This window comes from Fulvivirga marina, assembly GCF_016775155.1.
Lineage (GTDB): Bacteria > Bacteroidota > Bacteroidia > Cytophagales > Cyclobacteriaceae > Fulvivirga > Fulvivirga marina.
This window is the reverse complement of the sequence record NZ_JAEUGD010000023.1, coordinates 1-57,671: the sequence shown is the minus strand read 5'-3', so window position 1 is coordinate 57,671 and position 57,671 is coordinate 1. Positions and strand designations below refer to the sequence as shown.

General features: G+C 38.9%; 50 protein-coding genes and 2 tRNA genes (1 of these 52 running past the window's edge). 32 read left to right on the top strand and 20 right to left on the bottom strand.

Annotation, left to right across the window (positions count from 1 at the left end):
* From mnmG to JMN32_RS07155, 6 genes are all read right to left on the bottom strand, one after another.
* Positions 1 to 918 carry the 5' end (the start) of a tRNA uridine-5-carboxymethylaminomethyl(34) synthesis enzyme MnmG gene (gene mnmG, locus JMN32_RS07180; protein WP_202855630.1) on the bottom strand. It extends 948 nt beyond the left edge of the window, so the window shows 918 of its 1,866 coding nt (coding positions 1–918); it begins with the start codon at positions 916 to 918; its stop codon lies beyond the left edge, outside the window.
* A gap of 116 nt (positions 919 to 1,034) precedes the next feature.
* Positions 1,035 to 1,457, bottom strand: a complete 423-nt coding sequence (gene ybeY, locus JMN32_RS07175; RefSeq protein ID WP_202855629.1) for an rRNA maturation RNase YbeY — start codon at positions 1,455 to 1,457, stop codon at positions 1,035 to 1,037.
* Positions 1,457 to 1,858 (bottom strand): ATP-binding protein, encoded by a 402-nt coding sequence (locus JMN32_RS07170; RefSeq protein ID WP_202855628.1) that lies wholly within the window; start codon positions 1,856 to 1,858, stop codon positions 1,457 to 1,459. The genes ybeY and JMN32_RS07170 overlap by 1 nt, the downstream gene beginning before the upstream one ends.
* Positions 1,859 to 1,864: 6 nt before the next feature.
* Complete coding sequence (locus tag JMN32_RS07165; RefSeq protein WP_238354374.1) at positions 1,865 to 5,152, bottom strand: DUF4175 family protein; 3,288 nt, start codon at positions 5,150 to 5,152, stop codon at positions 1,865 to 1,867.
* Between the two features lie 111 nt (positions 5,153 to 5,263).
* The gene (locus JMN32_RS07160) at positions 5,264 to 5,635 is read right to left on the bottom strand and encodes a hypothetical protein (RefSeq protein ID WP_202855627.1); all 372 of its coding nucleotides are present in this window, start codon (positions 5,633 to 5,635) and stop codon (positions 5,264 to 5,266) included.
* Positions 5,628 to 5,978 (bottom strand): carboxymuconolactone decarboxylase family protein, encoded by a 351-nt coding sequence (locus JMN32_RS07155; RefSeq protein WP_202855626.1) that lies wholly within the window; start codon positions 5,976 to 5,978, stop codon positions 5,628 to 5,630. Before JMN32_RS07155 ends, JMN32_RS07160 begins: the two co-directional genes overlap by 8 nt.
* Positions 5,979 to 6,102: 124 nt before the next feature.
* Between JMN32_RS07155 and JMN32_RS07150 the strand changes: the two genes are divergently transcribed.
* A complete protein-coding gene (locus JMN32_RS07150) occupies positions 6,103 to 6,705 on the top strand; it encodes a ComF family protein (protein ID WP_238354373.1) in 603 nt (200 codons plus the stop codon).
* A gap of 968 nt (positions 6,706 to 7,673) precedes the next feature.
* Here JMN32_RS07150 and gldJ read toward each other — a convergent pair.
* Positions 7,674 to 8,921 (bottom strand): gliding motility lipoprotein GldJ, encoded by a 1,248-nt coding sequence (gene gldJ / locus JMN32_RS07145; protein WP_202855624.1) that lies wholly within the window; start codon positions 8,919 to 8,921, stop codon positions 7,674 to 7,676.
* 384 nt (positions 8,922 to 9,305) lie between these two features.
* Between gldJ and JMN32_RS07140 the strand changes: the two genes are divergently transcribed.
* The 3 genes from JMN32_RS07140 to JMN32_RS07130 all read left to right on the top strand — a co-directional run bounded on the left by JMN32_RS07140 (position 9,306) and on the right by JMN32_RS07130 (position 11,552).
* Positions 9,306 to 10,358 (top strand): sensor histidine kinase, encoded by a 1,053-nt coding sequence (locus tag JMN32_RS07140; protein ID WP_202855623.1) that lies wholly within the window; start codon positions 9,306 to 9,308, stop codon positions 10,356 to 10,358.
* A gap of 4 nt (positions 10,359 to 10,362) precedes the next feature.
* Positions 10,363 to 11,079 (top strand): LytR/AlgR family response regulator transcription factor, encoded by a 717-nt coding sequence (locus tag JMN32_RS07135; RefSeq protein WP_202855622.1) that lies wholly within the window; start codon positions 10,363 to 10,365, stop codon positions 11,077 to 11,079.
* Positions 11,080 to 11,300: 221 nt separating this feature from the next.
* Positions 11,301 to 11,552, top strand: a complete 252-nt coding sequence (locus JMN32_RS07130; protein WP_202855621.1) for a hypothetical protein — start codon at positions 11,301 to 11,303, stop codon at positions 11,550 to 11,552.
* On the opposite strand, the gene mfd is transcribed toward JMN32_RS07130, so the two are convergent.
* The gene (gene mfd / locus JMN32_RS07125) at positions 11,541 to 14,909 is read right to left on the bottom strand and encodes a transcription-repair coupling factor (protein WP_202855620.1); all 3,369 of its coding nucleotides are present in this window, start codon (positions 14,907 to 14,909) and stop codon (positions 11,541 to 11,543) included. The genes JMN32_RS07130 and mfd overlap by 12 nt on opposite strands.
* Positions 14,910 to 15,511: 602 nt before the next feature.
* Here mfd and JMN32_RS07120 point away from each other — a divergent pair.
* Positions 15,512 to 17,890, top strand: coding sequence for an ABC transporter permease (locus JMN32_RS07120; RefSeq protein ID WP_202855619.1), 2,379 nt, complete (start codon positions 15,512 to 15,514; stop codon positions 17,888 to 17,890).
* Positions 17,891 to 17,930: 40 nt separating this feature from the next.
* Here JMN32_RS07120 and JMN32_RS07115 read toward each other — a convergent pair whose 3' ends face one another.
* The 5 genes from JMN32_RS07115 to fumC all read right to left on the bottom strand — a co-directional run bounded on the left by JMN32_RS07115 (position 17,931) and on the right by fumC (position 24,200).
* Positions 17,931 to 19,421, bottom strand: a complete 1,491-nt coding sequence (locus tag JMN32_RS07115; RefSeq protein ID WP_202855618.1) for a GH3 auxin-responsive promoter family protein — start codon at positions 19,419 to 19,421, stop codon at positions 17,931 to 17,933.
* A 99-nt stretch (positions 19,422 to 19,520) separates the two neighbouring features.
* The gene (gene lptB, locus JMN32_RS07110) at positions 19,521 to 20,252 is read right to left on the bottom strand and encodes an LPS export ABC transporter ATP-binding protein (RefSeq protein WP_202855617.1); all 732 of its coding nucleotides are present in this window, start codon (positions 20,250 to 20,252) and stop codon (positions 19,521 to 19,523) included.
* 15 nt (positions 20,253 to 20,267) lie between these two features.
* Positions 20,268 to 21,974, bottom strand: coding sequence for a single-stranded-DNA-specific exonuclease RecJ (recJ, locus tag JMN32_RS07105; protein ID WP_202855887.1), 1,707 nt, complete (start codon positions 21,972 to 21,974; stop codon positions 20,268 to 20,270).
* A gap of 123 nt (positions 21,975 to 22,097) precedes the next feature.
* Positions 22,098 to 22,739 (bottom strand): SPOR domain-containing protein, encoded by a 642-nt coding sequence (locus JMN32_RS07100; RefSeq protein ID WP_202855616.1) that lies wholly within the window; start codon positions 22,737 to 22,739, stop codon positions 22,098 to 22,100.
* Positions 22,740 to 22,799: 60 nt separating this feature from the next.
* Positions 22,800 to 24,200, bottom strand: coding sequence for a class II fumarate hydratase (fumC, locus tag JMN32_RS07095; protein ID WP_202855615.1), 1,401 nt, complete (start codon positions 24,198 to 24,200; stop codon positions 22,800 to 22,802).
* 218 nt (positions 24,201 to 24,418) lie between these two features.
* Here fumC and JMN32_RS07090 point away from each other — a divergent pair, with 218 nt between their 5' ends.
* The 4 genes from JMN32_RS07090 (at position 24,419) to JMN32_RS07075 (ending at position 28,668) form a co-directional block, all read left to right on the top strand.
* A complete protein-coding gene (locus JMN32_RS07090; RefSeq protein WP_202855614.1) occupies positions 24,419 to 25,132 on the top strand; it encodes a LiaF transmembrane domain-containing protein in 714 nt (237 codons plus the stop codon).
* 51 nt (positions 25,133 to 25,183) lie between these two features.
* Complete coding sequence (locus JMN32_RS07085) at positions 25,184 to 26,236, top strand: sensor histidine kinase (protein WP_202855613.1); 1,053 nt, start codon at positions 25,184 to 25,186, stop codon at positions 26,234 to 26,236.
* The gene (locus JMN32_RS07080; RefSeq protein WP_202855612.1) at positions 26,233 to 26,973 is read left to right on the top strand and encodes a LytR/AlgR family response regulator transcription factor; all 741 of its coding nucleotides are present in this window, start codon (positions 26,233 to 26,235) and stop codon (positions 26,971 to 26,973) included. The genes JMN32_RS07085 and JMN32_RS07080 overlap by 4 nt, the downstream gene beginning before the upstream one ends.
* Before the next feature lie 153 nt (positions 26,974 to 27,126).
* On the top strand, positions 27,127 to 28,668 hold the full coding sequence (locus JMN32_RS07075) for a S8 family peptidase (RefSeq protein ID WP_202855611.1): 1,542 nt from the start codon (positions 27,127 to 27,129) through the stop codon (positions 28,666 to 28,668).
* A gap of 42 nt (positions 28,669 to 28,710) precedes the next feature.
* Here JMN32_RS07075 and JMN32_RS07070 read toward each other — a convergent pair whose 3' ends face one another.
* Positions 28,711 to 29,244 (bottom strand): RNA methyltransferase, encoded by a 534-nt coding sequence (locus JMN32_RS07070; protein WP_202855610.1) that lies wholly within the window; start codon positions 29,242 to 29,244, stop codon positions 28,711 to 28,713.
* A gap of 136 nt (positions 29,245 to 29,380) precedes the next feature.
* On the opposite strand from JMN32_RS07070, the gene mutS reads away from it, so the two are divergent.
* The 10 genes from mutS to JMN32_RS07020 all read left to right on the top strand — a co-directional run bounded on the left by mutS (position 29,381) and on the right by JMN32_RS07020 (position 40,630).
* On the top strand, positions 29,381 to 31,993 hold the full coding sequence (gene mutS / locus JMN32_RS07065) for a DNA mismatch repair protein MutS (protein WP_202855609.1): 2,613 nt from the start codon (positions 29,381 to 29,383) through the stop codon (positions 31,991 to 31,993).
* A 282-nt stretch (positions 31,994 to 32,275) separates the two neighbouring features.
* Positions 32,276 to 32,998 carry a porin family protein gene (locus JMN32_RS07060; protein ID WP_202855608.1) on the top strand — a complete coding sequence of 241 codons (723 nt, stop codon included), beginning with the start codon at positions 32,276 to 32,278 and terminating at the stop codon, positions 32,996 to 32,998.
* A 39-nt stretch (positions 32,999 to 33,037) separates the two neighbouring features.
* Complete coding sequence (locus tag JMN32_RS07055; RefSeq protein WP_202855607.1) at positions 33,038 to 34,171, top strand: DUF3869 domain-containing protein; 1,134 nt, start codon at positions 33,038 to 33,040, stop codon at positions 34,169 to 34,171.
* 71 nt (positions 34,172 to 34,242) lie between these two features.
* The gene (locus tag JMN32_RS07050) at positions 34,243 to 35,370 is read left to right on the top strand and encodes a hypothetical protein (protein WP_202855606.1); all 1,128 of its coding nucleotides are present in this window, start codon (positions 34,243 to 34,245) and stop codon (positions 35,368 to 35,370) included.
* Between the two features lie 173 nt (positions 35,371 to 35,543).
* The gene (locus tag JMN32_RS07045; protein WP_202855605.1) at positions 35,544 to 36,494 is read left to right on the top strand and encodes an acyl-CoA desaturase; all 951 of its coding nucleotides are present in this window, start codon (positions 35,544 to 35,546) and stop codon (positions 36,492 to 36,494) included.
* Positions 36,495 to 36,586: 92 nt separating this feature from the next.
* Positions 36,587 to 36,751, top strand: coding sequence for a hypothetical protein (locus tag JMN32_RS07040; RefSeq protein WP_202855604.1), 165 nt, complete (start codon positions 36,587 to 36,589; stop codon positions 36,749 to 36,751).
* 57 nt (positions 36,752 to 36,808) lie between these two features.
* The gene (locus JMN32_RS27625; RefSeq protein WP_202855603.1) at positions 36,809 to 38,374 is read left to right on the top strand and encodes a sensor histidine kinase; all 1,566 of its coding nucleotides are present in this window, start codon (positions 36,809 to 36,811) and stop codon (positions 38,372 to 38,374) included.
* A 4-nt stretch (positions 38,375 to 38,378) separates the two neighbouring features.
* On the top strand, positions 38,379 to 39,065 hold the full coding sequence (locus JMN32_RS07030) for a response regulator transcription factor (protein ID WP_202855602.1): 687 nt from the start codon (positions 38,379 to 38,381) through the stop codon (positions 39,063 to 39,065).
* A gap of 120 nt (positions 39,066 to 39,185) precedes the next feature.
* Positions 39,186 to 39,584, top strand: coding sequence for a hypothetical protein (locus JMN32_RS07025; protein WP_202855601.1), 399 nt, complete (start codon positions 39,186 to 39,188; stop codon positions 39,582 to 39,584).
* A 77-nt stretch (positions 39,585 to 39,661) separates the two neighbouring features.
* The gene (locus JMN32_RS07020; protein ID WP_202855600.1) at positions 39,662 to 40,630 is read left to right on the top strand and encodes a beta galactosidase jelly roll domain-containing protein; all 969 of its coding nucleotides are present in this window, start codon (positions 39,662 to 39,664) and stop codon (positions 40,628 to 40,630) included.
* Positions 40,631 to 40,669: 39 nt separating this feature from the next.
* On the opposite strand, the gene JMN32_RS07015 is transcribed toward JMN32_RS07020, so the two are convergent.
* Positions 40,670 to 42,577, bottom strand: coding sequence for a M61 family metallopeptidase (locus JMN32_RS07015; RefSeq protein WP_202855599.1), 1,908 nt, complete (start codon positions 42,575 to 42,577; stop codon positions 40,670 to 40,672).
* Positions 42,578 to 42,721: 144 nt separating this feature from the next.
* On the opposite strand from JMN32_RS07015, the gene JMN32_RS07010 reads away from it, so the two are divergent.
* Positions 42,722 to 43,105 (top strand): acyl-CoA thioesterase, encoded by a 384-nt coding sequence (locus JMN32_RS07010; protein ID WP_202855598.1) that lies wholly within the window; start codon positions 42,722 to 42,724, stop codon positions 43,103 to 43,105.
* A gap of 14 nt (positions 43,106 to 43,119) precedes the next feature.
* Complete coding sequence (locus tag JMN32_RS07005; protein WP_202855597.1) at positions 43,120 to 43,473, top strand: hypothetical protein; 354 nt, start codon at positions 43,120 to 43,122, stop codon at positions 43,471 to 43,473.
* On the opposite strand, the gene JMN32_RS07000 is transcribed toward JMN32_RS07005, so the two are convergent.
* From JMN32_RS07000 to JMN32_RS06990, 3 genes are read right to left on the bottom strand one after another with little or no spacing between them, the layout of a single operon-like run.
* On the bottom strand, positions 43,463 to 44,524 hold the full coding sequence (locus tag JMN32_RS07000) for a saccharopine dehydrogenase family protein (RefSeq protein ID WP_202855596.1): 1,062 nt from the start codon (positions 44,522 to 44,524) through the stop codon (positions 43,463 to 43,465). The two genes, JMN32_RS07005 and JMN32_RS07000, sit on opposite strands and share 11 nt — an antisense overlap.
* A gap of 5 nt (positions 44,525 to 44,529) precedes the next feature.
* Complete coding sequence (locus JMN32_RS06995; RefSeq protein WP_202855595.1) at positions 44,530 to 45,183, bottom strand: TPM domain-containing protein; 654 nt, start codon at positions 45,181 to 45,183, stop codon at positions 44,530 to 44,532.
* 10 nt (positions 45,184 to 45,193) lie between these two features.
* Positions 45,194 to 46,039, bottom strand: coding sequence for a TPM domain-containing protein (locus tag JMN32_RS06990; RefSeq protein ID WP_202855594.1), 846 nt, complete (start codon positions 46,037 to 46,039; stop codon positions 45,194 to 45,196).
* A gap of 82 nt (positions 46,040 to 46,121) precedes the next feature.
* Between JMN32_RS06990 and JMN32_RS06985 the strand changes: the two genes are divergently transcribed.
* The 3 genes from JMN32_RS06985 (at position 46,122) to msrA (ending at position 50,234) form a co-directional block, all read left to right on the top strand.
* Positions 46,122 to 47,222, top strand: coding sequence for a 6-phosphofructokinase (locus tag JMN32_RS06985; protein ID WP_202855593.1), 1,101 nt, complete (start codon positions 46,122 to 46,124; stop codon positions 47,220 to 47,222).
* 4 nt (positions 47,223 to 47,226) lie between these two features.
* The gene (locus JMN32_RS06980) at positions 47,227 to 49,569 is read left to right on the top strand and encodes a sensor histidine kinase (protein ID WP_202855592.1); all 2,343 of its coding nucleotides are present in this window, start codon (positions 47,227 to 47,229) and stop codon (positions 49,567 to 49,569) included.
* Between the two features lie 95 nt (positions 49,570 to 49,664).
* The gene (gene msrA, locus JMN32_RS06975; RefSeq protein WP_202855591.1) at positions 49,665 to 50,234 is read left to right on the top strand and encodes a peptide-methionine (S)-S-oxide reductase MsrA; all 570 of its coding nucleotides are present in this window, start codon (positions 49,665 to 49,667) and stop codon (positions 50,232 to 50,234) included.
* Positions 50,235 to 50,319: 85 nt separating this feature from the next.
* Here the strand turns inward: msrA and JMN32_RS06970 are convergent, their stop codons facing one another.
* A complete protein-coding gene (locus JMN32_RS06970) occupies positions 50,320 to 53,151 on the bottom strand; it encodes a T9SS type A sorting domain-containing protein (RefSeq protein WP_202855590.1) in 2,832 nt (943 codons plus the stop codon).
* Positions 53,152 to 53,281: 130 nt separating this feature from the next.
* Positions 53,282 to 54,649, bottom strand: coding sequence for an exonuclease domain-containing protein (locus tag JMN32_RS06965; RefSeq protein ID WP_202855589.1), 1,368 nt, complete (start codon positions 54,647 to 54,649; stop codon positions 53,282 to 53,284).
* Positions 54,650 to 54,866: 217 nt separating this feature from the next.
* On the opposite strand from JMN32_RS06965, the gene JMN32_RS06960 reads away from it, so the two are divergent.
* From JMN32_RS06960 to JMN32_RS06930, 8 genes are all read left to right on the top strand, one after another.
* On the top strand, positions 54,867 to 55,373 hold the full coding sequence (locus JMN32_RS06960; protein ID WP_202855588.1) for a YkvA family protein: 507 nt from the start codon (positions 54,867 to 54,869) through the stop codon (positions 55,371 to 55,373).
* Between the two features lie 27 nt (positions 55,374 to 55,400).
* Entirely contained in the window at positions 55,401 to 55,613 is a 213-nt protein-coding gene (locus JMN32_RS06955; protein WP_202855587.1) for a YtxH domain-containing protein, read from the top strand.
* 4 nt (positions 55,614 to 55,617) lie between these two features.
* Positions 55,618 to 55,956, top strand: a complete 339-nt coding sequence (locus tag JMN32_RS06950; RefSeq protein WP_202855586.1) for a phage holin family protein — start codon at positions 55,618 to 55,620, stop codon at positions 55,954 to 55,956.
* Between the two features lie 246 nt (positions 55,957 to 56,202).
* Positions 56,203 to 56,275: transfer RNA gene (locus JMN32_RS06945), tRNA-Gly, on the top strand.
* A 103-nt stretch (positions 56,276 to 56,378) separates the two neighbouring features.
* Positions 56,379 to 56,463, top strand: a tRNA-Leu gene (locus tag JMN32_RS06940).
* Between the two features lie 35 nt (positions 56,464 to 56,498).
* Complete coding sequence (locus tag JMN32_RS06935) at positions 56,499 to 56,720, top strand: hypothetical protein (protein ID WP_202855585.1); 222 nt, start codon at positions 56,499 to 56,501, stop codon at positions 56,718 to 56,720.
* A 166-nt stretch (positions 56,721 to 56,886) separates the two neighbouring features.
* Positions 56,887 to 57,021: a hypothetical protein gene (locus JMN32_RS27505; RefSeq protein WP_262896702.1), complete on the top strand. Its 135-nt coding sequence runs from the start codon at positions 56,887 to 56,889 to the stop codon at positions 57,019 to 57,021.
* Positions 57,022 to 57,180: 159 nt separating this feature from the next.
* Positions 57,181 to 57,534: a hypothetical protein gene (locus tag JMN32_RS06930; protein ID WP_238354371.1), complete on the top strand. Its 354-nt coding sequence runs from the start codon at positions 57,181 to 57,183 to the stop codon at positions 57,532 to 57,534.
* The last annotated feature ends 137 nt before the right edge of the window (positions 57,535 to 57,671 follow it).

The window sequence follows — 57,671 nt, the reverse complement described above, 5'->3', positions numbered from 1 at the left end:
ATATATTTCTACTGTATTCCATCCTTCTGGTTCTACAAATATTTGATGTCTATCTCTTTCAGCGAAGCGATTAATTTTATCTTCAATTGATGGACAATAACGTGGGCCTACACCTTGAATACGGCCATTGAACATGGGAGATTTATCGAAACCTGTTTGAAGTATTTCATGCACATCATTATTGGTGTATGTTATAAAGCAGCTCTTTTGATTCTCTAAGGGTTTTGTCAATGAACTATATGAAAATTTTTCAGGGTTTTCATCGCCTCGTTGTTCTTCCATTTTACTATAGTCAAGCGATCTACCATCCACTCTTGGAGGCGTACCTGTTTTCATGCGACCTGCTTCAAAACCTAAAGAAATAAGTTGTTCAGTAATACCTTTGGCAGCATGCTCACCAGTTCTTCCGCCTCCAAATTGTTTTTCTCCTATATGTATGATACCATTGAGAAAGGTTCCATTAGTTAGTACTACAGCTTTGGCCTTAATATTAATACCCATACCTGTAGTAATACCCGTTACTTTATTGCTTTGTACCGTAACCCCTGTTACCATTTCTTGCCAAAAATCTACATTAGGAGTATTTTCTAGTGTTAGCCGCCATTCTTCAGCAAATCTCATTCGATCATTTTGTGTTCTAGGGCTCCACATGGCAGGACCTTTGGACTTGTTTAGCATTCTAAACTGAATCATTGATTTGTCAGATATTATTCCTGACATTCCTCCAAGTGCATCTATCTCTCGTACGATTTGACCTTTTGCTACGCCACCCATAGCAGGATTGCATGACATTTGAGCAATCGTATTCATATTCATGGTAGCTAATAAAACTTTGGATCCCATTTTAGCTGCTGCATGTGCAGCTTCACATCCGGCATGGCCTGCCCCTACTACTATAACATCATATTCCGGGAACATATTCTAATATTTTATTGAGTGTTCCACGTGGAACACTTAGTTAAATTTATAATCTTAAATATTGGTATTGATACTGGTTGTGCAACTGTTCCACGTGGAACAGTTGAGTTGTTGTATTAAGGTCGCAAAGATAAACAAGCTTCTTCTTTTTTACGCATCTCATCTTTTTCTATGGAGGTCTTGTCTTTGTATCCTATTAAGTGCAAAACGCCATGTATTAATACACGGGCTAGTTCGTCATCGAAATGAGAATTTGTTTGTGCTGCATTGTCTTGTACCCTGTCTATGCTTATGAATATATCACCCTCTATTTGATTCTCTTCATCTGAATTGTCAAACGTGATGATATCGGTATACGTATCATGATTTAAGTACTCGATATTCATTTGATATAAGTATTCGTCTGAACAGAATATGTAGTTTAACTCTTGTAGTGTAAATCCTTCTTTACTTATGATTGTTTTTATCCAGTCTGTAGTAAGGATTTCATTGTTTAATTTGAAGTCTATATCTTCTTGAAAGAAATTAACAGCTTGCATTAGTTTATATAGAAGTTTAATTCTACTACTTTACCATCTTCCATGAAAGTTACTTCATCGGAGAGATGTTTCATGAGGAATATTCCTCTGCCACCAGGTTTTTCTAAGTTCTCTGGTGCCGTAGGATCGGGTAGGTTTTTGTAGTCAAAGCCTCTTCCTTCATCACTTATTGTAAATCTGATCTGGCTGTCTTGTAATGATAATGATAATGCAACATTCTTTGATTTATCATGTTGGTTTCCATGCTTGATGGCATTGTTGACAGCTTCTGTTACGGCTATCATTATATTGCCATAGATATCATCATCAAGCTGAAACTTTTCCTTCGCATTATCAATAAAGCTCTCGATCATTCGGATGTTCTCTGCAAGGGAAGGGATCTGAATTTTAATGGTGTTCATTCTGATTTAGTTATTAGATTCTTTTCCTAGTCTTTTAAAGTATTCGTTAACTTCCTTTTTATAATATGGATACAATTTAGGAGGTATAGTTTTTAGTAGCTCTATCTCCTGTTCTTTCATTTTAAAATATTCTTCAAAGGCCTTAGGAAGAGCCTTTTCATAGTCTTTAGCGGTTTCACCTTTTCTCTCTTTATCTAGTTCTCTTTCACGCATGGCATTTTCAGCTTCTAAAAGCCTTGTAAGTATTTGACGTTGGCGTTTAATAGTCTCCTGAGTAATTCTCTTATTAACCAAGTCAATTTCTGTTTCTTCCATTTTTTGTGGAATTCCATCTCCTGGTTTTTTTCCACCATCTCCTTCTCCTGCCTTTTCTTGCATTTGTTGTAATGCCTGTCGAATGCGTTCTTGCTCTGCAGCCAGTTTGGCTAGTTCTTCTGATAACTCTCTTCCGGACTTACCACTTTTCTTCAGGTTCTCTATCTTATTATTGAGTTGTTGTTGCAGTTCACTTAGTGATGGACTTTTGTCTTTTCCTTTACCTTTTTGAGGTTTTCCCATGGCATCACTCATGGCATTTTGCATTTGCTGTAGCACATCATCAAGTAAAAGAGCCAGATTATTTATAGATGTCATAGCAAATTGTTGTTCAGAAACTGCTACTGGTTTCTTTCTTTCTTTGATGGCTTCCGTGCTTTTATCCATGTGGTTGTTCATTTTACCTACTTCACGAGTTACAAATGAGGCTATTTGAAATACTCTATTGGCTAATGAAAGCAAGCTATCTTCAACAATTTTTGCATCATCTTTTAGTTTGAGCTGTTGTTGACCCAGTTCTACAAATCTGGGATCACTTTGATTTACTTCAGAGAACTCTTTCATCAACTCTTCCTGATCAAATGATAGCTTAAGTAAGTTATGAACTATATCTCTTAAGTCATCCAGGTTCTCCTGCATCATGGTCATTTCCATGCTGCTTTGCATCTGCTCCATCTGCTTTGCCATTTTTTGCATCTGTTCTTTGGCATTTTGCTGCGATTCCTTTGATTGCTTTCTTTTGTTTTTATCCAGAGATTCTTTAGACTTTTGTTGTTCCCTATCTATGTTTTGTTGTTCCTCTTGTATATCAGGGAGAGATTCCGGGTTTTTTAAGTCTTGGTTGAACTCTTCCAGAGCGTTCATCTGCTCTTTGAATTCTTTAAATTGTTCTTGTAATTCTTGCTGTTTTTCTGATAATTCTTCGTTTTTCTTATTTTTATCTGATGTTTCTTTTATAAGCTGTTCTTGATCATCGATCTGCTCTTTGAGTTCATTTATTGCCTCATTAAGCTTGTAATCAAACTTCATTTTTTTAAATAGCTCCAACGTTCGCTCTAGCTCCTTCTCCAGGTTGTTTTCTTTGTTGTTAAGTTTATCCAATACATCCTGTATATCATTAATTTCACTTTGCTCTTCTAGTAGCTTTTGAAGCTCGTCATAGAGCTTTTTAGTTTCTTCGTCAAGCAGTTCATCCATAAGCTCCTGGAGTTGCTCTACCTTCTCTTTAATGCGCTTATCTTGCTTGGAAAACCGTTCTCTTTTAAGCTCATTACTTCTGTTTTGTTCTTTAAGCTCATCAATCGCCTTATTAAGTTCCTCTCTTTTCTTAATAATGTCTTTGAGTAGGTTTTCATCTTGCCAACTCATCTCCTTTTGGCCCTTGAGTTTCTTTTCAGCCCTTTCTATTTTTTCTTTAAGTTCCTTTGCTTCAGTTATGGTTTTATCGATGTTCTCCTGAGTTTCGCTCGTGGTTTTCTCTATGTCCCGTTTTAACTCTTTTTTTGAAGGCAATCTGAATATATAAGTACCTGTCTTAGACGCTTTGTTGCCGTTGACCCCATCATTGTCCCAGACTTTTAGAAAGTATTTAATAGAAGTGTCTTCAGTCAGTCCCAGGGAATCAAGAAACCACTGATAGTAGTATCGTTGATTCTGAGCACGGGCAATAGGTATGTCTATGGATTTATAAACAGACTCTTTGCTCCCCTGTAGTATTTGATAAAATAGTTTCAGTTTCGTTAAGCCGTAATCATCGGATATATTGCCTCCAAGAGCAATAAATGAGTATAAGGTGGTGTCTGGGTATACATTTAAGTCTATTTGAGGATGCTGATCAGGTATGACCTCAATTTTGTACAGGATTTTTTCCTTATTTTCGCTGTACTTATTTTTGAGATTGATACTATATACTTGAGATTTTTTGAATGTTTTTTCTAGCTCAAATATTGATTTATCAGTAAGCTTAAGCTGATGACTTTCATCAGTTGATTGAAAGTTTACCAATACTTCGTCTGATTGTATAGTTTTTAATTGCCACTTAATTGATGTGCCCTCTGGAATCTGAAGATTGCCAACATTATTAAGTACTTCATTACTTCTACCGAGATAATTGGGATAATGAAGGTAAACATTAAAGCTTCTCAGATTAGGCCTGCTAACCACTTTTATACCATGCTCTCTGGAGGTAAAGCCGGCTGCCTCAAACTGAAATGTTTGATTATTTTGAATCTTTCTGAAAGTGTATGAGAATACATTGGATTCAGCCTTAGACATTTTGATTTTTCTACCATTATTCAAAATATAAGCATTTTCTGGAATGGCCTCACCCCTTAGGTCAAGGGATATCGTGAAATCTTCGTTTTTAAAAGCTAGTAGCTTTTCGTTGAGTATGTTAAAGTTAAATGGAGCTTTAGGGGTAAATTCATTATTAAAATGAATAATTCTGGAAGAACTTGTTGTAATAAAAGCTGGACTTAATACAAGTACCCATGCAATGATGAACAATGGAGCGAACAGATACTTTAAATAACGTTTGTTTTTCTTAATATCAACAGCATCTTTGAAATGATACTTTTTTATTGTTTCTGTTTTCTGGGTAATACTTGCCTCAACAAGCCCTCCTTTCTGTTTTTGTAATTGTATGATATTCAGAAGTTTATCTCCAATTTCAGGAAATATCGATCCAATTTTTAAAGCTGCTTCTTCATTGGTCATCCCATGCTTTTTACTCATCATTCTATACAGTGGCAAAATGACGTATGTTCCCATAGCATAAAAACCGAAAATGATAAATGAGAACAGTAATATGGCTCTTACAACGGAATTAAATCGGAAGGAATATTCAAGGGTATTGAGTATGAGAAATATAGATAGAGTAAGTCCCAGAGAAATTATTAAACCCTTGAGCGTAAGGTTAAGATAATATTTTCTCCTATACGATCTGAGATTAGCGTTAATGTGACGTTCATTGTCTGTCATACACGATTACTACTTGCAGAATATAGATTATACGAATTTAATTTAATCAGAGTTTGAATAGCATTTGTATCTAGGTTAAATATAATCCTTTATAAACATTTCAAACCAAAATCAATCCTTATAGTTCATTTTAAGCCCAACTTCCTTTTCAAAATACTCTATCACATGCATTTTTAATAGCTTCTCCTGTTCGAGAAGATCGAAATGGGGTAATTTTTTTGCAAGTTTCCAATGTGGCCAACCTTGTTCATCAAGTCCCTCTAACTCATAAAAGCCTGAAAGACTAAGTACTTTGCATATAGCTATGTGCATAAGATCCTGCTTTTCTTCTTTGTCAAAAACTTTAACGCCTTTGCCTAACTCTTGTACCCCTATAAGAAATAAAACGGCATTCAAGTCCTTGGGGCGTTTGCCAATAATCTGCTCTAATTCCGCAAGTAATGCGTTCCACGCACGTTCTAGCTCCAGATCTCGTTTAATCATTCTTATTATCTTCCAGGTCCTCCCAAAATTCTACTGCTCTTCGCAAATGAGGGATGACAATTGTTCCGCCGACTAAGTTTGCCACTGCAAATGCTTCAAACATCTGATTTTTATCAAATCCGATTTCATGACATTTTTCCAGATGATACTTAACACAATCGTCACATCTAAGTACCATGGAAGCTACTAGCCCTAAAAGCTCCTTTGTTTTAGTATCTAACGCGCCCTCAGCATACGTATTGGTGTCCAGATTGAAGATTCTTTTTATAACTTTATTATCAGCAGCAAGTATCTTTTCATTCATCTTGCTTCTATATGCGTTAAATTCTTCTACTTTATTCATTAATTTGGACGTTTAAAATAGTTACAAATATATCTATTATCGGCCAATGCTAAGTGATTTCATTTCATTGTTCTTTCCAAAATACTGTATGGCTTGTAACAATAGTCTGGTAAAAGGAGAAAAAATGATCTGTTTACGATGCGATTATGAACTTCCTAAGACATCCAATCATCTGGATACAAACGATTATATTGCTGCTAAGTTTTATGGTAAGGTGCAACTGGAGCATGCTTTGGCTTATTACAAATTTTCAAAGAGTGGACGTGTACAACGTATCTTACACAGGTTAAAATATCATAATAAACCTGAATTAGGTCGGTTTATTGGGCAAAAGTATGCGGCCGAACTGTTAAATTCAGGAATTCAAACATGTTACGATTTGATAGTACCTGTTCCTTTACACAAGGCAAAACTTAAAAGTAGAGGATATAACCAAAGTACTGAATTTGCATTGGGCCTTGGTGAGGTACTCAATATTCCGGTTAGTGGGCATGCCATGAGGAGAACGGTAAGTACAGCAACTCAAACAAGAAAGTCTAGAATGGAAAGATGGCATAACGTAGATAATATTTTTGAGGTGCCTATGCCTAACGAAATTTTTGAGAAGAGAGTGTTACTTGTTGATGATGTCATAACGACAGGTGCAACAATAGAGTCGTGCGCTCAGGTACTGTTAGATTCCGGATGTCAGAAGGTAGGTGTAGCTGCTATAGCAGCGGCAAAATAAGTTGAAAAAAGCAAATTTAATCCAAAGAATTTTGTTAGTTGAACCTGAACAGTTGGGTCTCTAAAGCCCATATTTTGGCATCATACGACCCATATACCAGTTAGAAGTTGTATACGACATGTATGAAGCTTTTAAATAGAGAATTTTGTTTTTTTAATATAAATTTTCAAATAAATCTGCTGCTCTTACTCATAAAATACGCTTTTTTAAGCTATTTTATACCTTGATGTGTATATAAAAAGCGATAGAAGGCCCTTATAAAATTGTTAAAGTCGAAAGTAATGATCAGGAAAATCTTAATTTAGAATCGCATTTAAATCCGCATGTGCAAATGTTATTTGATATTAAAACAAAAACCTTGAAATAAATTTATTTTCATTGCAAAATATTGAATCCTGTAATTCTCTAAATCATAAGGCTTATAAATTTTCAACCTTACCTTGTGGTTCATCTCTTAATCTACTTCTGATATTAAGGAAAGCTTCTGAATTACTTCAGTGTATTTGAATGGTCTGGATTGATAAAATATGTATATGGAAAATAGTTAGAACCGATCATTTACCTATACAGTCAATTTATCAGTTCTCTATTACGTGTTACATTTTGGACTGTTCTTTACCATACGCTAATCCAGTTTGGTTAATGGAATGATGTATTTTGTAAGAAATCTATCCAGATACGTTATTAGCCAGAAAATTATAATAACTGAATAAGCACAATAAATATCCATGACCTAACCACCTCTTTTGCTAAAAACATAATAAGGCTTAATGGCTCAATAGTATGGATGACAGGTTAGTCATTGTAAATTACAATAGTGTCGGAATTAGCTAATCTCTACTTCTGTACTTTCTTATGTACCACATTTATCCTACCTGCTTAAGCATTTGATTTAGTTGAAAAGTATGGACATAAAAAAACCTCGGCTTATTAAAAACCGAGGTTACTAATCTTTATCTCTTTATTATTTAGTAATTAGATCCTGCTCTAATCATTGCGCATCTGAAACCAATGGTAGCTGTTGATGAGTCTTGATCAAGGTATCTTCTGGTACCTGGAGACATCCAATAAGCAACGTCTTTCCACGAACCTCCTTTATAAACTCTTGCTTGGTCAGTAATCAAAGAAGTGAAACCCTCAGGGTTATTTTCTATATCACTGTTATAATATTGCTCACCAGTGGCGCTATTTTTTGTTTCATCCAGATAACCATCTCTTCTTATTGGGTTAAGATCATCAAAGTCCTGGAATGACATTGGGCGATAAACGTCAAGTACCCACTCACTTACGTTACCAGCCATGTTGTAAAGACCGAAATCGTTAGGTGGGAATTCATAGATGTAAGAGGTAATTAAAGCTCCATCATTTAATTTACCAGCGATACCAGCATAGTCACCACGACCTCTCTTAAAGTTAGCAAGGAAGTAACCCATTTCTTTTCCATAAGGATTTCTAAGTGCATGACCATCCCAAGGATAAACTCTTTGGTGTGTCTGATTTTCATCAAGCCATTGAGTACCAATTAATGCAGTAGCAGCATACTCCCACTCAGCTTCTGAAGGAAGTCTGTAGTTGGGGAGTACAACTCCGGATTCCAAAGGAATTCTTCCATCCGTTTCAGCGTATTCTTCGCCAGCATTTTCTGCAAGCTTCATATTTACCGCTCGGGTTCTCCATTCTGCATAGTTGTTGGCTTGCACCCAGCTAACACCTACTACCGGGAAATATCTAAAACCAGGATATCTCAAATAGTGATCAACGTACGGGTCATTATACGCCAGTCGGCTTACCCAAACAGATGTATCTGGCAACGCAGCAATGTAAGCTTCTCTTGACGAATCCGAAACATTCAGGTAGTGAAGATATTCTAACCAGTGAATGTTAGCAATTTCAGTTTCATCCATATAGAATGAAGCCACGGAAACTGTTCTTTCCAGGTTATCTCTTCTGTTCAAAATGTCTTCCTCGTACGAGCCAACTACTGCACGTCCACCTTCAATGAAAACCAAGTTAGGGCCTTCTGGTTGTCCACTATAAGGATTAACCATAAAACCGTTGTTGTCTTCATCATTATAAGCCAAACCTGTGGCAGTACTTAATGCACCAGGGTGTACACTGGTGGGACGACCGCCCCCTCCGAGGAAGCAAGAAGTAAGTAACACTGAACCACTGACAACTAACAAAGCACTCTTAAAAAAGCTTGCAGTTCTTTTCATACCTGTTCTATTTATTCAAAAAAATCAAATGCAACTACTAATATAGTGATATAAACCCATCCTATACAAGTTTATGAGCAGGCAAAATAACATTTCTCGACGACAAATATTAAACAAATTGTAAATTTTTGAACGTGAAGTTTATGTTAATCAACCTATACCACTATTCGGTTGTTCTTAAATAACAGCAAAAGTACCACATTATTATCTATAAAAACAATGAACTCAGGATTGCCGGCAGTTTTTTACCACTTACCGCTTTCATAAACCGTAGAATAAGTAATTAAAAAGCCATAAATAAAATTCTCGCATCTTTGAAAATGATTGGATAAACCTCCTTAATTGTTTCAAATTCCTACACTAAGAATATACAATGAATATTGAATGATCACCATTGATAACATAGATAGAAAAAAGCTGTACTGGATATTTCAATTATTTGGCTGGACATCTTTTTTTATAATTTATAGCCTTATGGCTGGCTACTTTACAAATTTTCAGTGGCAGGTATTTGCAGGTTATATAAATACCGTGATAGTCGGCTTTTTGCTTACCCATTTCTATCGTATTTATATTAAAAAGCATGAATGGGTGAAACTTGGGATCTTCAAGTTGGCTCTTAAGGTTATAGCAGCTTCTTTCCTTATTGCATTGATCTGGGCAATGATTATTTTGCCAATAAATAAAACGTTTTTTAATGTAGAAAAAAGTCAGGAACTCACCTGGTTTATCGCGCTGGTTATAGTTTTCAACCTTTCAGTTATGACTTTGGGATGGTCCCTTATTTATTTCCTCTTTCAAATATTTATCAATTTCAAAAAAAGTGAGGTTGAAAAATGGAAACTTGAGGCGGCAGTTAAGGACGCGGAACTCATCGCTCTTAAATCACAGGTTAATCCACATTTTATATTTAATAGTCTGAATAATATTAGGTCTCTGGTGATAGAAAACCCTGAAAAGGCAAGGGATATGATCACGCACTTATCGGGTTTGTTGAGGTATTCTATTCAGTTTAATAATATGGAGCGGGTGAGTCTTGAACATGAACTCGAGATCGTTCAAAATTATCTTAATCTGGAATCCATTCAGTTTGAAGATCGCCTGAGCTATAAGTTGGAAATAAAACCAGAAACGCTCGACCTTAAAATTCCACCGATGGCTGTGCAGTTGCTTGTGGAAAATGCTATAAAGCATGGTATTTCAGATTTGCCGCAAGGGGGCATAATCAATATCAAATCTTCTTTAGAAAATGATACACTGATTGTTGAAGTGATCAACTCAGGTCAAATAAAAAAATGTGAAGATAGTACTGGTATAGGTCTTAAAAACGCCTCAGACAGATTGAAATTGCTCTTTGGTAAATTATCAGATCTAAAAATTGAAAACCTGGATAGTAATTTTGTATCCGCTAGATTTACAATTCCTTTAACTCAATAATATTATGAAAGCACTTGTAGTAGATGATTCCCGGTTAGCAAGAAATGAGTTGAAAAGATTGCTCAAAGAATTTGATAGCGTGCTGGTAATAGGCGAGGCCGCAAACGCAATGGAGGCCAAAGAAAAAATAGAAGCAGATAAGCCGGACCTTATCTTTCTTGATATTCAAATGCCAGGGAAAAATGGTTTTGAGCTTTTGGAAGAGCTTGAGTCCTCTCCGGAGGTAATATTTACAACAGCTTATGATGAATATGCCATCAAAGCTTTTGAGTACAATGCGCTAGATTATCTGCAGAAACCTATTCAAAAAGATAGGCTGGCCGGGGCTGTTAGTAAGGTTGCAGAAAAGAGGGAGAAACTGAAAGAAAAAAGCGATGAGCCGCGTATGACCGAAAACGATCAGGTTTTTGTTAAGGATGGGGATAATTGTTGGTTTGTGCAATTAGCTAATGTACGCATGCTTGAAGTTGACGGTAACTATACCAAGCTATATTTTGATGAGCATAAACCCATGATCCCGCGGACACTTAATTACCTTGAATCTCGCCTTGATCCAAAAACCTTTTTTAGGGCAAATAGACAGCAAATTATTAATCTAAAATGGGTGGAAAGGATAGAACCTTGGTTTAGTGGAAGCATTAAAATTTATATGAAGGGTGGACATGAAGTGGACGTTTCCAGAAGACAGACGCAAAGATTCAAAGAGCTGATGAGCTTTTAGTTTTCCTATTTCAGGATAGAGTACAGAAACTGGCGATAATATCCAAAAACTGACGCCAAATGTACATTATAGACGATAAGTCACGTCCCATTTTGGGAATGATCATCCAGAATTGAGCATCTTTTAATTGTTGCAACCCTTAAATTTGGCGTTTTAGGCAATTTATGCCAATGGCACAATCTTTATCTCTCTTGAGCTAAGAATTAAAAATTACATTGGCTATGATACCTCTAAATGACTTCCAAATTTTACCTTTTGACAAGAAATGTGACTACATCACCATCTTTGCAGACTATATGATTTACAGAGTTGAAGATGAAAAAAAGTTTTACCTCTATCATGTAGACTCATATTTTATCGAAGTTTGTTACGCTCCGTATGAAAACAAAGTTTTGGGTATTAAAGCTTTTATCGAGACTGGTGATCTTGAACCTTATTTGAATTTTATAAGTATTTCTGAACTAAGCGTTTGATTGTTCCCTATGAACAATGCCAGAAAGTAGAGATATCGCCTGATTCACAGTCAATACTTCATTGACTGTGAGAATCAGTTTTTCTTTCACTTCTTTTAAACGGCATCTTTTCGGGTTGGTTTGTGCAAATGCCAATACCCGGCCAAATACTTCCGATTTAAAGTATTCTTCCTTGTCAGATGATACAAAATAGCTCTTCATCTTTTCACCCTTGAGTGTGAGCTTTTCAAAGCCTAATTTTTCCGCCAGCCATCTAAGTCTTACAGTCTGTATTAGCTCTTCTACCGATTCGGGAATAGGTCCGAATCTATCAATGATTGAACTCCTAAAGCTCTCTAATTCCTGTTCGGTTTTGATATTATCAAGTTTGGAATAAAGACTTAATCGTTCAGAAATGTTATTTACATAATCCTCAGGAATAATCACTTCCAGATCGGTTTCGATGTTACAGTCCTGAACAAGCACTTTAGTAGTCTCTGATAGTTCTTTAACAAATAGATCGCGAAACTCTGTTTCTTTTAGCTCTTGTACCGCCTCGTCAAGTATTTTGTGGTACATGTCGAAACCAAGATCTGAAATAAAACCGCTTTGTTCAGCTCCCAAAAGGTTGCCCGCACCCCTGATATCAAGATCCCGCATGGCAACTTTAAACCCATCGCCCAGATCAGAAAATTCTTCCAGGGTGCTTAGTCTTTTTCTGGAATCAGATGAAAGACCAATGGTTGGTGGCGTTAATAAATAACAAAATGCCTTTTTATTACTTCTCCCTACTCTTCCGCGCATCTGATGCAAATCTGACAAGCCAAACATATGAGCCGAATTAATGATTATCGTATTGGCGTTAGGAATGTCCAGACCAGATTCAATAATATTGGTGGAAACAAGAACATCATACTCACCTTCAATAAATTTGAGCATAGCCTTTTCCAGTGTGGCGCCATCCATTTGTCCGTGCGCAATGCCTACGCGAGAATCAGGTACGAGGCGCATGATAATGTTGGCCACACTTTCAATGTCACTAACTCTATTGTGAACAAAAAATACCTGTCCGCCTCGTCTCAACTCAAAACTGATAGCATCACGTGTGATTTCTTCATTAAAAGTATGAAGCTCCGTAGTAACCGGCTGGCGGTTAGGTGGTGGGGTGGAGATAATGCTTAGATCACGAGCTCCCATTAATGAAAAATGTAAAGTTCGCGGTATTGGTGTTGCTGTTAACGTAAGAGCGTCGACATTAACTCTCATCTCCTTCAGCTTTTCTTTTACTTTGACCCCAAACTTTTGTTCCTCATCAATAATCATTAGACCCAGGTCTTTGAAATCAACATCCTTGTTAACAATCCGATGTGTACCAATAAGAATGTCAGTTTCTCCCTCCTTTACTCTTTTCAGCGTTTCCTTGATCTGCTTACTGCTCTTAAAGCGGTTGATATACTCCACTTTTACAGGAAAATCAGATAATCTTGATTGAAAAGTTCTATAGTGTTGCATTGCCAAAATGGTGGTTGGAACCAGCACTGCCACTTGCTTGTTATCCGTTACGGCCTTGAATGCAGCCCGAATTGCAACTTCTGTTTTGCCAAAACCTACATCTCCACATACCAAACGGTCCATGGGATGCTTTAGCTCCATGTCGTCTTTTACGTCTGCCGTGGCCTTTGCCTGGTCAGGTGTATCTTCATAGATAAATGAAGATTCCAGTTCAGCCTGTAAGAAGCTGTCTTTTGAAAACGCATATCCTGGAGCCTGTTTCCGCTTTGCATAAAGGTTGATCAGGTCTTTGGCAATGTCGACAACCTGCTTTTTAACCCGCTTCTTCTTATTTTCCCATTCTGGGGAACCAAGTTTACTTATAGATGGCGGTGTACCTTCTTTACCCGTATACTTGGAAATTTTATGCAGGGAGTGAATACTCACATAAAGCAAGTCATCATCTCTGTATATCAGTCGTATGGCCTCTTGTATCTTGCCATTGACCTCACGCTTTTCTAAGCCGGCAAACTTGCCTATACCGTAATCAATATGCGTTACGAAATCACCAGGCTGTAGTGTACGAAGCTCTTTTAGCGTTAGAGCCTTGGATTTGGAATGTTTATCTTTGGTTTTATACCTGTGAAATCGCTCGAACAATTGATGGTCTGTGTAACAAGCGATATTAAGAATCCTGTCAATAAAACCCTGTCTCAAACTGGCATTCAGATCTTGAAAGTCGATAGTTGGATCAATTTCTTCAAAGATTGAGTGCAGCCTTTGGAGTTGTTGTTGAGAATCTGAAGCAATTAGTGTTGTAAAACCCAACTCCTGATTTTCTGTCAGGTTTTTAGCAAGTAGCTCAAAATTTTTGTTAAAAGAGGGTTGGGGTTCAGAATCAAAACTAAAACTTTCAGGGTTTTTAAAATAGAAGCGATTGCCAAATTCAATTTTCACTAAAGGAACGGCCTGCTTCTTAAATGTTTTAGAGGTTTCAAACAGATCCTCAGGGTTTAAAATTACCTGTGTTTCTCCACTGGCTTTCAGTATATCATCAAAGCATTCTTTGGCTCTTTTGAAGTAACTGTCAATAATATCCAGTGTTTGTTGATAATCCTTAAACCAGACTTTTGTGTTATTGGGTAGGAAATCCAGAAAGCTCTGACGTTCCTCATGTATCAACTTTGTCTGTACATTCGGAATCAGGTTGATCTCTTTCACAGCATCCACCGAAAGTTGCGAGTTTGGATCAAATGTCCGGATACTATCTATTTCATTTCCAAAAAGCTCTATACGGTAGGGCAGGTCATGTGCATACGAGAAAACGTCTATAATACCCCCTCTTACGGCAAACTGTCCGGCTTCATAAACAAAGTCTGTTTTTTCGAAGTCATATGACATGAGCAGTTCGCTAAGAAACTCTACATCTACAGCTTCCCCCACTTTAGCAGAAAAAGTATTTTTAGTCAACGATTTTTTGTTGATAACTTTTTCTGTTAGGGCTTCAGGGTAAGTTACAATTAGTTCTCCAGATGAGGCTTTATGATTTACCCGGTTGAGGATCTCAGCGCGCATCAATACGTTGGCGTTTTCTGTTTCCTCAAACTCGTAGGGTCTCTTATATGAGGTTGGGAAGAAAAGTACCTCCTTACCAGAGAGTAAATTTTGCAGGTCGTTGTGAAAGTAAGCCGCTTCTTCTTTGTCGTGTAGTACAATCAGGTGGTTTTGATGATTGATTTGATATAGTGATGCAATCAATACGGCATCCAAACTACCGGTCAGCCCTTTGACCTGGACATGAAGATCCTCATTAGCCTTGGTTATCTCGGCTATCGTTTGGATAATGCTATCCGCTTTGTACAGTTTTAACAGGTCGCCTGCCTTCACGCTTTTGCCCTAAAAATTAAGTTGCAAAGGTAGGAAAATATTGAAAAGAGTAATGTGAAGGATAAGTTAAGTTAGTTTTAAAATGGGTATTTGTTTTATTAAACTGGTTTTAGTTGTATAAGCATGTCCTTTACGTTGAGTGATTTTTGAGACGTATATTTTTATGCAGCAATGGTACAGCTGATGATAACAGACCCGTAGCCTATCTGAATTACATTTGGTTTGATGAAAACAAGGCCAAATCACTGCAATTTTGAATTGGTTTTATGGGCTTGGGGTTTTAGTTTTGTTCAATTCAAAAAGTACTTTCAATAATGACATTCGGGCTATGAGAAAGGAGACCTGTCGCAGTAAATATTATTGAGCCATTTAGTTCCTTTGCTGTAATCGAACATTGATTTTTCGTACATTGCTTTTATACCTGAAAGGCTTTTCATAGCCCTTGATATGTTTCAAAACAAAACACTTAACTGTTTCAGAGTGAAACAACAGCTTGATATCTATTAGATCGGTTTGCTTGTTTTGGTTAAAATATAGGTTTTTGTTGAATGGCACTATTTTAGGCTATGACTTAGCTTCACTAATAGATAGATTAGCTCAACATGATTAAAAATTATATCAAAGTCACCCTCAGGTATTTTCTTAAACAGAAGACTTTTACAGTCATCAATATATTCGGGTTAACGTTTGGATTGGTTTGTTTTATTTTCATGGCCGTTTGGGTTTGGGATGAATATAGCTTTGATAGATTCCATGAGAATAAGGATAATGTATACCAGATTTTTGCTGAAAAGGACAGGTCTGGAGAAAGTGTAATTGTACCTTACGCCTCGTCATCTTTGGTGCCGTTGATAAAAGGGGAAGTTCCTGAAGTAAAGACTATAGCCAGAGCCTTTCCTGCTCATGCTGTATTTGCAAAAGAAACAATGTCCGTTTCTGAGCAGGGAGTCTATGCCGATTCTGCTTTGTTACAGATCTTTAGTTTTCCATTGAAGGAAGGCAGCCTTGATAATGCATTTAAGGAAACTCGCTCTATTGTTATTTCTACCGAGATGGCTGAGAAATACTTTCCGGGTCAATCGGCATTGGGTGAATATATTGACATCGTACAAGAAGAAAAACAGCCCTACAAGATAACGGGTGTACTTAAAAAAATACCCTATCAGTCTTCCCTGCGTTTTGACTTTATTTTGCCCTATCAACATTTTGAGGATACGCAGCGACCCTGGTGGAAAAGCTCAAATAAATACTCCTTTTCAAATTTTAATGTTCATGTCTTTATTGAAACGGTGCCAGGGATCCGGCGTGCAGATATTGACAAAAAATTAACTGCCGTTTTAACCCGACATAGTATTGCCGAAACGGATGACGCACTGTTTGCCTATCCGTTTGTGGATGTTTATCTCCGCAATGACTTCTCGGCAGGAAGAAATGCTTCTGGTAGAATTGTTTACCTCAGACTGATTTCTGCTGTAGCATTTATAGTACTCATAATTGCTTGTATTAATTTTATAAACCTGTATACAGTTATGGCTAGCAAGCGGCACAAGGAAGTTGGGCTTAGAAAAGCTGTTGGGGCGCAAAGAAGGCAGGTAACTTTTCAGTTCTTAACAGGATCCGTTCTAGTAGCAGTTATTTCAATGTTGTTAGCTATTACACTGATTGAGATGCTCATGCCATTTTTTAATGCGCTTACCAGTAAACATATTGCTCTTCCATATTCATCACCACTATTTATAATAGTCCTAATTGCTGGTAGTATAAGTATTGGTTTCCTTGCAGGAATCTATCCAGCATTGTTGTTCTCATCTTTTAGCCTTTTATCTGAGAAGCAAAAGCTCAATATTGGTGGTGGTTTAACAGGGTTAAGAAAATTTCTGGTGGTATTTCAATTCACTTTATCTATTGCGTTCATTGTCTTTACCTCCGTAGTATTTAATCAGATTGAATTTATACATAACAGTGATCTGGGGATAAAAACAACTCAGATTTTGCGGCATGTATTGCATGGTATACGGGGAAAACAGCAATTGTATAAGGAAGAACTATTAAGTATTCCGGGAATTCAATCAGTAAGTTTTACAGAGCAGGATCCATTGAATACCATGAATAAAAATAAAGGAGTACTCTGGCCAGGAAAGCCGGAGGACAATAATACTTTCTTCAATGTGATTCAGGTCAGTCAAGACTTTATTGAGACTTTTGAGGTCGGCCTTGTAGAAGGACGCGCTTTTGACAAAGTCTATTCCAGTAAGTTAAATTCGCTTAAACAAGTAATACTAAACGAAGAAGCGGCTAAATCATTGGGTTTGGATCAACCTATGGGAACAGAGTTGACCGTATGGGGTAATAAAGCTTTAGTGGTTGGTATCGCAAAAAATTATCATCATCAACCGTTGACACAGCGCATTGAACCCGTGGTAATCTTGTGTAATCCTGAAGAAACCTGGAACGCCTATATCAGCTATGATCAGGCATATACTAAAGAAATACTTGATAAGGTTCAACGAGTGTATAAGAAGTACGAAGATCAATATCCCTTTGACTATACTTACATACAAAGCGATTATAGAAGTAATTATGCCAGCTTGCAGACGGTTGGCTGGCTAAGTAGCATATTTACAATGGCAGCGATTTTCATCAGTGCATTGGGTCTTTTTGGCTTATCGGCTTTCCTTATGCAACAACGGACTAAAGAAACAGGTGTAAGAAAAGTATTAGGTGCTAATGTAGCCAGCTTGCTCTATTTGTTTTCTAAAGATTTTCTGAAGTTGGTTATTATATCTATTGTGATAGCTTTACCACTCGCCTGGATTTATACTGACAACTGGTTGTCAGATTATGCGTACCATTTTGAATTGGAACCGGCGCCATTTGTGTTTGCAGGTATAATTGCCATTGTTATTGCTCTGGCTTCGGTAGTTTTCAATACCCTTAAGGCATCAATGATAAATCCTGCTAAAACCCTTAAAGAGGAATAGTAAAAAGAATAGAAGAGATGTCTTTCTAAACCTTTTAGATTTAGATGCTTTTCATCATTTTGAGGATGTCATCTAGGTGTTCCCGGTTGTTGGATAGTCGGGGCACCTTGTTTTGACCACCCAGCTTACCTCTTTTTTTCATCCAGGCATAGAAAGTTCCTTCCTTGGCGCTATGTACTACCGGAGGTAAAAGGGCCATGTCTTTGTAGCGCTTGGCGTCATAGTCTGAGTTTATTTCACGGAGCTTTTCATCAAGGAACTGTGTAAACCGTTCCAAATTATCGGGCTGCTTTTTGAATTCAATTATCCACTCATGGCCACCTTTGTTTCCTTCGTCGAAGTAGATGGGCGCTGCAGTGAAATTATCTATAATGGCACCTGTCTTTGAGCAGGCATCGGTAATCGCAGATTCGGCATTTTCTATAATCAACTCCTCTCCGAAAGCATTAATAAAATGCTTGGTGCGTCCGGAAATTTTAATTCTGTATGGGGACGTGCTCGTAAACTTTATTGTATCACCGATATTATAGCGCCAAAGTCCGGAGTTGGTACTGATGAGCATGGCGTAATTTTTCCCTATCACTACTTCATCAAGCGAAATCGTTTGCGGATTTGGGTTATTTATGTCATCAAATGGAATGAATTCATAGAAAATACCATAATCCAGCATGAGAAGCAGTTCGTTAGAATCTTTCTGATCCTGAATGCCAAAGAAACCCTCCGAAGCATTGTATGTTTCACAATAATTCATGTCACTTTTCGGGATCAGCTTTTTAAAAAGCTCTCGGTAAGGAGTGAAGGCTACTGCCCCATGAAAAAATACTTCCAGGTTGGGCCAGATTTCAAGGATGTTATCCTTGCCCTTTAGTTCTAACACCTGCTGTATGAGTAGAATCGTCCAGGTAGGGACACCTACCAGGTTGGTTACATTCTCTTCAGAGGTAATGGCCGCCATTTTCTCGATTTTCTCCTCCCATTTATCCATGAGAGCAACATTCAGTTTAGGTGTCCTGATCAGTTGGGCCCATAAAGGAAGGTTTTGCATAATAACCGCACTAACGTCACCATAATAAGAGTTGGCATTAGGATCGTACTCGTTAATCTGATGGCTTCCGCCTATCGTCAATCCCTTGCCCGTAAACATTTTGGTTTCAGGATAATTATTGACATAAATAGAAATCAGGTCCTTCCCTCCTTTGAAATGACAGTCTTCCAATGCTTCAGGAGAAACCGGAATGAACTTACTTCTGGCATTGGTAGTTCCCGAAGATTTTGCAAACCAGGTGATTTCCGATGGCCATAAGATATTTTGCTCACCTCGCATTAATCGCTCAATGTAAGGGAACAGGTTTTCATAAGCATGAACAGGGACTCTATCTTTATACTGTTGATAATTTGAGATACTTTTAAAATCGTATTTTTTTCCAAATTCCGTGTTTTTGGCTTCGGAAAGTAATTTTTTAAAAAGTTCTTGCTGTACGTCATGTGGGTATTTGATGAAAAGTTCGATATCATGTATCCGCTTCTTCATCACCCAGGTTAGTATCGAATTCAGTATATCCACCAGCTATTATTTGATTTGAAATAACTTAAAAATAGAAATAAAACAGTTTGTTGGTGATATGGCCGATCAAATTTTTCTTTTTAACTCAAAATGCTGTCCCAGGTATACACGCCTTACCTGCTCATCAGCTGCCAGTTCTTCAGCAGATCCGGCTTTGAGCAGTTTACCTTCAAACATAAGGTATGCGCGATCTGTTATAGAAAGGGTTTCATTTACGTTATGGTCAGTGATGAGTATACCTATATTTTTCTTTTTGAGTTGGGCAACAATAGTTTGTATCTCTTCAACGGCAATGGGGTCTACACCGGCAAAAGGTTCATCAAGGAGTACAAAATTTGGGTCAACAGCTAAAGCTCTGGCAATTTCTGTACGGCGGCGTTCACCTCCTGAAAGGACCATACCCAGGTTTTTACGAACATGAGTGAGGCTAAATTCTTCCAAAAGAGATTCACACTTTTCCTTTTGAGCAGCTTTGGGCATATTTCTCATTTCCAAAACAGCCATAATATTTTCTTCAACCGTCAGTTTTCTAAATACCGAAGCTTCCTGAGCCAGATACCCTATGCCCAGTTTTGCTCTTCTGTACATGGGCAAGTCAGTGATATTATTATCATCTAAAAAGATCTGGCCTTCATTGGGCTTGATGAGCCCTACGATCATGTAAAAGGTGGTAGTTTTACCTGCTCCGTTAGGTCCAAGTAAACCAACAATTTCACCTTGTTCTACCTGTACAGATACGTTGTTAACAACGGTCCTCTTTTTATATTTTTTAACTAGATGGTCTGCTCGTAATATCATATCTGGCAAAAATAACTAATCGAACTTTATATCTTTTATATTTAACTGAATAGACTGATAGCCCATGTAGTTATTTTCCTCAATGGAAAATGCCATTCTGAACTTTTCGCCATTCTTTATCCTCTTTTCATATTCCCCCAGATTAAAGCCAATAGCTTCCAGTCGGTTAGTACTTCCCTCCTGCTGCGCGATGAATTTAAGGTGTTTGTTTTTGATTAGCCTCAAAGAACCTGCCACACTTATATTTTCTGCTAAAAATACAGGACATAGGTTTTCCGGCCCGAAGGGTTCCATCTGATTAATAACATTAAAGAACTTTGGAGTGATCCTGTTAAATGTTATCTCTGAGTCAATATTAACTAGTGGAGTTAGCAGTTCCTCTGAAATGGAGCTCGAAACTACTTCTTCAAATTTTTTCTGAAAAGCCTCTACTTTATCGATATCCATTGTAAGTCCGGCAGCATACATGTGTCCGCCAAACTGCTCCAGCAGATCGCTACAGTTTTCTATAGCATTATAAACATCAAAACCAGGAACAGATCTGGCAGAACCGGTGGCCTTGTTGTTAGACATGGTCATGATAATCGTAGGACGGTGGTAGCGCTCTATACATCGTGAAGCCACTATACCAATAACCCCTTTATGCCAGTCATTTTTAAAGAGAACCGTTGTTTTTGAAGTTTTCAGACGTTCATTTCCCTCAATCATGGCCAATGCCTCTTCAGTAATGCTGGCATCAAAGTCACGGCGTTTATCGTTCTTTACGTCCAGTTGTTCTCCGAAGTGATAAGCCTCTTCTTCAGATTCTGACAGGAGTAGGTTAACTGCTGTTTTTGCATGAGATATTCTACCAGCTGCGTTTATTCTTGGAGCCATGCCAAACACGATGCCTGTAATGGTCATTTTGTATTTGATACCAGCCAGCTTGATCAGAGCTCGTAAGCCAGGTCGGGCACTGTTTTTTAAACGTTGAAGTCCGAAATAGGCCAGCACTCTGTTTTCTCCTGTAATGGGTACAATGTCTGAGGCAATACTTACCACAACAAGATCCAGGAAATCCAGAGGATCTTTATACCAGTGCGGATTTTGTAAAACCAATGCTTGAACCAGCTTGAAACCGATAGCACATCCCGGTAGCTCTTTGTAAGGATATTGACAGTCAGACCTTTTGGGATCTAATACAGCAATGGCTGGTGGCAGCTTGTCTCCCGGTCGGTGGTGATCACATATAATAAAATCGATACCATAAGAACGGGCTTTTTCGACTAGCCCTACCGATTTGATCCCACAATCAAGCGAGATAATCAGGTTGAAATTGTTTTCAGCAGCAAATTCAATTCCAGCTTCGGAAATACCGTAGCCTTCTTTGTACCTGTCCGGTATATAGAAATCACATGCAGAGTAAAAGGAATTAAGAAAAGTAAAGAAGAGGGCAACCGATGTGGTGCCATCCACATCATAGTCACCATAGACCAGTATTTTTTCCTGGTTTACAATGGCCTTTTCAATTCTTGATACAGCCAGATCCATATCCTTCATCAAAAATGGATCATGAAGCATATCGAGGGTAGGTCGGAAGAATTTTTTGGCGCCGTTAAAATCTGTGATGCCACGTTGTGCCAGGATGGTGGCTATTGGAGGACTTACATTTATAGTATGTGATAATGAATCAACAATTTCCTTGTCAGGCTTATCTTTTAATACCCACCTTTTCTCTACCATGCACATTTTTAAAACATAAAAAAGCTGTCCCAAAAGCCATATGTATTTTTCCGATAAACGGTCTCGTTTTTCCAAACGAGTTGACTTTTAAGACAGCCTCTTAAGTAATTTTACTACTATCTATTATTCAGAGTCTGCCGCACCATCATCAGCGATTACGCCTTCAAGTACGTCTTTAATAGGTACTCTTACTCCGTCTTTGTAAGGAACGATCCAGGCATCTTTTACACCCATTTCTCTCAGGTACTTTTTAAAAGTATCAGCTTCCCAGTAATCTCTGAACTGACCAAGCGTGATTTTTTGCATACCATCCTCGTTTTCTCCACTGAAGTTCTCATTATTTTCAAAATACTTCGAAAGGTCTTTATTTCTGAATGCTCCGATCTGCACTTTGAAAACCACACCATCCATTATTGGTCCTTCTGACGAGCTTGCCGCTGGCTGTGACTTCATATCACGCAACTCTGCTTTTGCTGAAGAAAGGTCGCCTCTAAGCTTTGTCAAATCATCTTGCAATTCACTGATTTTTGCGTCTTTATCGCTCATGCGCGATTGCATAGCAGTATTTTCAGTTTTTAGGCTGGTTACCTGACCTTGAAGTGATTGGTTTTCTTCAACCAATTGCTTCATTTGTTCAGGGTTCTTTGCATATTCTTTAGCCTTTTTCTTCCATTCCTTCATTTCAGCCTTAGATAATTGGGCAAATGAATTCACAGAAAAAGCCATAATCATAGCAAGTGTGAGTATCGCAGTTAGTTTTTTCATTATCCTATTTTTTGTAAAATCTTCGAAAATATACTCAATATAATTAAAATATTAAAAAAATTAGTTTTTAAGGCTTCCCACCATATCTTCTGGTCGTACCCATTTATCAAACTCCTCTTCGCTTAAAAAACCCGATTTAATGGCTTCTTCTTTTAATGTAGTGTCATTTTCGTGTGCTGATTTAGCAATTTTTGCAGCCTTTTCGTAACCAATATGTGTATTAAGAGCAGTTACAAGCATTAAGCTGTTATTCAGGTGTTGCTCTATGCTTTTATAATTAGGCTCAATACCTACAGCACAATGTTCGTTGAAAGAAACACAAGCATCTCCAATCAGGCGGGCTGATTGCAGGAAGTTGTACGCCATAACAGGCTTGAATACATTAAGTTCATAGTGTCCCTGTGCACCACCTACGGTGATGGCCATATCGTTACCCATAACCTGAGCGCATACCATGGTTAAAGCTTCACATTGTGTAGGATTAACTTTACCAGGCATAATTGAGGATCCTGGTTCATTCGCAGGGATGTTGATTTCTCCAATACCTGACCTTGGGCCTGAGGCAAGCATTCTTATATCATTGGCAATTTTATTGAGAGATACCGCCAGTTGTTTAAGTGCTCCATGTGCCTCCACAATCGCATCGTGAGCAGCCAGAGCTTCAAATTTGTTTTCTGCAGTTTTGAAAGGTAAGCCTGTGAATTCAGCTATTTGTTTAGCAACATGCGCTGCGTATCCTTCAGGTGTATTGATCCCTGTACCTACCGCTGTACCACCCAAAGCCAATTCGGAAAGGTGATCAAGTGTGTTTTTTAACGCCTTCAAGCCATGACCCAGCTGAGATACATAGCCTGAAAACTCCTGACCTAAAGTCAGTGGAGTGGCATCCATCAGGTGAGTTCTTCCAATTTTAACCACGTTGATAAACTCCTGAGATTTTTTCTTTAAAGTATCTCTGAGTACTTCAACACCAGGTATAGTATTTTCTACCACCATTTTATAACATGCAATGTGCATGCCCGTAGGGAACGTATCATTTGAGGACTGCGACTTATTAACATCATCATTAGGGTGAATGAAGGTTTTTCCTTCCCCCAGTTTATTGCCAGCCAATACATGGGCTCTGTTGGCTATTACCTCATTGGTATTCATATTAGACTGTGTACCGGACCCTGTCTGCCAGATTACCAATGGAAACTGGTCATCATGTTTTCCTTCTAATATTTCATCACAAACCTGAGAGATCAGGTCTCGTTTTTCTTCAGAGAGCACACCAAGAGCATGGTTGGTATGCGCAGCGGCTTTTTTAAGATAGGCAAAGCCATAGATAAGCTCGAGAGGCATACTTGCCGATTCGCCAATCCTGAAGTTGTTTCTAGATCGTTCTGTTTGGGCGCCCCAATATTTATCTGCGGGTACTTTAACCTCGCCCATGGTGTCTTTTTCTATTCTGAAGTCCATTTGTAAATACTTTTCCGTTTTGGGCAAATTTAGAAAAATATTTGGCTTAACAGCCTCTGCTTATCTATCAACTTGTGGAAAATATGATATTTCCATTGATATCTTTACGTTGCTTTGTTCGTCGTTTACCGGTAATCACCCGTCACTAACCGATTAGTGTCAACTATTTTAATTGAATACGGGTAAAATTGAGTAGTTGAAAACTTAAAATTAGGATCATGAGTGAATACAATACAAATGACAAAAGGTTCTGGCTGGGAATTATCCTCGTCATCTTTGGTGGAGCCTGGCTATTGAAGAATTTAGATATTATTCCCTATTATTTTTCCCACATCCTGTTTTCGTGGGAGTCGTTTTTAATAATACTTGGTTTATACTTTATTCTAGGCAGAAAGAAAGTCGAAGCTGGTATTATTATGATTGCTATTGGAGGGGTATTTCTGCTTCAGGATACAGGATGGTTTTATATCCGTAACATCTGGCATATCTTCTGGCCTGCGATAGTAATAGTTATTGGTGTCTCGCTCATTATGCGTAGGTCAGCATTGGGCAGGCATCTGGATGGAGATGAAAAAAAAAATGATTTAGACTATATTGATGACTTTGCCATTTTTGGAGGACGTGAACGAACAATAGATTCGCAAAACTTTAAAGGAGGCCGGATAACAGCCATGTTTGGAGGTTCTCAGATGGATTTAAGGTCTGCAGATTTGGCAAATGGTAATAATGTACTGGATGTGTTTGTGATATTCGGTGGAACTGAGATTATCGTACCGCCTGATTGGACTGTCCACGTTGAGGTATTCTCATTGTTAGGTGCTTTTAGTGATAAACGTTCTACTGCGTTAAAGGTGATTCCTAATCCCGAGAAAGTTTTGATTATCAAAGGCTTTGTTATGTTTGGGGGTGGAGATGTTAAATTGCAGAAATGATTAGTGGCGTGATACTCAATTCCAAGATCTTAATACCCAATATTAACAAGCATGAAACACCCTCTGGCAGGTAAAGCTATAATATTTTATGTAACCGCATGGGTAGCAGTAATCGCTGCACATGCGGTTTTTCTATATTCGAGCTACGGTTTTCCGCTATCTATTTCCTTAGCCGATGCAGCTATATCCAATGTAATACTAGCAGGCATAGGTTTAAGCTATTGGTATGTAGTACAATATGTTTCTCCTGAAGGTCAGGGAGTATTTGGGGTTGTTATTAGTCATGTTTTGGGTGTTACAGTTTCTGCATTATTGGTAGTATATGGGGCTAATGTGGCTTTGTCCGGCTTTTTTTCAACAAATGCAAACTATCTCACCCTGGTTACGGAGTCTTTTGTCTGGAGGATAATTGTCGATATATTTTATCTCACTCTGATCGTTATGGTCTATTATCTGCTACGATATAATAGTAATCTGCTTCAAAAAGAGCAGGAAGAAATACAACTGCAAGGAATGTTGAGGCATTCGGAGCTTGAAATGCTAAAGTTTCAGATTAATCCACACTTTATATTTAATAGCTTAAATTCGGTAAGCTCCTTGACAATTACTGATCCTGATAAGGCTAGAGATATGGTTATCAAGCTTTCAGATTTTTTGAGATCTTCGCTGGGAAGCCAAAGTCCAGAGAAGCATTTATTAAAAGATGAGCTTGCTCAGATGCAGTTGTATCTTGATATTGAAAAGGTGCGTTTTGGCGAGAGGCTTTCAGCAGTGCATGAAATTGATCCAGCTTGTGCGAATATGACTCTGCCAAATATGATTCTACAGCCTATTTATGAAAATGCCATTAAATATGGTATTTATGAACAACTGGAAGAAGTAGAGATTAGTACGGTATGTAAATGCGAAGATGGAAACTTAAAAATCTCGGTTTCCAATAACTATGACTCTGAAGGAGTGCCCCAAAAAGGAAAGGGCATTGGTCTGAAAAATGTAAGCAACCGGCTGGAATTAACTTATGGAATTTTGGGCTTGATGACTATCGAGAAGAGCAAAACGATCTTTACGGTGCATTTGTTGATCCCACAAACATCGGATAAATGATAAAAGCATTAATAATTGACGATGAAAAGCTGGCCCGGGATGTTATTCTGGCATATTTAAAGAACCACTCTGATATTGAAGTGGTGGAGGAATGTGCCAACGGGTTTGATGGAGTTAAAGCGGTTAATAAATATATACCGGACCTGGTTTTTCTCGATGTACAAATGCCTAAACTAACCGGTTTCGAAATGCTTGAGCTTTTGGACAGGACGCCTGTTGTTATATTCAGCACGGCATACGACGAATTTGCTCTGAAAGCTTTCGAAAAAAGTGCTGCGGACTACTTGCTTAAACCATATGCTCAGAGTCGCTTTGATGAAGCGATTTCGAAGGCCAGACAACGCCTCAAAGAAGGTGATACTGAGCTTATATCCAAAATACAGGAAAGCCGAGCAGATGTCAATGAAGAGTTAGACCGCCTGGTGGTGAGAGTAGGAAGTAAAATTGTCATCATTTCGCTTGATAAGGTTGATTATATAGAGGCTCAGGATGATTATGTGGCTATTCATAGTGAAGGCAAGAAATATCTGAAACAGCTTACAATGAAATATCTCGAAGCCTCTCTGCCTAAAAATCAGTTTGTTAGAGTGCATCGATCCTTTATTGTTTCTATCAATAGCATAGACCGTTTGGAAGCTATGTCCAAAGATTCATACCTTGCCATACTTAAAACGGGTAATAAAATCTCAGTAAGCAGGTCAGGCTATACTTCTCTAAAAGGGGTCTTGAACTTTTGATACTTCCATAAATTATTTTGTTAATAGTTGAAGAAAATCTTACATCCGACGAGATTCTGTAGTTTTTGGTTGTTTTAGGAGAATAAAATTTCGAGTTTAGGCGAAATTAGGCTTCTGTGCCTAAACTAAAGTTTTAACCTAAACCAAATTTTCATGACCAACAACAAATTACTATTATTAGTATTCCTGGGCGCAATGCTTATGAGGTGTACTAATGACCCCAACGAACTGGAAGCTCCTCAGGAGGACCAGAAGTTACAACTTATTTCACGAGACAAGATCGATGATCAAATTTTTGAATCATTAAAAGCTACTGATGAATTTAACTGGAAGGATGCCTCTGATCAGGTGGTTTGGAGTGCATTGATGCATGCAGACACCATATTAACCGTGGGCTATATGCCAGAAGGTGAGGGAGACATCTCTTCAAGAATGGCAACAATTGACATAAAAGGTAAAAACTGGGTTCAGGCTCGGGAGAATGTTGTTGAAGAAGCACTTTATATTATCAACAAAAACAACGATCAGCCCTTAAATGCTGAGGATGTTAACCTTAAGGCCCATGAGGTTCTTCCTTTTTTCGAACTTCGTGTAACAGACCCTGCTGTTATAGCAAGGCTCCGATCTCTACCCAGTGTTAGATATGTAGAACCCCTGGGTTATGAGGTAGATTTTAGCCGATTTGTGGTTGAAGGTAGAGAGGAAAGTAGCAAAGGATGCTCTAATGATCCTGACTATGGTATACCTTCAGGAGATTATTCGGTTATAGCTCCAAATGCTAAAATGTCTTGGAACTATAGCTATATGAATATCCCGCAGGCTTGGAATTATAGCACTGGTAGTGGAATAGCTGTTGGCCTCATTGATACAGGAATATCTCCCAATCAAACCAAACTTAATGGAGAGTTTAACTCTGGCTATTCAAGTGGAAGATATGTTCATAAATATGGCTTTTATGTTAGCAGCTGGTGGCCATGGGATGATCCAGATGGTCCTAATGACCAATGTGGCCACGGTACTGCCATGGCTGGTACTATTGCAGCACCAAGAAGTACTTCCGGAAGTTCTGTAGGTGTAGCGTATAATGCTAACCTTGTGGCTGTAAGAGGAACAGGTGATGTTGTTATTAACGGTGGCAGCGAGCAAACCGGAGTATCTGATGCTTTAGTGTTTCTTGGCAACCGTAGCGATGTGAAAATTATCAGCATGTCCATAGGTGATGTTTTCAGTAATTCTAAAGTAGCTGATGCAGTACGTTACGCTTATGGTAAGGGTAAATTGATATTTTCTGCAGCAGGAACTTCGACTTCATTCACTAATTGGTATGGTGTTATCTTCCCTGCTTCGATGAGTGAGACAGTGGCAGTGACCGGTATTAAAGAAGGTGGTGGATACAACCGTTGTGATATTTGCCATTCAGGAAGTAAAGTGGATTTCACCGTGATAATGGAAAGGTCTGGTTCTGAAAACCATGCCCTTACGTTAGCTATGAGTGGTAGCACACCTTCTACTGTAGGAGGTTCTTCTGTGGCTACTGCTACTGCTGCAGGTATAGCAGCTTTGGTTTGGTCTAAAAACCCAAGCTGGAGCCGTGACCAGGTACTTAATAAAATGAAGCAAACAGCCGATCTGTATCCGAATAAAAGTTCAGAGTATGGATGGGGTACGTTAGATGCGTTGGCAGCGGTTAATTAAATAGTTAGTAAACTCTGGCAGATCATTCAGGTCTGCCAGGGCTTACTTATAGCCAAGCTTGTTATAGAAATCCCAAATTACTATTCCCAGGCTCACGGAAATATTTAGAGAGTGTTTAGTACCATGCTGAGGTATTTCAATGCACTCATCTGAGTTTTCCACAATCTTTTCATCTACGCCAAAAACTTCATTTCCAAACACCAGACAATACTTGTCACCTGTCTTTGGCACAAATTCGTTTAACATTATACTTTTGTCCACCTGCTCAACAGAAATGATGCGGTAGCCATCCTCTTTCAATTTTTTTATGCCAGCAAGTGTATCAGGCATATGCTCCCACTCTACTGATTCTGTAGCACCAAGTGCGGTTTTGGTAATATCTCTATGCGGAGGGGTACCCGTAATACCTCCAAGGTAAATTTTTTCTACCATAAAAGCATCTGAAGTTCGAAAGGCAGAGCCAACATTGTTAAGGCTCCTTATATTATCCAGAAATATAACCACCGGCAGTTTTTTGCTTTTCTTAAATTCTGCTACGGATTTCCTTTCTAGTTCTTCGTTGGCAAGTTTGCGCATTTATCTATGTAAGCTTTTGATCTAACAATGCAAAGCTAACATTTACTGAGTAATGTATAATTAAAAATAGAGCAAGTCTCTTGCCTTGCTAATCGTATCAAAAAAATTAATCTTTGTGACTTTAATTGATCATAAAATGGCTAAAACGAAAGAAGCAAAAGAAACTCCGTTAATGAAGCAGTACAACGCTATTAAAGCGAAGTACCCGGGAGCTTTGTTGCTATTCAGGGTTGGCGATTTTTATGAAACTTTTGGGGAGGACGCTGTTAAAGCCAGTAAAGTACTTGATATAGTATTGACCAAGCGTGCCAATGGGGCCGCTTCTCATATTGAGTTGGCAGGTTTTCCTCATCATTCATTAGATACTTACCTACCTAAGTTAGTACGGGCAGGCAATCGTGTCGCCATTTGTGATCAGTTGGAAGACCCAAAGTCAGTGAAGGGTATAGTTAAGCGGGGTGTAACAGAGCTTGTTACCCCAGGGCTTTCGTTCAATGATAATGTGCTGGAGAAGAAAGCAAACAACTTTTTGGCCTCAATACATTTTTCAAAAGAACGTGCAGGCGTGGCCTTTCTGGATGTTTCTACAGGTGAATTTATGGCGGCCCAGGGGTCAAAGGATTATATCTCTAAGCTTTTTCAGGGCTTTAACCCCTCTGAGGTTATTTTCTGCAAATCTGCAAAAGAGGATCTCAGACTACTTTTTCAGGATGACTACAATACATTCTCATTAGATGAGTGGATATATAGCTTTGATTTTGCCTATGAAAAACTGACGGCTCATTTTCAGACCAACACCCTAAAGGGCTATGGAATTGAGGGCATGGATGATGCTATTGTTGCTGCTGGTGCGGTATTACATTACCTGGAAGAAACTGAACATCGAGAAGTAAAACATATTTCGTCCATCTCAAGAATTGATGAAGACAGGTATGTATGGCTTGACAAATTTACTATACGAAATCTTGAACTGATCTACCCACAGCATGATGGAGGTGTCCCCTTAATTGACATACTGGACTGCACGGTTACTCCTATGGGCTCAAGGCTGCTGAAGAAGTGGATGGTATTGCCTTTGAAGGAAATAGCCTCTATTAATGAGCGATTAAATACTGTCAAAGGTTTTACGGAAAATGCGGATCTTCTTGATGACATTCAGCAAAGCCTTAAGCAAATTGGTGATCTGGAAAGGCTGATATCCAAGGTAGCCGTGGGGCGGATTAACCCGCGGGAAATGAATCAGCTTAAGAAGGCGTTAAGAAATACATTGCCTATTAAGAGGATTTTGCAGGATAGCCAGTTTGATGAGTTGAAAAAACTAGCCGATCAGATTAATCCATGTGAGTTCTTGCTTGAAAAGATAGAAAATGAGTTGAAAGAAGAGGTTCCATTAACTTCCAATGTTGGAGGGCTTATCAAAGATGGTATCAATGAAGAATTGGATGAGCTGCGGAAAATTGCTTATTCTGGTAAAGATTATCTGATTCAAATACAAAAACGGGAAGTTGAAAGAACTGGGATTTCCTCTCTAAAAATAGCATACAATAAAGTATTTGGTTATTACCTGGAGGTAAGCAATGCTCATAAGGATAAAGTGCCTGGTGAGTGGATCAGAAAACAGACCCTGGTTAATGCTGAGCGTTACATTACGGAAGAGCTGAAGGTCTATGAGGAAAAAATCCTTAATGCGGAGGATAAGTTATTCGTTATAGAGCAAAAATTGTTTTATGAGCTGGTAGTGAGTGCAGCTGATTATGTAACTCAAATACAGCAAAATGCCAGAGTTTTAGCTACTGTAGATTGCCTGAATTCTTTTGCCATCATTGCTCAAAGTAATAAGTATGTAATGCCTGAGGTCAATGATTCAACGGGTATTGATATAAAAGAAGGAAGACATCCGGTTATAGAAAAGCAACTACCGCTTGGGGAATCTTATATCCCGAATGATGTTTTTCTGGATAATGATCATCAGCAGATAATGATCATTACTGGTCCAAACATGGCGGGTAAATCTGCACTCCTCAGGCAAACCGCTTTAATTGTGCTCATGGCTCAAATGGGATCTTTTGTTCCCGCAAAAGAAGCTGCCATAGGTATGGTGGACAAAGTTTTTACACGTGTAGGAGCTTCTGACAACTTGTCAAAAGGAGAGTCCACATTTATGGTCGAAATGACCGAAACGGCCAGTATTCTTAATAATCTCAGCGATCGCAGCCTGGTATTGATGGATGAGATTGGTCGAGGAACCAGTACATACGATGGAGTTTCTATAGCTTGGTCTATTGTAGAGTTTCTGCATAACCATCCGGATTATCGGGTTAAAACCTTATTTGCTACACATTATCATGAACTTAATCAGTTGACTGAAGATTTTCCCCGTATTAAAAACTTCAATGTTTCGGTTAAAGAAGTTGGTGATAAAATTATTTTTATGCGAAAACTGAAGGAAGGGGGAAGCGAGCATAGCTTTGGTATTCATGTAGCTCAGCTGGCAGGTATGCCTAATAAGGTGGTAATACGTGCTAATGAAATTATGCACTTTCTTGAAAAAGATAAGAATAAGAACGATACTCGAAAGAAACTGGAAGAAGTTCCAAAAGCTAATTACCAAATGAACCTTTTCGAGGCAGATCCCAGGTATAAGCAAGTACAGGAAATGATGGATGCACTGGACATCAATACCATTTCACCCGTGGAGGCCCTTCTTAAACTAAATGAAATTAAGGGTGTGTTAAAAAGTAAGCCTTAACTACTAATATTTTCCCGCTCCCAACCTTCCTTTTTCTGACTGTCTAAGAGGCAATTAGCCTGCATATGGCTTAAATCAACACGCCAACATATTTGTGGAATACTTTAAATTTGTGCTTTTTTTTGTAAAAATTATCAAAAAATGATTTGAATTATTCAAAATAGCCCATTAGATTTGCGCCCTGTTTATAGGTCTTGTTTGTGGTAATAAATAAACATAATATTTTTATTAGTTGAATTTTGGTATCATTACTTATATAATTATAATTTAAAATTAAACAAAATGAAGTTAATCCAAGTGGTATTTGCAAAGGCTCTCATGATGCTGTTTTGTGTTTCACCTGCATTGGCGCAGGAGGAGGCTTCTGGCACAATTGGTTATGGGTTTAAAGCGGGTGCTGTTATGAGTGAGTTAAATTCTTCTTATCATACAGGATCCAAATTCGGTTTTACGGCAGGGGCTTTCGGTTCTTACCAGATTAATGACCTGATTGCTGTTCAAGCAGAAGTGGCCTATTTTCAATCAGGAGGAACTTACTTGCAGTTTGTAGATGAGTCAAGGTTTGGTGGTTCATCCGACTTTTTCAATAAGCACGTGATGGATGCTTCCGTTACCTTACACAATATTTATGTTCCTATTCAGGCCAGGTTTGCTCCTTTTTCAAGTTCTGCATTGCCTAAGTTTTTGGTAGGGCCATATGTTGCTTACAACATTTCAGCTACTGAGTCATATCAGAAAACAGGTCAGCTAAACGGTAATGTATTTGTGACTGCTGCAGGTGAAGATGTAGTATCTGATCAGTACAAAAACTTTCAATTTGGTGCGGTTGCGGGTTTTCAATTTGATATTCCTACAGACTATAGCTTTGACCTGATCATTGGTGCCTCGTACCAGTATGGCATTACACCGGTTAAAGAATCTTTCAGTTATATAGATTTTGTAGAGGTTACTGAGGATGTAACTGCAAATGCACTTTCATTCACTGTCGGAGTAAAATTAAAATAAGCTTAAAAATTAAAAACTAAATAAATCATGAGTTCTATAATGAAAACAACAAGAATCCTATCGTTTCTTTTGGTGGTCTTACTTGCAGGAGTATTCACTTCTTGTAAAGATGATTTTACTGAGGAGGATGCCCTGAATGCTCAACAAACTGTTGATGTATCGGTTTATGTTATTGATTACTTTAATACTACTGCAGTAACTGGTGCTACGGTATCTATTATTAAAGATGGGGCTGCAGTAACTGCACAAACCAATGAGCAGGGTATCGCTTCTTTCTCTGATGTTAAAATTGGTGGTGGATTGCCTGTAACTGTTGAGAAAGAGGGTTTTACTAAAGTTCAGAACTTGGTGGACGTTAATGTTAATGACTACCGTCAAGGTCATTTCACTACAACGCTTGGTGTATTATCTCTTACAGAGAATACGGCGACCATCAAAGGAAAGTTGGAGATAGAGTCAGACGTGACTAATGATGAAACTGAAGTTGTTCCTGAAGGAACTGAAGTAAAAGCTTTCCTTAATCTTGAAGGAATGAATACAGTTGAGTTTGTCGCTACTACAGATGCTAATGGTTTTTATGAGCTTGTAGTGCCTGCAACTAACACAGGAGTTGACTATCAGTTGAAGTATCAGACCCTTGTGCTTGATCAAAAAATCGCTAAAAATGGAAACAAGGGAGATGCAGACTTCCCAGCTACTATCCCAAGTATTGGGAATATTGCAACCACTTTTAATCCAGTAGGTTCTGCTATTGAGATGCCAAGTGTTCCTTCTCTTGTTGCTACTTTACCTGCTCCTACAGATGCAGGTGGTACACAAGCGGTAATTGTAGTTGATTTCGGAAGCATGACTGGAGATGCTGGTATTGGCGACTTTGATGTTGAGGTGAACGGAACAGGCTATACTGCGTCTGCTGTACTAGATGTAACAGTGACTTCACTATTTGGAGGTTCTGGTTTGGTGGCCACCTGGACTGTTGATGGGTCTGGTAATGTAAGTGGAAACGCAAACATATCTGATGCAGGTAGCGGATACCCTACGTCTTATGAAGCTAACAAAGCAGGTGAAATTAACCCTAGTTTCGACAACTATGTAGACATTCAATCTGGTGAAGTAAGGCTGATTAACGGTCATTATGGAACTGGTACTATCAGAGCGGAAGAAATTCAGTAATAGATTAACCCCTTGTTTTTAGGGGTTAATCAGATTTCATTACTTTATTAAAGTATACTAAATAAGAAAGCATGTATAAATTAAGAAATTATTTGTTTCTGCTCTTTATAGGGTTAGGTATTACTTTTACTGCTTGCGAAAAAGATGGTTTAACTGAAGAAGAAGTTCTTGACCTTACCCAGAAAACTACTTTTGCGGTTAATATAAGGGAAGAAGGAACAAACCAACCTTTAGCCGCTGTTGATGTAACTATTTCAGCAGGTAGTAATGTTTATACATCAGCTTCAGATGAATTTGGTGTTGCCTATTTCGAAAATGTGGAGCAAGGTGACGTGATCATAGCTCTACAAAAGGAGGGTTACTTTGATTTGTCTCAAGAAGCTGAGGTTTTTTCAAATGGTAGATTAGCCGGTGATAATATTACCCTGAGGATGTACTCTGAGGAAATGGCAGCTGTTGTTAGAGGAAATGTTAAGATTCAGATTGATCTCACCTCTGAGGCATATGAGAATCCTGCTGGAATTGATATTTACGCAAAATACAATAACACTGTAATTTCATCTACCAAGACTGATGCTGATGGTAATTATTCTCTGATAATACCTACTACAGCTAATGGCAGGTATGTTACTATCCATTTTCCGGATCTTGAATTTGACCAGAAGGTTGCCATTCGTGAAGAAGGTGTTGTTGTTTCGAAAACAGTTAAAGGTACAATATTCAGGCCTTATGATAAAGCTATGGCCTTACCTTCAACAGCCAATATTTTAGCAACAGTCGCTAACCCTAACTATTCTAGAGGGCGTCAGGCTTATGTTGAATCCTTAACAGTTGAAGCAGGGGTGATTACCGCTGTAGAGTTGGGTGATATTGGATATGGGTATTCAATAAACCCTACTGTTTACATTAATTCTTTAGACGGAGGCTCAGGGGCTAACATTAAGGTTGACTATGACTATAATAGTTCGTATTGCTATCCTGAATATTACAGACTGGATCCCAATGAGATTTATATCTATGATGGAGGTGCAGGATATCCAGATTATGAAGCTAATATAAATGTTTCTACCATGCACCCTGGTGGGTTTAAATGGAACAACTGTGATTATTTAAACGAAACAGAGAGAGTAGAATCTGGTGATGTTTATATAATCGACGTTAACTACGGAACAGGAACAGAATTAGGAGAAATCCTCTAAATTGCTCATATAGTAATAGTTAAAGGCCGTTCATTACGAACGGCCTTTTTTATTTATAAGCTCATTGGCCGTTTTCCTTATTTCCAATGCACATTATTGAACCTTTATCTGGTTATTTAACTTACTACTAAATAATCCGTATTTTTGCGAATGAATTTATTAAATGACCTGAAATGGCAGAATTAGTATTAGAAAAAAGAAACAAACCCATACTAAAACAAGAGATCGCCTTTGCAATGATGCACTTGCTTCCTTTAGGTGCAATCTGGACAGGAGCAACCTGGTTTGACTGGGTGGTATGTGCGGTTTTATACTTTGGACGAATGTTCTGGATAACGGGTGGCTACCACCGTTATTTTTCGCATAAATCCTATAAGACATCTCGCTGGTTTCAGTTTGTAATTGCCTTTATGGCACAAACATCGGCTCAAAAGGGAGCTTTGTGGTGGGCTGCACATCATAGGCACCATCATAGATATAGTGACCAGCCAGAGGACCCGCACTCTATGAAATTGTATGGTTTTTGGTACTCCCATATCGGTTGGATTGTTGGGCCTGATTACAAGAAGACTGATTATAAAACAATAGGGGATTATGCAAAATACCCTGAATTAGTTTGGTTGAATAAAAACTATCTCGTACCACCGCTTGTTTTGGCCCTTGTAGTTATGGTTTTGGGGGCGTGGGTTAATGGAGGTAGCCCTCTACTAATGTTTACCACAGCAGGATTCTCTAGTTTGTTTATAGGTTTTTTTCTGAGTACCGTAATTCTTTATCATGGTACTTTTTCGATTAATTCTATCATGCATAAATTTGGAAAACAGCGCTATAAAACGGGCGATGAATCCAGAAATAGTTTGTGGCTTGCTTTGCTTACATTAGGCGAAGGCTGGCACAATAACCACCATTATTATGAGGTAGCTGCCAAAAACGGATTTTTTTGGTGGGAAGTTGATTTTACCTATTATGGTTTAAAAATGTTTAGCTGGCTTGGACTGGTATGGGATTTGAAAGGTGTGCCCAAACATATACTTTATTCAAAAGATAAACAGCATGCGAAAGAGCTCGCTGCAAAGTTCAAACATAATGAGCTGAGCGTGAGTGATTTTCGAAAAACCGCATAAAATCAAATAAAATATCTATAGAAAAAGGTTGTCAGATGGCAACCTTTTTCTTTGTGGGGCGTATCGTTTTTAGGAAAATAATATGATTAATCATGACTTCGTTGTTTGTTGAATTTAGGTCTAAATTCAGGAAATCCGGAAGAGTACACTTTAAAGGCTTCCAGGAAGCCTTTGCTTTGTTTCAGGAAGTTGATAGAATGACAAAATTCTGGCTTGAAGATGAAGATCTGGAGCCTTCGGTTGATATTATTGATTAGCTTGTCTGAAAGCCGTAATCAATAACCTAAACAACTCCCCTTACGTTCTAAGTTTGAGTGCATTCAATAAGAAAAACCGGACTGATATTACTGCTGGTATTTTTACTGCCAGCAGTTTTTTATTCTGTGTATGAAATATCTTCTTTAAGTAGAAATGAAGAGGTTATTAATAATATTTATCAGAATCAACTTGATGCAATCCTCTATTCTGTAAATCAATATTCTGATGATGTAGCAGACAGTTGGACCACTAAAATTGAATCTGCGCTTATATCTTCTGATACTATATCCTCAGCTATACACGAGTTTCTGGATGTAAACCCAGATGTAGCCCTAATATTTTTGGCAGATACTTCACTTAGGCAGCAGCCTTTGCTATACACAAATAGTGACCCCTTAAAGCAAGTTATAGCAAGCCGTTTTTTTCAGGCAGTGCAGGACAACAAACCCGAGATTGATCGATTGATTGTATATATGGATAATGGTTTTCAAAAATTACAGCCTATCAGCTTTGATTTGAATGGAGACAATAACCATATGGAGACTTTGCTTTTTATTCTCAACAAACCATTTAACAATAATTTGGTTTGTGGAATAGTGTTTAACCCTGAACTGTTTATTGCTGAAACACTAAGACCAAAACTGCAAACTATAGCAGCTGATAAGTTTATTCTTTCGGCACACCGAAAGCAGACTGATGAGTTGGTCTTTACTACCATAGATACCGTCAATAGGTATGATTATAAGGCGCAGGCCATCACAAAGGATTTTTGGATATTGCCCGATTATTATCTGGGCATTAATATGAAAGGGAGAGGGATCCATGCTATCGTTAGAGAAAGGACTTATCTTAACCTTGGTTTGATTCTGGTTTTGAATATTGTGCTTCTTTTTGGAGTGTGGCTTGTATTTAGAAATGTTAAAAAGGAAATCCAGTTGGCTGAAAACAAGTCTGTATTTGTTTCAAATGTTTCTCATGAAATCAGAACACCCCTATCGTTGATCAGTATGTTCGCGGAAACTTTGGAAATGGGACGGGTGCAGACCAAGGAGAAGCAACAGGAATATTATGAGATCATCAGTAAAGAAGCGCAAAGGCTGACAGCAATTGTTAATAGGATTTTGAATTTTTCACAGGTCGAAGCTAATAAAAGCAGTTATACTTTGGAGCCACTTGACTTAGGAGGTGCAGTGGATGAGGTACTTAAAACTTATACTTATCACTTGGAAAGCAAAGGATTTGATTATTCTTTTACAAAGGAGGATAACCTTATCATTGAAGCAGATAAAGAGGCGTTACAGGAGGTAATAATTAATGTGTTGGACAATGCCATCAAATACAGTAATAAAACCAGGAATATTAATATTCAGATCGCAAATTTAGGAAACATGGCCTATCTCTCTATCCAGGATCATGGCATAGGAATATCTGCGAGGGATCAAAAAAATATATTTGACAAGTTTTACCGAGTCTCTACCGGTGACCTGGCTAAAGGTCAGGGTACAGGGTTAGGGTTATCGCTGGTAAAACATATTATTTCAAGACATAACGGTAAAATTAAAGTAAAAAGTGAATTAGGGAGAGGAACTACTTTCACCATATATCTTCCACTTAAACAATAGTGATATGACTGATATCCTGATCATTGAAGACGAACCTTTGATGCGCTTAGGGCTTAAGGATAACCTGGAGTTTGAAGGTTATCATATTGATTTGGCGGTTGATGGTAAAGAGGGTTATGAAAAGGCCATTCAAGGGGTTTATGACTTGATATTATTGGATGTAATGCTGCCACAGCAATCTGGTTTGGATGTATGCAAAAAGCTCAGACAAAATGGAAATTTAACTCCTGTAATATTGCTAACTGCTCGTGGAGAGGAGGTCGATAAGGTTTTAGGTTTGGAAATTGGGGCTGATGACTATGTTACAAAACCTTTTAGCGTAAGGGAGCTGGTTGCTAGAATTAAGGCTTTGCTTCGTCGTGTAAAGAATGATAGAAATCATGCAGAGAGCATAACTACTGATATTGGTAAATTATCGGTTCATTTTGGTAATTATACGGCTTCCGATGGAGGGATAGATGTAAAAATGTCTCATAAGGAATTTGAGGTACTTCTATACCTGTATCAGCATAAAAATGAGCTTGTGAGCCGATATGACCTTTTGGAGAATGTATGGGGCTATGAGGAAAAACCCACAACGAGAACGGTTGATAATTTTATAGTAAAACTAAGGCAGAAACTAGAAATTAACCCGAATCAGCCTCGCGTCATTCTTACTGTTCATGGTGCCGGGTACAAATTGATTTATTGATATACAGTATTTTACGCCTGTGACAACCTTTTACATTTGATTACTTTTTGATGACACCCTGAATTGTGATAGTGTCGTTATTGCCTATAGAAACCAATTTAAGGTCAAAACAACACAGGTATGAAATTACTACAACACAAAATCTTACTGCTTTTGCTTTTAATAAGCTCTGGTGCTTTGGCTCAAGGGCCTCAAGGTGATCAGATTGGTGCTAAAATATTACCATCTGGTGAGAGGGGTATTGTAAAACTTCTATATGTAAACCCAGGAGAAAGTCAGGTTTCTATAAATTTTTATGGCAAGAAAGGTCTCCTTTTCAATGAAGAGATTAAATCAAACCAGTTCAAAAATGGATTCATAAAGTATTATGATTTGAAATCAATGAAGTCGGGTTCGTATTGGGTGGAAATAGCAGATTCGGAAATGTCTATCAGGTATGAAATAATTTTCACTGATGATATCATGTGGGTCAGCTACTGGAACAACTATACACCTCAGACAGAGGTCGCGGCTAGATAGAAGATATCACTGGGGGGTGATTTAGGGGTAACATGTTCTGGAAAAGAATGTGGAACCCCTTAACTTTATAAGCTAATATGGGAAATTTGAGAATAGTATTTTTATCCGTCTTGTCTTTTCTTATAAATGCTTCTCTGGCTCAGGAGCGGCTGATTAACCTTGAAGGGAGTTGGAAATTTTCTATTGGTGATAAGCAATCATGGGCAGATCCTTTTTATGATGACAGTTCTTGGGAAACCATTCATGCTCCCGAGATATGGGAAAATCAAGGTTTTCATGGTTATGACGGTTTTGCCTGGTATAGGAAATCCTTTGATGTTACTAACCTGCCCAAAAGTAAAAGTCTGTATCTGCACCTGGGTCATATCGATGATGCAGATGAAGTTTACCTTAACGGAAAGCTCATAGGTTTTTCGGGTCATATGCCTCCCAAATTTAAAACAGCTTATAAAGCCGAAAGACAGTATACTTTCCCCGCGCAATATCTCAATAAGAATGGTCCGAATGTGATTGCTGTGCGTGTGTTTGATGTAACTCGTGAAGGTGGCATCTCCAGTGGGAGGTTGGGGATTTATGCATCGAGTTATTCTTCCAGCTTAATAGTTGATCTTCAGGGTGTTTGGTCTTTCAGAATAGATGCCCGAGGCTATATGAAAACAGATTGGGAGCAAATCATGGTGCCTATTCCATGGGAACCGCAAGGCTATGAGAATTATGATGGTTGGGCAACATATAAGAAAAGCTTTGTGCTGCCTGCGGGCACTTCTGTTGAAAATCTTGTTTTAGTCCTTGGAAAAATCGACGACTTTGATCGTACTTATCTCAATGGCAAACTGATTGGTATCACAAGAGACGATCGACCTTTGGGCAAGAGTATCTCTTACTATGAATCAAGGGCCTACACCATACCTCCGGGCCTCATTAAATTAAACGAAAAGAATACTATAATCATTGAAGTTGAAGATATTGGTATGACAGGAGGTATATGGAAAGGTCCAGTTGGTGTTACGACCGCAACAAAGTACTATCGATATTTAAAAGAGTAAAACAAAAAAGCCGGACTCAAATCCGGCTTTGATGGCTATTTATGGTCTGAGCCAGGCTTCCCTAATCAATAGTTGTTTTTCAGTTGGGTTTTCCATCAACTCAAACAAATGCTGTTGCGCTGCCTGAACTTTAAAAACAGGTGAGCTTAGCTCAACCTCTTTATAATTTCCTTCGTTATCTTGTCGTAATACAGTATAAGACAGGGTTTGTCCTTCATCCAGGCTGTCTTGAACATCACCAATGAATGGTCCGGTTTCAGGGCCTAAAGGGGGCAACTCTTGTCCATTAATTTCTAATAATATATCACCTTCTTTAAAGGCAAGAGAATCACCCATAGCATTTAGGCTAGCAACATCGGCAATAGCTAAATACTTTTGGCCCTCATATTCAGCTATGGTGATATTTGATTGCTGAAGGCCAAGGCTATAGAACTCTACATTTTCTTCCGCTTTGTAATTAATGCCGACAGTTTCGAACATCTTTTTATAAGGTAGCGGTGTAGATCCCCCTACATAAGTTTTCAGAAACTCACCTATTTCTGGGTATGTCATAGCCGTAATGATATCGAAAAGCTGTTCATCATCGAAAGCGCTATTTTTTCCATACTTTTTTGAGAGGTCATGCATGAGCTCTTGCAGCCCGTACTCACCATTGGATAGTTCCAGTAATTTCAGGTCCAGAGCCAGACCTATCAGGGCACCTTTTTGGTATACGTTGTAATACTGATCTGAATATTGGTTCAGGGTAAACTTGCTGATATCGGTAAACGCCACGGTATCCAAAAAATGAGATGCAGTAATCATCTTTTCTCTCAGTATTTCCAGGTATTCATCAGGGCCTATCAGGTCATATTGAATTTGCATATTACCGGCAAAGTACTCTGTCACACCCTCATACATCCAGAGGTGTTTGGACATTTTTGGATCATTGAAATCAAAATCTTCTATTTCTTTAGAATGAATGGTCAGGGGGGTTACTATATGAAAGAACTCATGGGCTGCGAAATCCCTAAGTTGAGAAGCCATTGCTTGTATTTGCATTTCAGGCATATAGTAAAATGAACTATATGAATGCTCAAGAGCACCATATGAAAGTACAGGCTGATCCGTAAAGTAGAATATAAAAGCATACTTATTTACCGGTAGTTCACCTCCCAAATACTCCTTTTGCGCCTGTAATATTTCTTTAATGCTTGCAGCAATTTCTTTCGCATTTACCACTTTATTGGGAGAGTACGAAGCAATAAGTACTTCAGTGTCAGCTACTTTAATCAGCGCGGTGTCGGGTGCACTGTACATGATGGGTGAGTCAACAAGTCGATCATAGTCTCCTACTTTAAACTGATCCACTTTTTTATCTGAAGGAGTTTCTTTTTCTGATTTTTCAAGATTAACTACGGTATGGAGCTCGGCACCTGTATTAACCGGAACCAAACCTGTAGCTCCATAAAAATTTTCATGCCGTATAACATTAATGTTAAAAGGCATTTCCTTCATACCTTCAAAATACCCAAAAAATCCGCTGGGATTGAGCACATAGTTTTTGTCCGCTTCAATATTTGTTCCCGCAGGTTCAAATATGCTCGGTCCCTCTTTTTCTGTATCATAAGTATCATCAACCCAATAGCTAATCTTAACCAGTTTTTTGGCGCCTTTAATGATCCATGAGTTGTCATCCACCCTTTCAACTTCAAGTTTTCTTCCTTTTTTATCAAAAGCAGAAAACTCTGTAACCATTCTTCCATAGTCAGCAATACTGTACGTACCTGGAATGATCTTAGGAAGATAAAAAGTAATTTCGTTTTTCTTGATAGTAGGCGGCTCTAGTTCTACATAGACTTTGTCTTCACTTACTTTAGTCAGATCAATTGTATATTTATAGTGGTCATTGGCAAAAGACCAAGCTGAACAAATAATTAATAGGCTTAGTATAAATAGTTTTTTCATCTTTTGTTGAAGATTGTTATATAGTTTGGGTTAAGAAACGAAATCCCTTACACATTAGTTTGAGACATTTGATAGAAGGAAGATAAGTAGGTTAAGGATACTTTTTGTTAACATGAATAAATATTTCTTTTAAATTTATAGACTATGAATTTCCATACCAGAAAATGGGTGAAGCCAGAAGACCTTAATCCCAATGGCACCTTGTTTGGCGGAAGCCTGTTGAGTTGGATAGACGAAGAGGCAGCTATCTATGCTATAGTACAGTTGGAGAACCAGCGATGTGTTACCAAATATATGTCAGAAATAAACTTTGTAAGCTCAGCTAAAAAAGGAGATATTATAGAACTTGGCATGATGGCCACTCATTTTGGAAGAACTTCTTTGACTATAGCATGTGAAGTTCGTAATAAGCTGACGAGAAAAACTATACTGGCTATAGATAAGATAGTTTTTGTGAGTCTTGATGAACATGGCAACCCGGTGCCTCATGGTAAGACGGAAATAACGTATGTCAAAGACAGATTATAGTAAATCTACAAACTATGAAACCTGAAATACTTAGCTTGGTATCATCTCTGTCAGGAGTACTTATTGGTGGGGGTATATCATTGTTATTGCAAAGAAATCAGTTACGTAATGCTTTCAAAATCAAAATTGAAGAGTTGAAAACTGAGCATATGGCAGAAAGAACGGCCCGTTATTATCTATCTCATAAAAGCTACACTGATCGTAGGTTCGAAACCATCAAGAAGGGACTGGGAGGCTTTGATGATGACGAATTAAGAAAGATTCTTGTTAGAGCAGGAGCAATACGAAGCTACCGGGATGATGAAGAATGGTGGACATTACTTGAGCGAATGCCTGAAAAAATTGAAAAGCTCAGGGCTAATGACTAGCCCTGTTTTCAAACTTGCACCCCTCAATTTCAAATATCACATTACTTCCGTAAACCAGAGCAGGTGTCTGAAAACCTGCTTTAAAATCCTTATTAAGTATTTTGTTTGCAAAGAGTAAGGTGGCTTTGGCGGTAAGTGTATAGCCATTGGGGGTTTTAAGTCGGGCTTCATAAGTCTTTCCGTTAGTACTTTCAACTTTACCCCATAGATAGGTATTGCTTTTCCCTCTTTTTTCCGCAGTAGGGCCTGCAGGTTTTTTATCTACTTGCTTTTTAAGAAGTGCTTTGACCCATTTTACTTTCAACAAGAAGCCTAATCTATGTGACCACCTCAAAGCCTTAATCTGCTTTTCTGATGAACCGGTAAAAACCTCAATGTTTGGAATTCCGGTGCTGAAGTATGCAGATGAAATATCCCCCCAACTTATACCTACAGACAGTTTTTTAAACGGCCCATAGTCTATTAGTGGCGTGGATTTCCCCAAGGGTTTTGTTTTTAATTGATGATTAGAGCGATAAACCTGGCCTTCTCCAGCCCCCTCTATCATGGTTTTTGAAGTGCCTCGGGAAAGACCACCGCCAGTAGTTGCAAATGCGAGTTGTAGCTTCTGGGCATTTGGGAGCTGAGCTTTTAAGTGCGACGCAAGACAATCTGAAGGAACTACATCAAATCCTGCACCGGGGAGTAGCATAATACCAACTCTTTTGGCTGCATCATGATAGCTGTGTATAAGCTCAAAAACCTGATACTCTCCAGTGATATCGAGATAATGTGTTTGGGTTTTCAGGCACGCCTCTACCATTGCTTTTGCAGTAAATTGAAAAGGGCCAGCACAGTGGATGACCACTTGGGCATTTTGAAGAAGGTTGTGAAGGGCTTGGTTATTATTGAGGTCAACGGCTGTATATGCGAACCCTGTTTCTTGCGAGAGTACCTTCAACTTTTTCTCGTCTCTTCCTGAAAGAATAAGTGAGACACCCTGTTTCTTAGCCTCTCTCACTATGAGTTCTCCTGTATATCCATATGCGCCGTAAACTACAATATTTGCCATAGTAATTATCCTAGTCGGACATCATCCGACAATTCATTGGGGTTTTGAGGTGGTTTATTAATACCGCTTCTTTCTAATAGTTTTCCACAAAGATGTACGCCTTCGAGTAATCCCTCTGCCGGTTTTCCGGCCCTGATTCCCTTTATAATTAACCTTACCACGCTCTCCCATTCTTCTGGTTTTACGCTGGCATTGATACCACTATCGCCTATTACTTCTACCATATGTTCTAGGTGGCTTACAAAGATTAATATACCGGTTCTATTCTCAGTGTTGAATACCTCTTCTTCCAGAAAAGCGTTTAATGCCTTTTGAACTACGCTTTGTCGCATCAATTCCGCAGGGGTAAGGATTCTCGTTAATGTGGGAATATATCTAGCCAATATAAAACCAATTACTCCCATGGCAAGTGTAAAAAATATAATCTCAAGTATCGTTATTGGAAATGGAAGGGCCCAGGTATATGAAAGCATTCCTGATGTAAATAGTGCACCAACTATAAAAATAAGAGCTCCCCTGAGTGGAGCCACTTCATAGTTATCACTTTGCTGTACAAAATAAGGGACAATCTCACCTGAAGTTCTACTTTCAGCTGATGCGACAGCCTCTTTGATCTGCCGCTTTTCTTCATCTGTGAATAGAAAATTACTTTTCATCATAATCTCAAATTTACCAGCTTCCTGATGCACCCCCTCCACCAAAGCTTCCCCCTCCTCCGCTGAAGCCGCCGCCACTGCTACCTCCACCGAAGCCCCCACCATAATAACCTCCGCCACTTCTCCCTCTACCCCTTGAAACTAGTGTTAGCAGTGATATGAATGTATAAATAGCTAGCATGATCAAGCCTCCACTTAGGCCAACAGCTATAATACCAGTTACCATAGACACGATAGCTCCAATGGAAATTCCTTTCCACTTGCCCATTCTTTTACCGAGAGCCTGTGCAGCTATTACAAAAACAACAACAAGAATAAAATAAGGAAACTCAGTATCATCGGAGGAAGGTGTACCGGTAGCCGTTGGCTCAGGAAGCTCCTCTCCCTGAATAGCTACTGAAAGTACATTTATTCCTTCATTGATGCCAGCATAAAAATTTCCCTGTCGAAAATTTGGTGTAATATATTTGTCTATAATTCTTTTGGCGATAGCGTCTGGAATAGCTCCTTCAAGTCCATACCCTACTTCTATACGTACCCGTCTGTCCTTTTTAGCCACAAGTAATATGACCCCGTCATCAATATCCTTTCTACCTAACTTCCATTTTTCTGCCACACGGATGCTATAATCTTCAATAGGTTCAGGCTCCGTGGTGGCGACAATTAGTACGGCAATTTGACTGCCTTTGCTTTGTTCTAGTGTTTGAAGTTTATTTTCCAGCTGACTGATCTCCGAATCACTTAATGTGCGTGTCTGATCTGTAACATGTTGCCATAATTCAGGTACGGGCTGAAGCTTCTGCGCGTATGCAGTTGAAAGAAAAGCTAACAAAGAAAGTAGCAGAATTAACTTTTTCACGGAAGCATGTAAACTCTTTTCGTACATGTCGTTAAACTTACTAAATATATCACTAAATTATGAGTAAAAGTTTAGATCAAGTATGGCAAAAAGAAAAGTACTCGTACTCACAGGAGGAGGAGATTGTCCTGGCCTTAATGCAGTAATTCGTGGCATAGTAAAACGAGCCAAATCTGAAAAGAACTGGGAAATAATAGGTAGCATGGAGGCATTTAATGGTGTTTTGAGAGATCCTGTTGAAATAATGGAACTTAACGATAAAGTAACCGCAGGTATACATGTGAAGGGCGGTACTATTTTGAAAACCACTAACAAAGGCAATCCTTTGGAGTTTCCCGTGCAGCAAAAGGATGGTAGCTGGAGTACCATAGATAGATCCAAAGAGTTGATTGATCGTATAAATTCTTTGGGAGTTGATTCGGTTATTAGTATTGGAGGAGACGGTTCTCAGCGTATTTCACAGAGGCTTTATGAGCAGGGGCTTAATATTGTTGGTGTTCCAAAGACCATTGATAATGATCTGTCTGGTACTGATTTTACTTTTGGTTTTCGTACGGCGGTTCAAATTGCTACGGATAGCTTTGATAAGCTTGTAAGTACAGCTGAAAGCCACCACAGAGTGATGATCATGGAGGTGATGGGGCGTGATGCAGGTTGGATAGCTCTACATACAGCCATAGCTGGAGGAGCAGAAGTATGCCTGATTCCGGAAATACCCTATGATATCAATAAGGTAGTTGAACGACTTAATCAGCGCTATGATCGGGGGAAAGGTTTTGCTCATATAGTAATTGCAGAAGGAGCCAGGCCAATTAAGGGCGAGGTAACTGCGGTAGAGAGTGAAGAAGTTGGATATGAACATAAACGCCTTGGAGGTGTAGCATATCAATTGTCTGAGCAATTAAGGGCAGCGGGTTGTGAAGCTGATATTAGAGAAACTGTACTTGGGCATACCCAAAGGGGAGGTACTCCAATAGCTTTTGACAGAATATTAGCTACCTTGTTTGGAGTTAAAGCTTTTGAATTGGTGCTTGAGGGTGAATTTGGTAAAATGGTTTCTTTTAAGAATAACAAAGTTACATCTGTTAGTATTGAGGAGGCTATAAGTAAATATAATTATGTAAATAAAAATTCCTTCATGGTTAGAGCCGCTAGAAGCATAGGCATATCTTTCGGGGATTAAAAATATGAAAGGAGGGTGTCTGTTGTTGGTTTTTATTTTGTGTCAAAGTATTGGTGCTTTGGGCCAAAACTCGCTGACGTTGATCTCTTATGACAAGGAGATCAACCTGAATACCTATTTGTCTGCTTACATTGATACTTCTCGCTCGCTTTCTCTTGAGCAGGTGATGGCGTTGCCTGCTAAAAACTTTCAACCAATACCCAAGGCTGGCCTGAGAACCAACGTAACTAATGATGTAATTTGGGCGAAGTTGACTGTAACGAACCCCCATAATGCCCGGGCAGATGTGATTATTGACTTTGTTGACCCTTCCCTGGAGCTAATAGAGCTTTATAAGTTCACGGAAAGTGGATTGCTCAAATATGCTACTGGAACGGGACTTCACCCTAGGGAAAAAAGCGTATTTTCGAATAAAAATAACTTTTTAATCGAATTTCCAAGAAGACAAACTACTCAAATCTATTTCAAGATCTCTTCCTCGAACTACATGACCGTCTCGGCGAGGTTGCTTGACGATGACCGCGCTCTTGAGGAAAATATGGAAGAGAGAACTTTTCTGGGAATGTTCTATGGGGCGGTTTTGATACTTATGGTTTTCAACTTGCTGCTATCTGTCATTACTGGCATGCGTGTGTTCTTTATTTATGGGCTGTATATTTTTACAATTGCTATTTTTACCGGTGCTGCGGATGGTTTTACGCCTTTCTATTTACATTTTTTAATTGAATGGACTGGGGGGTATCAAGATATGATAACCGCTACGCTAAGCAACATCCTGGGACTTTTGTTTATGCTCGAATTCCTCCAGGTGCGAAGCTGGTCTAAACTCTTTTTTAACATCGTAATAGGTTTTGTTGGTTTTGTTGGGCTATCTATTGTAATGCTTTTCTTTACCTATCCGGCTTATAGCTATCCCCTTCTGAACATATATGGTATTATTGGGCTCATACTTATGCTCACGGGTGGTGTTTTTGGTACTATCAGAAAAATACCTCAGGGAGTATACTACCTGCTGGCTTATATCTTTTTTGGAGGCTTTATTCTGATTTTTATTTTAAACTTGTTTAGGCTTGTTGACTATACTTTTTGGGTACAGTATTCGATACATTTTGGTTATATGTTAAGTATAATCATTCTTTCATATGGCCTAGGGGTCCGAATTTATGAGCTTTACAAAAACTATCTGCTACGTGAGCAAGAGAAAAAGCACCTTATTGAGCAGAAAAGAAGGGAATTGGAAGTGAAAGTTGCTGAAAGAACTCGGGATATACTAATCAAAGAAACTAACCTGAGGGCTATTCTGGAAAATACTGATAGTGCGATTTGGCTTATTGATAAGCAATACAGGTTAATAGACTATAATAATGTTTTTGCTATGCTTTGCCATGAGGTATACGATACTTATCCCGAACGAAACCAGTCCGTACTGGATATTACTCCGGTGGGTATGGAAAAAAAGAGATGGAGGAAAAGATATAATGAGGCTTTGAGTGGAAAACGTGGAGTATTCATTGACCAGTATCATGTGGCAGGTAAAGACCATCATTTTGAGATCTATACATTCCCCATTGCTAACAATGGAGAGACAACAGGTGTATCTATTTTTGCCAGAGACATAAGCATTAGAGTCAATGCATTGGATCAACTCAAAGAACAGAATAATGCATTGCAAAAAGTAAATAAGGAGCTTGATAGCTTTGTCTACAGTGCATCACACGATTTAAAGGCACCGTTGGCCTCTATCGCCGGCCTGATATCGCTCGTAAGAAGGGAAGAGGGAATACAAAACCGTCAACCTTACTATGACATGATGGAGCGATCCATCGCCAGGCTTGATCAATTCATTAGCGATATTATTGATTATTCACGAAATGCAAGGCTCCAAAAAGAAGCTGTGTCTGTTAAGTTTGAGGAGACCATTCAAGAAGTTTTTAATGACCTTGCTTATATGACAGATGCCGGAGATATCGAGAAAAATGTAGAGGTCACTCAAAATGTAATTTTTAAAACTGACCCGACTCGTTTAAAGGTTATTTTTAGAAACCTTATAAGCAATGCTATAAAGTATGGCTGTAGCCATGAAGGGGACAACCGGATTGATGTTAACTGTCAGGTTAGTGAAGAAAAAGCCATCATTAAAATACAGGATTATGGGCCGGGGATTAGCGGGCGGCACAGGAGGAGGATATTTGATATGTTTTATAGAGCTGATGAAAGTGGCTCTGGTACTGGTCTGGGCTTGTACATAGTAAAGGAGACAGTTGATAAGCTCAACGGAAAAATTAAACTTGTTACAGCTGAAGGCGAAGGGTCAACTTTTATTGTAGAGATACCTAACAGCGAATAAATTTGTCGGTGTTAGGACTTACCGGGGCAAAGTATGATATTTTTTGAAACTTTAGCAGACCAGTTCAGTTACTTCACAAAAAGAAATATTTAACTATGGAATCACAAAATCAGGGAATAGATGTATTTAAAAAGGCAACCTTTGGAGCAGGGTGTTTCTGGTGTGTTGAGGCCGTTTTTCAACAGGTTGAGGGTATAGTTTCTGTGGAGTCGGGCTACACGGGAGGCAAAGTTAAAAACCCTACTTACCGTGAAGTTTGCAGTGGCTTAACCGGCCATGCAGAGGTTGCCCAGATTACCTATAATCCAGAGGTTGTAGACTTTGAACACTTGCTTGAAATATTCTGGAAAACACACGATCCCACAACCCTCAATAAGCAAGGTGCTGATGTAGGTACGCAATACCGATCTGCCATATTTTATCATGACAATGAGCAAAAGGAGATAGCGGAAAAGTATAAGGAGAAACTGGATAGTGCGGGGTTTTTTGATGACCCTATAGTAACGGAGATATCTCCTCTAAAGGAATATTACAAAGCGGAAGATTACCATCAGAACTACTATAACCAAAATTCACAGCAACCTTACTGTTCATATGTAGTCCGCCCAAAGGTTGAGAAAGTTAAAAGATTGTTTGCAGACAGGCTCAAAGAGCAAACGAAATAAGTTTAAACCTGTATAAATAAGAACTGCTTCACAGATCCGTACTTTAGGGCTATGAAGCAGTTTCTATCAATTTTAACCTACCCCCTTATCTGGTCAGAAGAAGTTTTCCTCTGTACACTTTTCCTGGAGTAGTTACTTTGTAAGTATATATATCATTTGGAAGACCTGCGGCATTAAGATCAAATGAATATTTCGATCCTTTGTTCACTTGTCCTTCAAACAATAAACTTACTCTTTCCCCCCGTTGGTTATAAAGCTCTACTGTAGTGCTACCCTCATATGTAGCAACAAACTCTATTCTTGTAGTTTCACTGAATGGATTAGGATAAGCCAGTACTTCAGTATCCTGATTATCAGACTCTACGTCTACAGTTTCGAAACTAACACACTGTCCGTACTTGTAACCTATGGTATAAGTACCGCCCGATAGGTCATATGCACACTGGTTATCTGAAGTACATACGGTAAAGTCAATGGTGAAGCTATCACCAAATCCACCTTCTCCGAAGTTATTGATATCATCAACCTTGAATCCTGATAAGCCTGTGCGAGGATCAGTTCCGTATTCGATCTTCCAGTGTTCTGAGTTACTTACTTCAGCAATAGATGCACACTCAGGCACTGCTATGCTCAAGTGAGAAAGTCCATAAGAATGAGAACCGCTGTATTCAACAGTTGCTGTGTAAGTGTAGCAGTTTCCGTCTACGGATACTAACACAATATCAGTATCAAAAGGATTGTTGCAGGAACCGTCGTTACCAGAGCCGTTATCGCCGTCACTATCAGAACCATCTCCATCGTCGCTTCCGCCATCAGCGTCGCCACCATTATCCGTTCCATCATTACCACCGTTGTCTCCGTCAGTTCCATCTCCGTCTCCAGATCCGTCAGTACCTTCACCACCATCGGCTCCTGAGTCTCCTCCATCGTCCGTACCATTGTCACTACCGTCGTTGGTACCATTATCCGTTCCGTCATCTGTGCCCGTATCAGAGCCATCATCTGTACCTGTGTCGCTTCCATCATCCGTACCATTATCACTACCGTCGTTAGTACCATTATCTCCAGGGTTATTCAGGTCAGGGCATCCTGCGGAGTTTGCATCAATAATAAACTCCTGAGCTACTGAGCAACCGTTCACGTCGGTAACTGTTACGATGTATGAACCTGATGTTAGGCCGGTTCTATCTTCAAGCGTACTTTCATCCAACCAGTTGTAGTCATATGGTCCTGTACCGCCAGTTACTGTTAAATCAAGGCTGAACTCACCTTCGACACAGTTAAGATTTTCTATTTCTGCAGACAATGTTAACGGATCAGGCTCAGTTAAGTAGAAATATAACTTTCTTGAACAACCTGTCGCATCAGTTACAGTTACATCATACATCCCGCTAGAAAGACCAGAGATCTCAGCAGTAGTACCACCATTTGACCAAAGGTATGTGTAAGGGCTTTGGCCACCTAAAGGAGTAACCTGAATGTAACCATCAGCACCCATACAAGTAGGGTTTTGTGAGTCAGTGCTAACCTGAAAAGTTTCTGCTACTACAGAAACTCTGAGTGTTGCACTACAACCTCCAGCTTCAGTCACCGTTACGCTATATATACCTTTAGCAAGTCCTGACAAATCTTCCGTAGTGCTGCCATCAGACCAGGAGTAAGTGTAAGGTTCTGTACCTCCTGATACCATAAGGTCAATACTACCACTGTTGTCTTCAATACAAGATGTAGGTGAAGGGATAGCACTTAAATCCAGCGGATTATTTTCTTTTACAATGAAAGATCGGCTACTAGAACATCCGTTCGCATCAGTTACCTGAACATTATAAACACCTGCAGCTAATCTACTAATATCCTCAGATGTTGATCCATTAGACCAGGCAAAAGTATAAGGCTCAGAACCTCCGGTAACCGTAATGTTGATGCTTCCGGTATTACCGCTACAGCTTGTTTTTTCAACAGCAGCTGTTAGATTTATTGTAGTCAGGTTCTCAACTACGGCTGGTACTTTTACTGAACAACCACGGCTATCAGTAACATCCAATTCGTAATAACCAGCACTTAAATTACTGATTGAAGCGGTTGTAGCACCATTAGACCACTGGTAAGTATAAGGAGCTGTGCCTCCCGTTACATCCACACTGATACTTCCGTTGTTAGAGCCACTGCACGATGCGGAGTTAACGTTGGCCGTAGTATTTAAAGCTCCGGGTTGGTTGATCAACGCCGTTAACGTAACACTCTCTCCATTTGAATCAGTGATGGTTACCGAATATTCTCCTGCAGACAAGTTGGTGTTTTGGGCAGTACTGCTACCATTAGACCATTGGTATGTAAAGGGAGCTTCACCCTCTTCTATAACTACCTCTGCGCTACCATCATTTAAACCAAAGCAAGAAACATCGTTGGTTTCGATGTGTGCAGAAAGCTGTGAGCATGAAATTTCAGTTTGTTCGTAAAAAATACACGTAGCTGCTTTATAAGCTACTTCTGGTGCCCAGCAGTTCAGTGAGGCACTGCATGTTTCGTTCTCAGGGCAAAGCGTAAATTCTACAGTGAAATCACCAGCCTGACCGTTTTCTCCAAAGCCATTGATATTATCAACTTTAAAACCGGTTATGCCGCTTTTAGGATCGGTACCTACTTCTATATTCCACCCTTCGGAGTTAGTAATAGAAGAAACACTGCCGCAAGGTATAGACACCGCGTAATGCGAAAGAGCATGTGCGCAGCTTCCGTTATTAGTTACCAGTAAGGTGTATTTTAAACATCCCCCTTCCGTTTCGGTAACGCTTTGTACTTGTGTTTGAAAGCAGCTATCTCCACAATCTTTGGGCAAGCCCTCATGAGCAGATAAGTAGCCACTTGTAATAAATAGCCAACAGACAATTAGACTTTTCAGTATTGGTATCTTCATAAGTATTCTTTAAGGTGAATATAGATATGACTTATTTTGGTGAGGTAAGTGGTACTTTGGACAAGCCGCAGTAATGGCCGATAAGGGATTGGTTTATTGCGATAAGTCGGGGAATAAAAGATATGTTTTTCTAGAGCAACTCAATAATATCAGCCTGAGGGCTGTTCATGTAACTCTGTATGTAGTGTTCAATCTCAACGGTAGCCTTGTAGTTGCTAATCAATGTTTTAATCTCATCCAGATGATTTATGGATACACCCTTGTCACAAAACCCGAAGCCACAGTATGTGCCTTTTTCTACTAGTACTACCGAACTTTCTTCTTCTGTACGCCCCGACCCTACTATGGCAAAAGATTTTTTAGTTTCAAAAAATGACTCTACGGCCAGTTGAACCTTGTCATTGTATATCTGTGGGGTCTCCTGGCCATCGCAGGCCCCTTCACATTGGCCTAGTGCGAGGTCGCAGCATGGGCCATCAGACTTTTGAATCCCTGATAGTTTTGGACATAAATCAAAATCACGGATCTTATTCATCATGAATTGCCAGGCATCCGAATGCGAATGAAAGAAAATTAAAGGTTGCAGGCCTTTGACGTTTTTACTGATATTAAATCTCAGGTAGCCCTGACGGTCTTCATATCTGTAAATACCCCAGGTGTTGGTCAATACTTTCTGAGCCTTATTATATTTAGGCCAGAGCCGTTTGATCTCATGTGATTCCAGCAGCAGTGCTATCAGCTCGTTGCCTGTAAGCTCATAACTGATATGGTGAATTTCGTTTCTTATGGCCTGATTTCTTCTGTTCTTGCTGGTTCCGGAGAAGTGTCCGGTTATTCTTTTTTTGATGTCTATAGCCTTACCCACATATATCACTTCACTCTTTTGGTTCAGAAAATAGTAAACCCCTGGCTGCTCTGGCAAGCTTTCGAACTCTTCTTTGGGCAGGTTGGGCGGCAGTGTAGTTTCTTTGGAGTTTTTCTTTAAAGCAAGAGCCACATATTCACTATCCTTTTTGATTAGCATGTCGAAAAGAATGGCGGTGGCCTGAGCATCTCCTCCCGCCCGGTGACGGTTTTGTATTTCTATATTGAGCTGTTCGCAAAGATTACCCAGCCCATATGACCTCAAGCCAGGAAATATTACTCTGCTTACCCGCACTGTGCAGAGTCTTTTAGGGTTGAAACTGAGGTTTACGTTTTCAAATTCTTTTTTTAGAAAGGAGTAGTCAAAATGCACGTTGTGTGCAACGAATATCTTGTCTTTTAGGTGATCATACAATTCATGAGCTATTTCCTCAAATGATGGTGCAGAATCAACCATATCCTGCCTGATTCCCGTGAGCCCGGTAATGTAAGGAGGAATGATCTGCTCGGGGTTGATCAACGTTTCATAGGAATCAACGATTGAATTTCCGTCATGAAAGAAAATTGCTATTTCTGTAATACGGTTATTTCCTGCAAACCCTCCGGTAGTTTCTATATCTACAATAGCGTACACTTCACTAAATTAACCATAATAAGAGATATTTATTGAGTGACTTGTTATTAAAAATCCGTTAGGTAAACTCAGCTTTGACCTCTTTTCTGGAATATTGTTTCCACCAACGGCATTTAGAAACATCTGGGGTAATTTATGTGTTATAGGATTGAATGACTTGCAAATATTTACGAGCAAGATGTTTTTACTTTGATTTGATATTTTCACCTTATCGCATATGGAACAAGTGACAAAACCTATAACTGACTACAACCATTCAGAAAACGAAGGCGTTTCTGAAGAAAAAAGTTCTGGCCAACTCACCCTCGGCAAAGTGCTGGAATCCAGGGCATTCTCTATGGCTATGAAAGTTGCTGAAAAATATACCTACAGTAAAAGTAACGTTTACAGGCTGCTGCAGCATGCTTTTGAAAAGTTGAAGCAAGAAAGTACCAGGCACCGTCTCCAAAGAGACCTTAAAGAAAAAAGTCAAATTCTTATGCGCATGGTTAAGGCTTACTACTATGGGGACTATAGAAAAATTCCTGCCACAGCAGTACTCCGAATCCTTGGAGGGTTCGTATATTTTGTTTGGATACTTGACCTGGTCCCTGATTTTATACCTATACTTGGTCTTGCTGATGATCTGGCCGTAATTGTGTGGGTATATAATGGACTAAACCGTGAAATTGAAGATTTTGAAAGGTGGGAGTCGGCTTACACGGAGGTCATTGATGAAGTTTAAATTTTAAAAACAACTAAATATATAACTATGAATGATAATGGAAAATTTCTCCTCGGACTTGCCGCAGGCATTGGGGTAGGTACTGTTTTAGGTTTATTAATTGCGCCAGATAAAGGTACGGTAACTTATAAGAAAGTTGAGGGTGCTATTAAAGACGCCGCAAATGACCTATTTGAATATGGCGCTGAAACGGTAAAGTCTGCAAAAAATGAATTACACGCTGTGAAGAACCACAACTAGGCAGATGTCATTATTGTCAAGAGTAATTCGTAAACCTGCCGATTTTGTTGAGCATCAGGTTCATAAAGTAAAGGAAGGTATCCGCGAGGAGGTTTCTGAGAAAGTTCATAAACTTATCCTGGTTATCTCCTTGGCCGTTTTGATGCTTTTTGCGGTGCTGTTTTTAAGTATAGGGCTAGCCATTTACTTCAATTTGCTTTTTGACTCTGCGGTAAGTGGTTTCTTTATAGTGGCAGGTATTTATGTGTTACTTTTTGCAATCCTTTTTGTTATCCGCCGAAAAGATTATCTGTCCCGGAAGCTACGACAGTATGCAGATTTATTTACGAAGAGCATGTATTAGTGCAAGGACCGTATCAACAGCACAGCAAATGGGTTAAGGTAATTTGTTATAGAGGCAAAATCATCTGCTTATTTTATCCATTTGTCATAAATTACTTATTTTTGGGCTCTAGATACGGTCTTACTTTTGCGTACGGCAAAAAAAGTTTTACAATAAGATAATTTTTTTTGAAAAGGCGTTGCAAATTAAAATCCCTTACTTAAATTTGCAGTCCACTTGAGAGAATAGCTTTCAAGATTCAAATAAGCGAGAATAGCTCAGCTGGTAGAGCACGACCTTGCCAAGGTCGGGGTCGCGGGTTCGAATCCCGTTTCTCGCTCAGATTTTCAAAACGTGAAAATTAGAAAATTCGCCTGCATCAATAGCAGGCTTTATTTTTAGAGGGCTTTTCTAAAAAGAAATTTGTCTACGATGTAGACTAAGCCCGGGTGGTGGAATTGGTAGACACGCAGGACTTAAAATCCTGTGACCATTGCGGTCGTGCGGGTTCAAGTCCCGCCCCGGGTACATTAAAGCCGGTCATTGTAAAATGATCGGCTTTTTTGTTTTTCAACTACTACGTTTTTCAACTGCTACCTCTGACAGGGCTCGAAGCCCTGTCAGAGGTTGACAAAGCAAATACCAATTCAGATATAATTAACATGCATAGAGAAACTGTTTCTCCACAAAAGGCAATTATGATAGGCCTTGTTACTGTAAATATTCCGGTTTTAATCATCATGTTGGGAGTAGGAGTTGGTCTATTCCAATTGTCTTTCCATTAATTGATCCATCCATTGCTATTTCTCCCTGGTGGGATAATTATAGCACCTTTGGTGGCGTGGTATTGGAGTTTTGCTATTACCTATTGGCGAATCTGGGCGTTTAGTAGATCAAATGAAAGGGTGGAACTGAAGCAGATGGCGATTGCCTGCGGATTAATTTGGGCAGATGGTTGGACTTAGGGTTTCTTCGCTGGTGGTACTTATGGTAGAGCATCAAATTGGTATTGCAGTGTTGGCAAACAACCAGGAAGCAGACTGCAACGAGATACTGAACCTTGTAGCCAAGGCGATTAGGTACTGATCCGGTTTCTAAAAGATTTAAAAATACAGTAGATTTATATACAGACATGCCTGACATGTTTGGAGCTAAATAGAAAGCATAAATGACCCAAGACCTCTACCAAAAAGCCATAAAGTTTGCCGGAGAAAAACACTACAATCAGAAACCAATGCCAATTATTTGCTGCACATTTCAAATGTGGCCATGGAAATACAGATGGCCTACCATGCAGACAGCAATTTTGATATAGACTTTGCCGTGCAAGTTGCTTTGCTGCACGATACCCTTTCTACCAAGAAAGAAAAAATGATGGATAGCCTTAACCGCATCAATGAGTTAGATAAGGAAGTAGGCATGGTAAAGTTGGCTGATAGGATCACTAACCTGCAACCCCCTCCTGGCCACTGGGGCGAAGACAAAGTTTCAAACTATCTCAATGAAGCGAGAATGCTTGATAAGATGCTTGAGGATAAGAATGAATACTTGAATGCTCGACTAAAGAGTAAAATATTGGAATACGAGCAGCATTTATGAAGTATAAAGTGAAGAAAGCCATAGGTAAATTACAAGGCTTACAATATACTTTAACACAGCCCCTTTTCTGCTGGTTATTTCGGTCGGACTATGCCAGTCATTTCGGTGTTACTATGCCACTTTAAGAGTTGCGTAAT

Coding starts and splice junctions, on each gene's coding strand:
- ybeY (WP_202855629.1), bottom strand. CDS start 1,457: ATGCAAGCTGTTAATTTCTTTCAAGAAGATATAGACTTCAAATTAAAC.
- JMN32_RS07170 (WP_202855628.1), bottom strand. CDS start 1,858: ATGAACACCATTAAAATTCAGATCCCTTCCCTTGCAGAGAACATCCGA.
- JMN32_RS07165 (WP_238354374.1), bottom strand. CDS start 5,152: ATGACAGACAATGAACGTCACATTAACGCTAATCTCAGATCGTATAGG.
- JMN32_RS07160 (WP_202855627.1), bottom strand. CDS start 5,635: ATGATTAAACGAGATCTGGAGCTAGAACGTGCGTGGAACGCATTACTT.
- JMN32_RS07155 (WP_202855626.1), bottom strand. CDS start 5,978: ATGAATAAAGTAGAAGAATTTAACGCATATAGAAGCAAGATGAATGAA.
- JMN32_RS07150 (WP_238354373.1), top strand. CDS start 6,103: ATGATCTGTTTACGATGCGATTATGAACTTCCTAAGACATCCAATCAT.
- gldJ (WP_202855624.1), bottom strand. CDS start 8,921: ATGAAAAGAACTGCAAGCTTTTTTAAGAGTGCTTTGTTAGTTGTCAGT.
- JMN32_RS07140 (WP_202855623.1), top strand. CDS start 9,306: ATGATCACCATTGATAACATAGATAGAAAAAAGCTGTACTGGATATTT.
- JMN32_RS07135 (WP_202855622.1), top strand. CDS start 10,363: ATGAAAGCACTTGTAGTAGATGATTCCCGGTTAGCAAGAAATGAGTTG.
- JMN32_RS07130 (WP_202855621.1), top strand. CDS start 11,301: ATGATACCTCTAAATGACTTCCAAATTTTACCTTTTGACAAGAAATGT.
- JMN32_RS07120 (WP_202855619.1), top strand. CDS start 15,512: ATGATTAAAAATTATATCAAAGTCACCCTCAGGTATTTTCTTAAACAG.
- JMN32_RS07115 (WP_202855618.1), bottom strand. CDS start 19,421: ATGAAGAAGCGGATACATGATATCGAACTTTTCATCAAATACCCACAT.
- lptB (WP_202855617.1), bottom strand. CDS start 20,252: ATGATATTACGAGCAGACCATCTAGTTAAAAAATATAAAAAGAGGACC.
- recJ (WP_202855887.1), bottom strand. CDS start 21,974: ATGGTAGAGAAAAGGTGGGTATTAAAAGATAAGCCTGACAAGGAAATT.
- JMN32_RS07100 (WP_202855616.1), bottom strand. CDS start 22,739: ATGAAAAAACTAACTGCGATACTCACACTTGCTATGATTATGGCTTTT.
- fumC (WP_202855615.1), bottom strand. CDS start 24,200: ATGGACTTCAGAATAGAAAAAGACACCATGGGCGAGGTTAAAGTACCC.
- JMN32_RS07090 (WP_202855614.1), top strand. CDS start 24,419: ATGAGTGAATACAATACAAATGACAAAAGGTTCTGGCTGGGAATTATC.
- JMN32_RS07085 (WP_202855613.1), top strand. CDS start 25,184: ATGAAACACCCTCTGGCAGGTAAAGCTATAATATTTTATGTAACCGCA.
- JMN32_RS07080 (WP_202855612.1), top strand. CDS start 26,233: ATGATAAAAGCATTAATAATTGACGATGAAAAGCTGGCCCGGGATGTT.
- JMN32_RS07075 (WP_202855611.1), top strand. CDS start 27,127: ATGACCAACAACAAATTACTATTATTAGTATTCCTGGGCGCAATGCTT.
- JMN32_RS07070 (WP_202855610.1), bottom strand. CDS start 29,244: ATGCGCAAACTTGCCAACGAAGAACTAGAAAGGAAATCCGTAGCAGAA.
- mutS (WP_202855609.1), top strand. CDS start 29,381: ATGGCTAAAACGAAAGAAGCAAAAGAAACTCCGTTAATGAAGCAGTAC.
- JMN32_RS07060 (WP_202855608.1), top strand. CDS start 32,276: ATGAAGTTAATCCAAGTGGTATTTGCAAAGGCTCTCATGATGCTGTTT.
- JMN32_RS07055 (WP_202855607.1), top strand. CDS start 33,038: ATGAAAACAACAAGAATCCTATCGTTTCTTTTGGTGGTCTTACTTGCA.
- JMN32_RS07050 (WP_202855606.1), top strand. CDS start 34,243: ATGTATAAATTAAGAAATTATTTGTTTCTGCTCTTTATAGGGTTAGGT.
- JMN32_RS07045 (WP_202855605.1), top strand. CDS start 35,544: ATGGCAGAATTAGTATTAGAAAAAAGAAACAAACCCATACTAAAACAA.
- JMN32_RS07040 (WP_202855604.1), top strand. CDS start 36,587: ATGACTTCGTTGTTTGTTGAATTTAGGTCTAAATTCAGGAAATCCGGA.
- JMN32_RS07030 (WP_202855602.1), top strand. CDS start 38,379: ATGACTGATATCCTGATCATTGAAGACGAACCTTTGATGCGCTTAGGG.
- JMN32_RS07025 (WP_202855601.1), top strand. CDS start 39,186: ATGAAATTACTACAACACAAAATCTTACTGCTTTTGCTTTTAATAAGC.
- JMN32_RS07020 (WP_202855600.1), top strand. CDS start 39,662: ATGGGAAATTTGAGAATAGTATTTTTATCCGTCTTGTCTTTTCTTATA.
- JMN32_RS07015 (WP_202855599.1), bottom strand. CDS start 42,577: ATGAAAAAACTATTTATACTAAGCCTATTAATTATTTGTTCAGCTTGG.
- JMN32_RS07010 (WP_202855598.1), top strand. CDS start 42,722: ATGAATTTCCATACCAGAAAATGGGTGAAGCCAGAAGACCTTAATCCC.
- JMN32_RS07005 (WP_202855597.1), top strand. CDS start 43,120: ATGAAACCTGAAATACTTAGCTTGGTATCATCTCTGTCAGGAGTACTT.
- JMN32_RS07000 (WP_202855596.1), bottom strand. CDS start 44,524: ATGGCAAATATTGTAGTTTACGGCGCATATGGATATACAGGAGAACTC.
- JMN32_RS06995 (WP_202855595.1), bottom strand. CDS start 45,183: ATGATGAAAAGTAATTTTCTATTCACAGATGAAGAAAAGCGGCAGATC.
- JMN32_RS06985 (WP_202855593.1), top strand. CDS start 46,122: ATGGCAAAAAGAAAAGTACTCGTACTCACAGGAGGAGGAGATTGTCCT.
- JMN32_RS06980 (WP_202855592.1), top strand. CDS start 47,227: ATGAAAGGAGGGTGTCTGTTGTTGGTTTTTATTTTGTGTCAAAGTATT.
- msrA (WP_202855591.1), top strand. CDS start 49,665: ATGGAATCACAAAATCAGGGAATAGATGTATTTAAAAAGGCAACCTTT.
- JMN32_RS06970 (WP_202855590.1), bottom strand. CDS start 53,151: ATGAAGATACCAATACTGAAAAGTCTAATTGTCTGTTGGCTATTTATT.
- JMN32_RS06960 (WP_202855588.1), top strand. CDS start 54,867: ATGGAACAAGTGACAAAACCTATAACTGACTACAACCATTCAGAAAAC.
- JMN32_RS06955 (WP_202855587.1), top strand. CDS start 55,401: ATGAATGATAATGGAAAATTTCTCCTCGGACTTGCCGCAGGCATTGGG.
- JMN32_RS06950 (WP_202855586.1), top strand. CDS start 55,618: ATGTCATTATTGTCAAGAGTAATTCGTAAACCTGCCGATTTTGTTGAG.
- JMN32_RS27505 (WP_262896702.1), top strand. CDS start 56,887: ATGGTTGGACTTAGGGTTTCTTCGCTGGTGGTACTTATGGTAGAGCAT.